Source organism: Streptomyces sp. NPDC048462, assembly GCF_043200175.1.
Taxonomy (GTDB): Bacteria; Actinomycetota; Actinomycetes; order Streptomycetales; family Streptomycetaceae; genus Streptomyces.
In genome coordinates, this window is the sequence record NZ_JBICXG010000001.1 from 165,153 (window position 1) to 217,228 (window position 52,076).

A 52,076-nucleotide genomic window follows, 5' to 3' on the forward strand; every position below is an offset into this window, starting at 1 on the left:
ACGCCCCCCCCCCCCCCCCCCCCCCCCCCCCCCCCCCCCCCCCCCCCCCCCCGCCGCCGCCCCCCCCCCCCCCCCCCCCCCCCCCCCCCCCCCCCCACTGCGGGTGGGTGAAGCACCGTTCTCAGTTGTGGCCGAACTTCCGCTCACGCTTGTGCGAGACCTGCTCCGAGATCGCCTTCACCCCTTCGGGCTCGGGTGCGGCGCTCGTCTGTTCCTTGGGCTCCGCGCTCGTGGAGTGCTCATGGCCGCCGCTGCGGGCGCCACGGTTGTGCCGGCTCTGCTTCCTGCCCATGATCGTGCCTCCTGTGCGGATGTCGGACGATGGGCCGCCTTTCAGACTCGCATACAAGTGTAAAGGGTGTATTTCCCCCCGTAAGGGTCTCGCTGTCGCCTCGCCGCCTGCTCTCGGCCCCTCGTCCGCCCGAAGTGGAAGTGCGGAGCACGGCCGCCCGGGAGCATGCTGGGTGTGTGACCTGGTACGGCGCGGCCCGGGGTGCTCCGCTCAGCGAGGGTGCCGGTGTGCCCGGGAGACTCAAGGACGGCCGGGCGCCGGACGAACTGTCCCTGGTGCTCGCCCAGGCCGTCGTGAACGGGGTCGAGGCCGCGGGCGGACAGGCGGGCGGCGTCTATCTCCGCTCCCGCACCCCTGGACTGTTGCGGCTTGCGGTACTGGCGGGGCTGCCCGGACCACTCTTCCGCCCCTGGTGGCGCATGCATGTGAACCGCCCCTTCCCGGTGGCCGACGCCTTCAGCACCGGCCGCGCCATACACCTCGCCGACCCCGAGGAGGCCATGCGCCGCTATCCGCAGCTGATGGCGGGCCTGCCGTTCCCGTTCGGCTCCCTGTACGTGCCGGTCTTCAGCGCCGGTGAAGCGGTCGGGGTCCTCACGGTGCTGCGCCCGGCGACCCCCGGCAAACCGGTGGGAACCGCCGAGCGGCGCAGGCTGGCCAGGGTCGCCGAACGGCTGGGCACCGCACTCGCGGAGCTGACGTCCACCGGAGCGAAACCGCGGTGGGACGAGGAACCGCTGCCCGTCCAGCTGCCCGCCGGCAGCTCGCCGCCCGTACGGATCGGCCGGTTCGACTGGGACCTGGCCAGCGGAGCCGTCGGCGCCGACGCCGAACTGTGCGCGATCCTCGGCACCGAGCCCGCCGAGTTCCCCGGCACGATCGACGCGATGGCCGCCCAACTGGCACCGGAGGACGTCTACGGGCTGTGGGCCCTGGCCCGCCAGGCGGCAGGGTCGGGCGGGCCCGTCGTACGCAGAATGCGGCTGCGCGGCCCCGACGGCCGCTCGCACCTGCTGGAGGTCTCGGGCCGCCGGGACTCCGAGGCCGGCGCGGGGGCGGCGAGCCATCTGACCGGCTTCCTGGTGGACCTCGGTATCGGCCCGGTCGTTCCCGAGGCCGCCGACCGGCTGCCGAGGGGGATCTTCTCGCTGGACCGCTTCGGCCGGATCACCTACCTCAACGACCTGGCCGAGCAGCTCCTCGGTCACGCCAGGTCCGAGCTGGTGGGGCGGGTGCTCTGGGAAGTCCTCCCTTGGTTCGCCAACCCGGCGTACGAGGACCACTACCGGTCCGCGATGATCGCCGACGACCCGGTCCACTTCCTCGCCCGGCGCGACCCGCCCCCCTGGCTCGCGATCTCCCTCTACCCGGGCCACGAAGGGCTGACAGCCGTACTCACCCCCACCGAGGAGCCCTCCTACGCGCCGGGCTCCGTCTCCTCGCCGGGGCTGGGACTCGGTTCGCCCGCCGACCGTTCCGCCGCGCTCTACCGGCCGGTCGCGCTGGCCATCGCGCTGACCGAGGCCGTCACCGCCCGGCAGGTGTCCGCCGTGGTCACCGAGGAACTGCTGCCCGCGTTCGGTGGCAGGCAGCTCGCGATCTACCTGCTCAAGGAGGGCCGCCTCTACCTGGAGTGGGAGACCGGCTTCCCCAAGGGCTTCCTGGACGGGTTCGACGGCGTCGGCCTGGACGCCCGTATTCCCGGTGTGGAGACGCTCACCTCCGGCCGCCCGATCTTCTTCGAGTCAATGCAGCACCTGGGCGCCGCCTACCCCGGCATCCCCATGGACGCGGATGTCGGCGCCCGCGCCTTCCTGCCGCTGATCGCCTCCGGACAGCACGTCGGCTCCTGCATCCTCGGCTTCGACCAGCCGCGCGGCTTCAGCCCCGAGGAGCGCACGATCCTGACCGCGCTGGCCGGCCTCATCGCCCAGGCACTGCAACGGGCCCAGCGGTACGACACCGAGGCCGCCCTCGCCCGCGGACTCCAGGACGTCCTGCTGCCGCACCGGCTGCCCGTCGTCGACGGGGTCGACACCGCGGGCCGCTACCTCGCCGGCACCCAGGGCATGGACGTCGGCGGCGACTGGTACGACGTCATCGAGACGGGCGAGCAGCTGGCCCTGGTCATCGGGGACGTCCAGGGACACGGCGTCGCCGCCGCCGCGACCATGGGGCAACTGCGCAGCGCCGTAAGGGCCTTCGCGCTCAGCGGATTCGATCCGCAGGAGGTGATGAGCGGCACCAACCGGCTCCTCATCGACCTGGATCCCGGCCAGTTCGCCAGCTGCTGCTACATCGTCCTGGACCCGGCCACCGGGATCGCGCACGCCGTGCGGGCCGGACATCCGCAGCCCGTCCTGCGACACCCGGACGGCACGGTCGAGCTCATGGACCTGTCGGGCGGGATCGTGCTGGGTGTCGCACCCGACGCCGCCTACCCCGTAAGCCAACTGCGCCTTGCCCAGGGCGAGATGCTCGCCCTGTACACCGACGGCATGGTCGAGCAGTCCGGAACGGACATCGACGTCGGCATCGAACGACTGCGCCGCACGATCGCCGACCTCGGCCCGGCCTCGCTGGCCGACACGGCGGACCACGTGATCGGACGGGCCAGACAGGCTCCGGACCGGCCCGACGACATCGCCCTGCTGCTCGCCGCCCGCTGGGACGACACCGACGGCGAGCAGCCCCGAACCCGGTGAGCGCGGCTCAGGCGCGGTCGGTGACCGGCCGCGTGTCCGGTGTATCGGCTCCGCCGTGCGGCGTGGCCCCGCGCACGGCCCCGGCCCCGTCGGCGGGTGCGGCCGGTTCGGGCCGGGGTCTGCCCGGCAGCAGAGCAACCAGTTCATCGCCCTGGTCTACGAGGAGTTGCCCGCGATGAGCGGGCCCTGGGTACCCGTCCCCTCGCCCCGGAGGACGTCGCGGGGGTCGTCGGCGCGGGCGTCGACGCCTTCCTGCGCGCCTTCGGCACGGCGCCCTCCGCCACAGCTCGCGGGCGTGCCGGCTGAACCACGAGAACCGTGGTCCCGAACTCCTCCACCGGGCAGGATGAGGCCGGTGAACAGTCTGCCCGCCGGCCCGACCGGCCCTCTGACCGATGAACTCCGCACCGCGTACGACACACAGTTGCGCGGGGTCACCCCGCCGGGCGGCTCGGCCCGCATCGAGACGGACGGCCCGTTGACGCGGGTCGTCGGCTGGCACCGCGGCTTCGTCACGGGCCCGCGGGACCTCGGTGTGGAGGGGCGGGACCTCGACGAACTCATAGCGCGGCAGCGCGATTTCTACGCCGCCCGCGGCGAGGCCGTCGAGTGGAAGACCCGCGCCCACGATCTCCCCGCCGATCTGACCGACCGCCTCGTGGCAGCCGGTTTCGTCGCCGAGGACAGCGAGACCGTCCTCATCGGGCAGTCCGCAGCCCTCACCGCGGACCCCGTGCTGCCCGATGGCGTTGCCCTGAGGCGGGTCACAGCCAGGTCCGACCTCGACCGGATCGCCGCCATGGAGAGCGCGGTGTGGGGCGAGGACTGGGGCCGGCTCGCCGACGACCTGGCCGCCCGCATCGCGGACGCCCCGGAGAACACCGTCGTACTCGTCGCCGAGGCACGCACCGAAGTCGTCTGCGCCGCCTGGCTGGTGTTCAGGGACGGAGTCGACTTCGGCGGCCTCTGGGGCGGCTCCACACTGAAGGAGTGGCGCGGGCGCGGCATCTACCGCGCTCTGGTCGCTCACCGCGCCGGGCTCGCGGCCGCCCGCGGGGTCCCCTACCTCTACGTCGACGCCTCCGCCGACAGCGCACCGGTCCTCACCCGGCTGGGCCTGCACGCGGTCACCACGACGACTCCGTACGTCTGGTCTCCCTGAGCCGGCCTCAGCGCCGTCGTGCGTTCGGGGCGGGAACGAGGCGTACCGCGGTGTTGAGCACGTGGTCGATCACATCGCGCGAGGGGTTGTCCGTCAGATTGCTGAGCAGCCGGGCCAGTGTGTTGAGCAGGAACGGCGAGCCCATCACGTACCGGTTCAGGACGGGCTGGAACCCCGAGCGGCTGAAGACGAGATCGGCGGCCGTGTTGCCGAGCCGGTAGTAGCGCCCCCAGCGCCGGTTCATCTCGACCGGGTAGTGGTGGAGTGCCCGCTCCCGACGGGGCCCCGCGGGCATGGCCAGCGCCAGTGCGACGCTCTCGGCGGCGACCTCCCCGGCCTCCAGCGCCTGGCCGATGCCCTCACCGTTCCACGGGCTGATCATGCCTCCGGAGTCGCCGACGAGGAGGAGGCCCCGGGTGTACAGCGGATGACGGTTGAGGCCCAGTGGGAGCGCGGCGCTGCGGACGGGCCCCTCGGCGTTCTCCTCCCGCAGCCCCCACTCGGACGGCGTACGGGCCAGCCACTGGTCCAGGGTCGCCCGCAGATCGGGCTTGCCGTGGCGTCGGTGGGGGATCGCGCCGAGTCCCACGTTGACGCGCCCGTCACCCATCGGGAAGATCCAGCCGTACCCCGGCAGGAAGCGGTCGCTCCTGGGGAAGCGGAGGTCGGCCCAGAGCTCCAGGTACTCCTCCCGGGAACGCTCGGGGCTGCGGTAGTAGCGGCGGGCCGCCGTAGCGATCTGGCGCCTGGTGTCGCGTTGCAGCCCCATCGCGAGAGCCAGCCGGGCGGAGGCGCCGTCGGCGGCGAGCACGACCGGGGCCCGGTGCACCACCGGGTCCGCCTTCCCGGACACCGCGCTCACGCCGGTGATCCGGCCGGCCCGGTCGGTCACCGGCTCCGTCACCTTCACCCCCGTGCGCAGCCGGGCCCCGGCGGCGACGGCGTGGCCGGCCAGGATGTCGTCGAAGTCGTGGCGGCTGCGGGTGAGGCCGAAGTCGGGGTAGCCGCCCAGCGCGGGCCAGTCGATCCGCACCTGCCGGTCCCCGGTCACCCAGCGCATCCCGCGCGACCGCGTCCAGCCCGGTGCGTCGATGTCGACGCCCATCCGGATCAGCTGGTGCACCGCACGCGGCGTGAGGCCGTCCCCGCACACCTTCTCCCGGGGGAAGGCGGACTTCTCCAGGAGCAGCACGTCCACGCCCGCCCTGGCGAGGTGGAAGGCGGCGGACGAGCCGGCCGGACCCGCCCCCACCACGATCACCTGGGCCTCCTCGGACCCGCCGGGGGACTGTTCGTCGGGCGGGGACTGGTCTGCGCGCGCTTCCCGCATCGGGAACCCTTTCCTGGGGCAGCCGGAGCCGCCCGGAGAAGGCGGCCCTGTACAACGACATCCTGCCGGTTCGCGCCGTTCGGCGGCAGGGTGATCACGCGTGCGAGGTGTGTGGGCTTTCGGCCCGTCCGGTGCGCCCGCCGCGACGCGGACCGGGGCCGCACGGTGTGCGGCCCCGGGGGACGAACAGAAGAACGGACGGGTAGACGGACGGGCGGGCAGGCCTCCGGAAGTCCCGGCGGGTGGCCGCCGGACGTACGGAGGCCGGACGGGCGCCGACCGGCTCAGTACGGCAGCGGGCGCCCGGACGGAGTGCGCAGATCCAGCGGCGGCGGCCGCGACGGAAGCTGGGGACGTCTGACAACCCTGATGCGGCCCACTGCCACCACCTCCTGTCGGTCACCCGACCTATGCCCGGCGGTGCGCCGTTCACACCCCCGGGGGCGCGTGATCGCGTTCCGTGACCGGCGCCGGGCCTACTCCGGTGGTCCGTGGCCCGCGTCGGCGAGCAGCCGCTCGATCCGGTCGAAGCGTTCGTGCAGCAGCCGAGCGGTCTCCTCGCGGACATGGCGCGCGGTCTGCTCCGCCGAGGCGGCGAGCCGGTGACGGCGCTTTTGTTCATGCCCCACGAACCAGGTGGCGAGCGCCGCCGTGACCATTCCGTACGTGGTGATGCCCACGCCCATCACCACGACGGCGACGATCCGGCCCCACAGCGTCACCGGATAGAAGTCGCCGTACCCGACGGTCGTCGCGGTCTCCGCGGACCACCACAGCGCCCGGGGATAGCTGGTGATGGTGGCGCGCCCGGCGTGCTGTTCCGCCACGAGCACCGCCCAGGAGCCGGCGAGCACGGTCAGGGCGAGGACCACCGTCGCCCAGCCCACCGCCTTCAGGTGGAGCGAACGGCCTTCCCGGCCGAGCAGCAGCTCGACCGCCTTGGTCAGGAACACAGGCACCATTTCCGGATCATGCCCGGCCGCCGCCGGTGCCGGAGCACGGGCGCGCACCGGCACCGGCCCGCGTCACCCGATCGGAACGACCCACCGGGTCCCGGGCAGGATCCCGGCCCCGCACGGCGCGCCCGCTCCGCATTCCGACCCCGGCAATCCGTGTTAAACCTGAATATGTGGGTGGTACAGGTCGGTTCCGGGCGTGGTTTCACCGCTCCGCCCGGCGGCCGCGTCGGCACGATGGCGGACGTCCGGGCGGTCAGCGGCGTGCGCCATCCGGACCGGACGTGAAACGGCGCTCGGCCGGCCGGACACTGCGCGCTCTGTCCAGCGCTCGCACCGTGGCCGGGCAGGTCTTCTTCATGACACTGGGGATCGTGCTGCTGCTCGTGGCGGCGGCGGTCCTCTCACTGGTGCTCCAGGGCCGGCGCGACAGCGCGCACGAGGCCGAGGCCCGTTCGATGGGCGTGGCGCAGTCCTTCGCCAACGCACCCGGCACCGCTGCGGCGCTGGACAGCAGAAACCCCACCGCCGTACTGCAACCGCTCGCGGAGAGGGTCCGGGAGCGCACCGGGGTGGAGTCCATCGTGGTCGCCGGGACCAATGGGATCCGCTACACCCACCCCGACCGCGAAATGATCGGCAAGCACATCATCGGCCCGTACAAGGAAGCCCTGGACGGCCGCGCCTTCACCCGGACCTTCACGACGAGCCGCGGCCCCGCCGTCGTCTCGCTGGCCCCGGTCCTGCGCCACAACGGATCGGTCGCCGGGCTGGTGTCCGTGGGCATCACGGTCGAGACCGTGAACGCCGTCGCCGAACCGAGCATCCCCTTCGCCATCGGCACCGCGGTGGGCGCGCTGGTCCTCACGACGGGCGCCGCCGCCCTGGTGAGCCGTCGGCTGGGCCGCCAGACACACGGCCTCGGCCCGGCCGAGATGACCCGGATGTACGAGCACCACGACGCGGTGTTGCACTCGGTCCGCGAGGGCGTCCTCATCATCGGCGCCGAACACCGGCTGGTGCTCGCCAACGACGAGGCGCGAAGACTCCTCGGCCTGCCCGCCGACGCGGAGGGACGCGCCGTCACGGAGCTGGGGCTGGAGCCGCGCACCGCCGAACTGCTGGCCTCCGGCCGGGCCGCCACGGACGAGGTGCGACCGGCCGGGAACCGGCTGCTCGCCATCAACCTCCGCCCGACGGCTGAACGCGGCGGCCCCCCGGGCGTCGTGGCGACCCTGCGCGACACCACGGAACTGCGGGTCGTCACCGGCAGGGCGGAGACCGTGCGGGAGCGCCTGACGCTCCTGTACCGCGCCGGCGCACGGATCGGCACCACCCTGGACGTCACCACGACCGCACGGGAACTCGCGGAGGTCTCCGCCCCCGGATTCGCCGACTGCGCGACGGTCGACCTCGCGGACGCGGTGCTGCGCGGGGAGGAACCGGAGCCGCCCTCCGGCGAGGCGATAAACGTACGACGCACCGCCGTCTGCGGCACCGGCGCGGACCACCCCCTCTACCCGCTCGGCCGCGTCATCGGGTTCGTCCCCACCGAGGCCGAGGGCATCGGCAGCAGCGCGGGCCACACCTGGCTGGTGCCCGACCTGACCGCGTCCGAGCAGTGGCGGCAGGCCGACCCGGAGCAGTCCGCCAGAATCCTGGAGTACGGATTCCACTCGCTGCTCTCCGTACCGCTGCACGCGCGCGGTGTCATCCTCGGCATGGCCAACTTCTGGCGCGCGGAGAACGAGGAGCCCTTCGGCGCCGAGGACCTGTCCTTCGCCGAGGAACTGGTGGCCCGCGCGGCCGTCAGCGTCGACAACGCCCGGCGCTACACCCGCGAGCACGAGATGGCCGTGACGCTCCAGCGCAGCCTGCTCCCGCGCGGTGTTCCCGAGCAGAACGCCCTGGACGTCGCCTTCCGCTACCTCCCGGCGCAGGCCGGGGTCGGCGGGGACTGGTTCGATGTGATCCCGCTGTCCGGCGCGCGGGTCGCCCTCGTCGTGGGCGACGTCGTCGGGCACGGACTGCACGCCGCCGCCACCATGGGCCGGCTGCGCACCACGGTGCACAACTTCTCCACGCTGGACCTGCCGCCCGACGAACTCCTGGGGCACCTCGACGAACTCGTCGCCCGCATCGACCAGGACGAGCAGGCCGACGACGGCGTCGCGGTCACCGGCGCCACCTGCCTGTACGCCATCTACGACGCGGTCACGGGGCGCTGCTCGATGGCCAGGGCCGGCCACCCCGGACCCGCCCTCGTGCTGCCCGACGGCACCGTCGAGTTCCCCGAGATCCCGGCCGGTCTGCCGCTCGGGATCGGCGGGATGCCCTTCGAGACGGTCGAGCTGGAAGTACCCGAGGGAAGCCGGCTGGTCATGTACACGGACGGCCTGATCGAGCGGCGGGACCGGGACATCGACGAGGGCCTGGAGCAGCTGCGCCAGGCCCTGGCCGACCGCGACCGCACGCCGGAGGAGACCTGCGACGACGTTCTGGAGACCATGCTGCCCACCCGGCCGGGCGACGACGTGGCCCTGCTGGTGGCCCGCACCCGCACTCTGGACCCGGCCCGGCGCGTGCAGTGGGAGGTGGCACCGGACGCCTCGGCCGTCTCCGGCGTCCGTAAGGAGGCCACTCGGTGGCTCACCGACCAGGGGCTCGACGAGGAGGGTTTCGTCACCGAGCTGATCCTCAGCGAGCTGGTCACCAACGCGATCCGCTACGGCTCCGAGCCCATCACCGTGCGTCTGCTGTACGACCGGGCGCTGATCTGCGAGGTGGCGGACTGCAGCAGCACCTCACCGCATCTGCGCTACGCCGCGACGACCGACGAGGGCGGACGAGGACTGTTCCTCGTCGCCCAGTTCGCGGAGCGCTGGGGCACCAGGTACACCGCGCGCGGCAAGGTGATCTGGTCCGAGCAGACACTCGGTCGGCCGGAGCCGCCACCCGGATAGGGCCCGCACCGACGGCGACGCGGGGCCCGGCAGCAGCTGCCTGGCCCCGCGCCGTTCGTTCACCTCATGAGCGGTGTCACGGGAAGGACACCACGTTGGACGGGACGGTGGACGTCCCCGACGTGGGCGCTCCGGTGTTGTTGATGACGTGTTCGTACTGTCCCTGGCCGCCGAGCGAGACGACGAGCAGGTCGTGGAACTTCACTCCGGGCTTCACCGGAGCCTCGAAGCCGTGGCCCTGGACGATCGTCGGGTCCACGTTGTAGTAGCAGTAGCTGCCCAGGCCCCACCCTTCGTGGGTGGTGACGGAGTCGTCGACCTTGTAGGCCGCGTACCCCTTGGTGCTGCCGTTCTGGACGGCGGCCTGGTTGGGGGCGTCGTACGACTTCTCGTTCTGGAAGAAGATCGTCTTGCCCCGCTCGCCGGACCAGCGCACGTCGTACTTGTTGAAGTGTTCGACGAACAGCCCGGTCGCCAGGACGTCGTCGCCGTTGACCTGGAGGCCGTAGTCGGAGCGGTTGGTCTCCCAGCCGACCCCCTCGCCGTGGTCGGCGCGCCACAGCCAGGTGTGGTCGACGATGGTGTCGTCGTTGTTGATCACCATGGCGGTGGTGGCCTTGCCGGCGCCCGCGCCGCCGACCCGGACGAACACGTCCTGGACGGTGGTCGGGTTCGCCGAGTGGTCGGCCGAGGCGCCGTCGGGGCCGACCTGGACCAGTACCTGGGAGTTCTGCGGACCGGCGTCGACGAGCAGGCCGGCGAGCTTCACGCCGTCCACGTCACCGACCTTGATCGCGGTGACCCCGTTGTCCGGGATGATCGTGGCGAGACCGAGGCCCAGGACGACCGTGTTGGCGCGGTCGATGTTGATCGTCTGGTTCACGTGGTACACACCGGGCGTGAACAGCAGGTGCAGGCCCTGCTGCACGGCCGCGTTGATGGTGGCGGCCGAGGCGCCGGGCTTGACCACGTAGAACTGGCTCAGCGGGATGGAGCTGCCCTGCGGCGTGCCGTTCCACGAGACACCGCGTGCGTTGGTGCGCTTGGCGGGGACGAACACCTTGTAGTCGTTGCCGTCCAGGTAGAGGAACGGCTTCTCACGCGAGACGGTGGTGGTGTCGAGCGTGGTGTACGGGGGGTTGGGGAAGCTCTGTGCGGGGGCGCCCTCGACGCCGGAGAACGTCATGTTCCAGACGCCGTTGCCCCAGCTGCCGATCGAGCTGTCGCGGGTGTACCACTGCTGCTGCGAGTAGGGGCCGACCTGGCCGTCGATCTTGCTGTCGGCGATGTACCCGCCGCTCGCCCAGCCGTAGCCGTCGGGGGCCAGGTTGAGTCCGCCCTTGACGTGCATCCGGCGGAACGGGGCGGCCTGCGAGACGGCCCAGCGGTCGGTGCCGCTGACCGGGTTGAGCGCCAGGTTCTCCGCCGAACGCCAGAAGTTCTGGGTGGCGTTGCCGTTGAACCAGCCCGCGTCCACGGTCACATCACCGTTGAAGGTGGTGTCGTCGGGCTTGAGACCGAGACCGGCGATCGAGGTGTAGAACCCGATCTGCGCGTTGAGGTTGTTGTACGTGCCCGGCTTGAACATCAGCGCGTAGCGGCCGTCGCCGAACTGCGCCGACTCCTGCTTCTTGAAGATCTCGTCGACCTTGGCCTGGATGTTGGGCATCGAGGGGTCGAAGACGAGCACGTTGGGGCCGAGGTCGCCGCCGCCGGGAATCTGCGGGCCGCCTCCGCCGCCGGTGGTGCCGAAGACCTGGAACTCCCAGAGCGAGTAGCCGTACTGGGTGGCTCGCGTGGTGCCCGTCAGCCTGACGTAGCGGGCGGTGCCGGAGACGTTCAGGGTCTCGTTCCCGCCGGGGCCGGTGGCGGTCGAGTAGGCGGTGTTCCAGTTGCTGTCGTCCGTGGAGAACTCGATCTTGTAGCTCTTGGCATAGGCGGTTTCCCACTTCAGGGCGATCTGGCTGACCGAGGCGGCGGAGCCCAGGTCGACCTCGATCCACTGGGGGTCGGAGGCGGCGCTCGACCAGCGGGTGCCGTTGTCGCCGTCCACGGCGGAGGCGGCCGGCGTTCCGTAGTTCTCCTGGCTGGAGGCGGTCACCGTCTTGCCCTGCGAGAGCAGCGAGGGCGCTGCGTCCGCCGGGGTCGAGGGGACGAAGGCCAGGAGCGAGACGACGAGGCCGGCGACGGCGGTCAGCACGCCGGTACGTCTTCTTCCGGTCGAGGCCAAGGGTCTGTGGAACACGGGGGGTGCGTACATGAGGAAGTCTCCTGAGTCGCGGTACGGGTGCACGACACGAAGTCGGAGAGCGCTCTCTCCGACCGATAGGGATACTTCTGCCTTCGTTCCCTGCACGTCAATAGGTGTGCAACACCCGCTTGGTAAGGCGTCATTGAGAACAAGAGTTGATGACGGATATCTCGCGGTTGACCGGGTTCGGCACGCCTTCGCGGCTTTGGCGCCGCAGGCCTGACGCAGCGTCGATTCAGGTGATGATGGTGCGTACACATGGAGTGACTGAAGCGGCGCGCGCCGTTGCCACCGCAACGCGGTGCCGCCCGGAGGGGCCCGGGGCGGGGCGGAGGATCTGCGCACCCGAGGTCACCGCGCCTGTTACCGGACATCTTGCCGACGACCCGGGGACAGCGGGTGCGAGTGCTCGCTATCCTCCGGGACATGAGCCGTGAGCGTGGCACGCGCGGCGCCCTTGACCAGGCGCGATGGTGGTTGCGGTGAGCGGGGTGACGGGCTCCGCGCCGGCCGGGCCCGGTGGCGCGGAGGCCTGGAGATCCTTCGGTCTCCGGTTGCGCCGGTGGCGGAGGCGGGCCGGGCTGACGCAGGCTCAGGTGGGCGCCCGGGTCGGCTACGACCACACCGCCATCAGCAAACTCGAACACGGCAGCCGCCGTACGCCGCTTCCCCTGGCCCGCAGGCTGGACGACCTGCTGATGGCGGGCGGCGACCTGCTGGCCGCCTGCGAGGCCGCCGAGGCGCGGGAGGCCGCGTCGGCCACGGGCGGGACGGCCGGCGGCCCGCCCCCGGCTGCCCCGGTGCGCCGGGGCCCGCTGCCCGGTGAGCCCGCCGGTGGCGCGCTCCTCTCGATGCTGCCACCGGGAACCGCGCTGCCCACCCGCCTGCCGGCGTACGGTCTGGCCTGCCCGGTGCACGGCCGGGACGGCTGCGCCGTTCCCGCGCTGGCCGATGTCGCCGAACTGCACTCCGCCTTCTGCGCCCTGGGCCCGGATGCCTCCGCCCACCCCGCGCTGGACACCGAGACCATGCACGCGCTGACCGCCCTGCTGGCTGTCTGCCTGCGCGCCGACGAGGAGCGCGGCTGGCCGGGAGCGACCGCGGTCGTCGAGCGCACACTGCACGCCATGCTGCGGTGGATGGTGTTGCCCTCGGCCCCCTACCAGCAACAACTCGCCCCGCTGGCAGCCGAGTACGCCCAGTCGGCCGGCTGTCTGCGGCTGCTGTGGGGCCGCAACGGCACCGCGATGGCCTGGCTCGACCGCTCGCTGCTCTGGTCCGCGATGGCCGGTCATGTGGGGACCGAGGTCGCCGCCCTGAGCGACATGAGCACCCTGGCCCGGCTGGAGGGTGACGGGCCGTCGGCGCTGGCGTACGGCGGGGCCATCGGGCAGGCCGCGGCGGGCCGGCCCTGGGCGGGGGCCCTGAGCGACCTGTACCAGGCACGCGGACACGCGGTCCGAGGGGACGCCGTGCGGACCCTGAGGCACATCGACCGTGCCTGGTCCCAGCTGGACCGCGTCGAGGAGCGGGACGAGACGGAGGCACCCTGGCTCTCCGTGGCCTCGGTGCGGCTGCGGGTGGAGTCGGGCGCCGCCGGTGCGCTGCGCGATCTCGCGGCGGCCACCGGGGACCGCCGGTTCGCCCTGCGCGCGGTCGGGGCGATCGGCACCGCACTCGGACTGCTGCCTCCCGGCATGCTGTCGGCCCGGATGCTGTTCCTGGCCCGGATGGCCGACGCCCACGCCTGCGCGGGCGACCTGTCGGCGGCCCAGGCCGTGGCCGCCCCGGTGCTCGACACCACCGAGGTGACTCCCTCGACCCTGCTCGGCCAGGAACTTCGCGGACTGCACGGCAGGCTGGCGGCCCGTGGCGCCGGCCGCCCCGAGACCGAGGACTTCGTCCGCAGGCTTGCCGCAGTGGTCCGCTGAGCCGCCGGGCCGGGGCCGTGACCCCTCGCGACGCCGGACCGGGCGGGCCGCCGCAACGCCGAAGGCGGGGCGTGTCGTCCACGCCCCGCCCCCGGCCCCCTGATCCCGGATCAGCTCACGTCGAGCGCGACATCGTCCACGACGAAGCTGGTCTGCAGGTAGGCGTCCTCCTTACTGGTGAACCCCAGCGTGACCGTCTGTCCCGAGGCGGAGCCGACGTCGAAGCTCTGCTGGACGTACCCGCTGCTCGCGTCGAGATTCGAGTACGTGGCCAGCGTGCGCGTCCCCAGCTTGACGGTGAACGTGTCGTAGGCCGTCGCGTCCCCCGCCGACTCGTCGGTGTCGGTGCGCAGGAAGAACGACAGCCTGTACGTCGAGCAGCCCGCAGGGACGGTCAGTGACTGCGAGGCGCTGTCACTGTGGGTGCTGCCCCAGCCGCCGAGCCAGGCCTGGTAGGAGCCCGTGTGTGCAGGCTTCTCCGACGTCCGGTTGTTGATGACCCCGTCCGTCTGGGTCCATGGCGCCGTGCCGTTCTCGAAGCCGCCGTTGGCCACGACCTGCCGCGCCTGGCAGTTGCCGCCGCCGCCGACGACCAGCGAGTAGGTGGTGGTGTGGGTGGCGGTGCCCGCGGCGGTCACCGTGAGCGTGTACGTGCCCGCGGTGGCCTGGGCCCCCGCCGATACGGTCATCGTCGAGGACGATCCCGACTGCACGGTCGCCGGGGCGAAGGAGACGGTGACCCCGCTCGGTGCGCCGGAGGCGGTCAGGCGGACGCTCTGTCCGGAACCGCTGGTGGTGGCCGTGGACACGGTCGCGGTCACCGAGGCGCCCGGCTGGACGCTGCCGGACACCGGGTTCACCGAGACGGAGAAGTCGTCGGCGGGTGCGGTGGTGCCGACCGCCGTCTTCCACACCGTGTAGGCGACGCCGTCGGCGCTGCGGTCGAGCGCGGTCGCGTTGATGTTGGTGGTGGTGTCGCACGACTGGTGATAGCACGGATCGTACGAACGGCCGGCCGTTCCGCCCCACTTGGCGGCCTGCGCCGAGGTCTTCGTGTCGCTCGCGCCGGTCGCGTAGCCCGAGGTGGCGATCCCGCCCTGCTGGAAGGAGTAGTCGTCGGAGCGGCCCTGGCCCTCGACGTTCTCCTCCGGGGCGAGGCCGAGCGAGGCCCAGTACTCCTTCATCGGGGCCGAGGCGGCCGAGTTGAGGTTGTTGATGAAGTAACCGCCGTTGGTGGAGGCGATCATGTCGAAGTTGTAGTACGCGCTGATGGCCGCGCGCTGGGCGGCGGTGAGCTGGCCGACGTAGTACTGGGAGCCCTGCAGACCCTGCTCCTCGCCGTTCCACCAGGCGAAGCGGACGTGCTTGGTCATCGTCGGGTTCTGCTGGGCCAGCGCGAGGGCGTTCTCCAGCAGGGTGGCTGAGCCGGAGCCGTTGTCATTGATCCCGGGCCCGGCGCTGACGCTGTCCAGGTGGGCGCCGAACATCACGGTTTTGTCAGCCGGACCGCCCGGCCAGTCCGCGATGAGGTTCTTGCCCGCGTAGGTGCAGCTGCCGCAGGTCTGCTCGCTCACGGTGTAACCGGCCGCCTGGAGCTTGCCCTTCACATAGGCGAGTGAGGCGGTGTACCCGGCGCTGCCGGCCCGGCGGTTGCCGCCGTTCTGCGAGGCGATGGTGCTGAGCTGCGAGAGGTGCGCCTGCACGTTGGCGACGCTGATGTCGGGCGGCGTGCCCCCCGGTGTGCCACCGCCGTTGTTGACGGTCAGCGTGTACTGCGCGGTGTGTTCCTGGGTGCCTGAGCCCTTCACGGTGAGCGTGTAGGTCCCGGGCGCCGCGGCCGAGGTCGTCGAGACGGTCATGGCCGAGGTCGCGCCCGACTGCACGGCGGACGGGCTGAAGGAGACGGACACCCCGCTCGGCTGACCGGTCGCGGACAGGTTCACCGTCTGCGCGCCGCCGGAGCTGACGGTCGTCCTGACCGTCGCCGTCACCGAACTGCCCGGCTTCACCGAGCCGGTGGCCGGGTCCAGTGACATGGAGAAGTCGTTGTTGCCGCTCGGGGTGCAGGTCGGGTCACCGCTCTGCGCGGGCACGCTGACGGCGTCCCAGGCCGCCTTCGTCCGGTTGAACAGCACACAGGTGGCGTCCAGCGTCCTGGCCGAGGTGAGCGTGGCCGTGCGGTAGCGCTTGTACGTCATGCCGCTGGTCTTGAGCAGCATGCCGCCGTAGAAGACCTTTCCGGCGCTCTGGATGCCCACGCCGGTGACCGAGGAGCTGTTGCACGTCGGGCTGGACGGCTTGCCGCCGCCGGGGCTGGATCCCTCGGCCAGCAGGTAGAACCAGTGGTTGAGCGGACCGGCCGCCGCGTGCTCCTCGGTGCTGGGTATGGAGGAGCTGTAGCAGTTCGGGTCACCGATCTGGCCCGGGTTGTACATGATGCGGATCGGCCCGTTGCCCACGAGGTTGATCTTCTCGCCGACGGTGTAGTCGGGGTCGTCGTACGGGGCCGGCTCGTTGGTGTACGCCTCGGTGAGCGCGCCCATGATGTCGCCGGTGGCCTCACCGAGTCCGGACTCGTTGTTGGCGCCGCCGGGTGTGTACTGGTCGATGCCGTGGCCGAATTCGTGGCCGACGACGTCCATGGCGCCGATCCACTGGTTGGCGTTGTTGTGGCCGATGGAGACGGTGGAGCCGTCCCAGTAGGCGTTCACGTCGTTCAGTCCGACCTTGACGGGCCAGCTGCGGCCGTTGCCGTCGTGGCCGTTGCGCCCCAGCCAGTCGCGCAGCATGTCCCACTCGTGCTGGGCCGCCCACATGACGTCGACGCAGCCGGTCTCCTTGCTGGAGGCACTGCCGGTGCCCCAGGAGTCGGAGGACTTGGTGAAGACGCCGCCGGTGCTGTAGTCGGCGCAGCTCAGGCCCGGCCTGCCGGGGTCGCGGAGTGAGTAACTGCTCCCCGAGGAAGTGGTGTTGATGGACAGCGGGGAGGGCCCGTTCCACTGGCTGTTGCCGGTGCCGGCCTTGACGTCGTCGTAGCTGTCTAGCACCGCGCCGGTGCCCGCGTCGACGAAGACGTGCAGATGGCTGGGCGCCTTCGCGGTCCGGCCGGTCAGCACCGTCTCCCAGGCGAGCTGGGACTTCCTTCCGGTGGCCCGGACGACCAGCCGGTGGCTGTCCACCCGCTCCACCGACTTCAGCTTCCCGCGTGCGGCGGTCTCGGCCCTCGCGGCCGAGACGGTCGCGGTGGTGGGGACGTTGATGCGCCGGGAGACCGCCGACTGTGCGCCGCGCACCCGCCCCTTGGAGTCGGCCACCACGACGGCGTCCCCGCCGACGACCGGAAGTCCGCGGTAGGTGCGCTGGTAGGCGACCGAGTAGAGCCCGTTGATCCAGGGGGTCACGTTCTGCCGCTCGTAGCGCTCCTCGGGTCCCTTCGCCAGGGCGTCGAGGCCGCTGGCGGCCGCCCGGTCGGCGGCAGACACGGCGGCGGCGAGCGGGGTGGGTGCGGGTGGAGACGGTTCCGCGGAAGCTGACTGGCCATTCGTGGCGACCAGCATCGCGGCGAGGACGGCCAGGGTTGTCCCGGCCGTCATCGGTCTGCGTTTCATCGAGGCTCCTCGGTTCGTGGGGACCTCGATCACGGGCAGCGGCGTGGGGAGACGCCCCTCCCGCGCGGCTGCCGTCGGCCGTCCGCCCAGGTGGTGTCCGTGATCGAGCGACCGAACACTCACACGTCACCATGAACGGGTCAACGAACTGGGCCTGCTGCAAGGGGAGTTGGCAAGTCTGGTCAAGTCGCCCTGGTGGGATCGCACAGCGAACGCACAGCGGGCACGCGGCAGACGTGCGGTGAACGCGCTGCGGGGAAGGGGAGTTGGCGGGGTGGTTCGCGTGAGAGGTTCGAGGGTGCGCCGACAGCCGGGCGCCGGAGGAGCGCGCCAGGAGGTGGACAGATTCGCGGGGCGGGGTTTAGTATGCACCCGCATCGAATGATCTTGCCACGAGAATCTCCATCGTTACTGTATCACCTCTCGATCAACTGTGCAAGCGCTCCTGACGTACCGTCATGTGGTGGGCTCCGGCCCGCCGCCAACGAGGAAGACGACAGACATGACTTCGGGAACAATCACCGCAGCGGCCGCCGGGACCTGGCGGCTGGGCGACCTGACCGTCAACCGGATGGGCTTCGGCGCCATGCGTCTGACCCAGAACGGTGCGGCGCTCACCACCGTCCGCACCCCGCACGACCGGGACCGCGCCATCGCCGTGCTCCGCCGTGCCGTGGACCTCGGCGTGAACCACATCGACACCGCGGCCTTCTACTTCTCCCCGATGTGCTCGGCCAACGAGCTCATCAACCGGGCGCTCGGCCCGTACCCGGACGACCTGGTCATCACCACCAAGGTCGGCCCCGGCCGGGGACCCTCCGGCGACTGGCTGGACTGGGCCCGGCCCGAGGACCTGCGCGGCCAGGTCGAGGAGAACCTCCGCCAGCTCGGGCGCGGCCATCTCGACGTGGTGAACCTCCGCATGAACGGGCCCGCCTCCATCGCGGACAGGTTCGGCGCCCTGGCCGAACTGCGCGAGGAAGGGCTCATCCGGCACCTGGGGCTCTCCAACGTGGGGGCCGACCAGATCGCCGAGGCGCTGCCCATCGCCCCGGTCGTCTGCGTGCAGAACCGCTACGGCATAGCCACTCGCCGCGCGGACTCCGACGAGGTGCTCCGGATCTGCGGGGAGCGGGGCATCGCGTTCGTGCCGTTCTACGCCATCGCCGGCGAGGGCCACGAGGTCGGGGCCGCCGAGGCCGCCGCGAGCGAGGTGGTGTCGGCCGTCGCCGGGGCCCGCGACGCCTCGCCCGCCCAGGTCCGGCTGGCCTGGACGCTCCAGCGCGGCCCGTACGTACTGGCCATCCCGGGCACCGGCAACCCCGACCACCTCACCGAGAACGTGGCGGCTGCCGCCCTGCGGCTCACCGACGACGAGCTGCGGCTGCTCTCCGGACCCGGTCGGGACGCGGGCTGAGACACGCCGCCGGCCGGCGCGGCCACGTAACATGATCCTCATGGAGCAGCGCGAACTGGGCAGGACAGGACGGGACGTATCGGCCGTCGGGCAGGGTACTTGGCAGCTCGGCGGGGACTGGGGGGAGGTGCGGGAGGCCGATGCCTTCGGTGTGCTCGACGCGGCCGTCGAGTCCGGAGTCACCTTCTTCGACACCGCGGACGTGTACGGGGACGGCCGCAGCGAACAGCTCATCGGCCGCTATCTGAAGGAGCGCCCCGACGCGCGGGTCCTCGTCGCGACCAAGATGGGCCGGCGCGCCGACCAGGTGCCGGAGAACTACGTCCTGGACAACTTCCGTGCCTGGAACGACCGCTCGCGGTCCAACCTGGGCGTCGACACCCTGGACCTGGTGCAGCTGCACTGCCCGCCGACCGCCGTCTACTCCTCGGACGCGGTCTACGACGCCCTCGACACCCTGGTCGCGCAGGAGCGGATCGCCGCTTACGGGGTGAGTGTCGAGACCTGTGCCGAGGCGCTGACCGCCATCGCCCGCCCCGGCGTCGCGAGCGTCCAGATCATCCTCAACCCGTTCCGCCTCAAGCCGCTGGACGAGGTGCTCCCGGCCGCGCGTGCCGCCGGTGTCGGCATCGTCGCGCGGGTGCCGCTCGCCTCCGGGCTGCTCTCCGGCAAGTACACGCGGGACACCGTCTTCGCGCCGGGGGACCACCGCACGTACAACCGGAACGGAGAGGCGTTCGACCAGGGCGAGACCTTCTCCGGAGTCGACTACGCGACCGGGGTGGCCGCCGCGGCCGAATTCGCCGGGCTCGCTCCCCAGGGAGCCACGCCGGCGCAGACCGCGTTGCGCTGGATCATCCAGCAGCCGGGCGTCACCAGCGTGATCCCCGGCGCCCGTTCGATGGAGCAGGCCCGCGCCAACGCCTCGGCTGCGGCGCTGGAGCCGCTCCCGCAGCGGACGCTCGACGCGGTACGGGACCTCTACGACCGCAGGATCCGCGCGGCGGTGCACGGCCGCTGGTAGCGGGCGGGAGCAGGAGCTGTCCGGCGGATCGGGCGGGACAGGCCCTACCGGCCCTCGTCGTCGGGGGCCGGTGACTGCGCACCGCTCGTCGAGGTGACGTCGTCCGGGGTGGTGGCCGAACTGGAGTCGGGGGAGAAGAGGCTCATCCCCAGGTACACGGCGGCGAGGAAGGCGACCGTGCCCGCGATGGCGCTGGCCACTCTCGGGCGGCGTCTTATCGCCTCACGGGTGCTGCGCCGCGGGGCGTTCCTCGACCGGCCCGCCGCGCGCCGCCCGTGTCCGGCGGCAGCCTGGGGCAGCCGGTAGGTCGTCGGGGCGCCGGAGTCCTCACCGGAGCCGGAAGCGGAGGCACGGCCGGGGCCGGCCGCTGACCCGGGTGCGGACCGGCGCGTCGCCGGGGAGGAGGGCGCGTGCGCCGGCGGGTAGGCCGCGGCCGCCGTGTGCTGCGGGGTGGGCCGGTACATCGGCAGCGGCTGCGCCTGCCCCCGCCAGGCCTCGCCGCTGAACCAGTCGGCGACCTGCTGGGCGGTCGGCCGGTCCTCGGGCTGCTTCGCGAGGAGCCCCAGCAGATACGAGTCGAAGGCGGCGGACATCTCGACCCCGCGCTGCCTCAGCGGGACGGGCGGGGTGTCCACGTGCTGGTAGAGGGTGGCGGTCGGGGTGTCGGAGCGGAACGGCGGCTGGCCGAGCAGCAGTTGGTAGATCACGCAGCCGAGGGAGTACATGTCGGAGGCGGCGTCCGCCGTACGGCCCAGCGCCCGCTCCGGAGCCAGATAGAGGCTCGTGCCGACGATGTGGCCGGTGGTGGTGAGCGCGGCGGACGGATCGTCGACGAACTGGGCGATGCCGAAGTCGCCGATCTTGACGGCACCCTCCGCGTCCAGCATCAGGTTTCCGGGCTTGATGTCCCGGTGGACGATGCCCTGCCGGTGGGCGGCGGCCAGTCCGGCGGCGGCCTGGCCCGCGATGCGGGCGACCTGCTCCGGATCCAGCCGCTCCTGGGCCAGCAGCAGATCGGACAGGCTCCGGCCCTCGACCAGCTCCATCACGAGGAAGAGCCGGTCCTCCCAGGACCCGAAGTCGAACACGGCCACCAGATGCGGATGGCTCAGCCGGGCCGCGGTCTGGGCCTCCAGCCGGAAGCGCGCGGTGGCCGACTCGTCCGCATGCTCACCCAGCAGCAGCTTCACGGCGACGGACCTGCCGAGGACCTCGTCCGTGGCGCGCCAGACCTCGCCCATCCCGCCACGACCGATGGCGGATATCAATCGGTACCGACCAGCAACCAGCACCTGCGCACACCTATCTCGAGTTTTGGGCCGAGGACCGCTTCGACTGCCGCGGCTGCGACCTCATCGGGAACTGACGGGGTGGGGGACACGCAGCAAGATCAGGGTATCCGGCGCGCGGCCTCCGGACGACCGTCGGGCGGCATCGGCACGGATCAGGCGAACAGCCACGCGCAGGCGGCCTGCGCGCTGAACTCGCCCTGGCCGCCGGGGAAGAGCAGGTCCGCCGCCGCGAACGCGGGGTCACCGGCCGTCGCCCGGACGTAGGGGACCGCGATGCAGCGCATGCCCGCCGCCCGAGCCGCCGCGGCGCCCGGCGGGGCGTCCTCCACCACCACGCAGCCGGCCGGCCGGACGCCGAGGCGCCGGGCGGCCTCCAGGAAGACATCCGGCGCCGGCTTCCCGTGCGCCACCTCCTCGGCGGACACGTACTCGGTGAGGTACGCGTCGAGGCCGGTGCCCTTCAGTACGGCTTCTATCGCGGCCGGCGAGGAACCCGAGGCCACCGCCATGGCGACGCCGCGCGCGTGCAGCGCCGCCACGAACTTCCGCATCTCGGGAAAGGCCTCGGTCGAGCCGCGCGCCAGCTCCAGGTAGATGGCTTCCTGACCCGCCACCAGCTCGTCGACGGAGGCGTCGATGCCGTATTCGGTGCGCAGCACGGCCAGCGCCTCGGGGTTGCTGATTCCGATGAACCGGGCGTTCTGCTCCCAGGTGAAGTCCGGTACCCCGTACCGCTCAAGCAGCCGCCGTATCGACTCGTAGGCGTTCGGCTCGCTGTCGACGAGGGTCCCGTCCAGGTCGAAGAGGACCGAAGGGGGCTGTGCGTGTGACGAGTTCATGGTGGCCATGCTGTCAGCCGTTGATCACCCCGTGCCACCCGCGGCCGCCCGGCCCACCGATTCGACCAGGGGCAGCAGCCGGTGCGGCACGCGCTCCCGCAGAGCGACCTCGGTGCTGGTCCTGACCACGCCCGGCAGCTGGATCAACTGCTGGATCACATCCTCCAGATGGCCGTTGTCCCGGGCCACCACCCGGGTCAGCAGGTCGCCGCCGCCCGTGGTGGAGAAGGCCTCGACGATCTCGGGCACGGCGGCGAGCGCCTCGCCCACGTCGTCGAGATGTCCCTGCGTGACCTCCAGGTGCACGAAGGCGAGCACCGGGTGGCCGAGCGCGGCGGGGGAGAGGACCGGCCCGCTGCCGGTGATCACGCCGTCCCGTTCCAGCCGGTCGATGCGGGCCTGGAGGGTGCCCCGGGCGATGGAGAGGATCCGCGCGTACTCCCGCACGCTGGTGTGCGGCTGTTCGATGAGCAGCCGCAGGATACGGGTGTCGAGCGCGTCCACCGCCATGGTCCGCCGGCCTCTTCCTGGTACGTCTGTCGGGGCAGCGACTGTACCAATGGCGCAGCGGCCGCCGCCCCGTGCCCGCCGGTGGCCGGGGCGGCGGCGGGACGTCAGAACTGCACGTCGGAGCAGGCGTAGAAGGCGTTCCCGGTGTCGGAGATCGTCCAGACGCCGAGGATGAGGTGCTTGCCGGACTTCTGCGGCAGTACGCCCGAGTGGCTCACGGTCGAGCCGGGCAGCTTGCCGCCGAAGGGCACGGTGAGGAACGGCTGCGGCTCCAGGTCGGCCCGGGTGAGCGGCTGGGCCGGGTCGTAGCCGTCCTTGGTGATGTAGTACCGGAAGTCGGTCGTGGCGTGCCGGGCCTCGATCCGCCAGTTGAACGTGTAGTTCTGCCCCGCGGTGACCTGGGTGGCGGGCCAGGCGCCGCCCCGCGGGTCGTCGAGCTCGGAGAACCGGCCGATTCCGCCCGAGCAGATGTGGCCGTCGGCGGGTCCGCGGGTGGGGAAGCCCTTGGGGCCCTCGACGCTCGGGGGCTCCCACTGGATCTGCCCGCAGTGCTTGACGGTGCCGATCCCGCAGAGCTGCTGACGGCTGATGGGGGAGTCGGTGTAGCCGTGGCTCTGGGCGCTGCCGGAGGTGGCGAACAGTGCCGCCCCGGCGAGGCCGAGCCCGGCCAGTAAGGAAGTGATCCTTCTGCGCATACGTAGCTCCTGGAGATGTGGGGTGATGTCCGGAGAGTTCTGCGGTCTAGACCAAGGGTGAGCGTAGTCATGTCAAGTCGCCGTGTCCATACCGTCCCGGAAGCCCCCGTCGCTGGGCCCCGCGGAGGGCCGGCCCTCACGTGGCGGCCCTATGGCCGGTGGTCATCCCTCTTGCGCCGGTGGCACGGTGAGGGTGGGCCGTTGGCTTGGCTGTGGCCGGTGATGCAGAGTTGTGCTGTGCCATTGGTACACATCGAACGGCCCCGGTTGAACCAACAGCCTCACAGGTGCTGAGATGGCTCCGCGACGGCGCTGCGGGCCCCCCGGGGATCTCTGCGGCGCCTTTCTCATGTCCGGACCGATCTGTGTATGTAAGGGGCGGGGCAACTTGCTGAAGAGGGTGTTCGTCGCGCAGGACCCGGGGCTGGTACGGCTGCGCTTCGCGTCCCGGGCCGTGCTCGGCATCGGGCTCGCCGTCGCGCTGTGCGGAGCGGCCGGGCACTCGCTGGTGGCGGCCATCACCGGCGGCCTGGCCGCGCTGCTCGCCCTGTTCACGGTGACCGACCCGACGGTGCGCGGGCAGGCGACGACGACCGCGCTGCTCCCCGTCGTCGGCCTCCCGGTCCTCACCCTGGCCGCCGTGCTGCACGATGTGCCCGTCGCACGTGACCTGGCGTTCCTCGCCGTCGTCGGGGCGGGGGTCTACGCGCGGCGGTGGGGGCCGCGCGGGCACTCGCTGGGTGTGTTCGCCTTCATGGCCTACTTCGCCGCCCAGTTCCTGCACACCGTGCCCGGGCAGCTCCCCGAGCTGTACGCGGCCGTGCTGCTGTCGCTCGCCACGTCGTCGCTGGTGCGGTTCGGGGCGTGGTGCTACGAGCGCCGGATCGCCGCCCCCGTGGCCGTCGGCCTCCCTGCTGGGGCGAGGGGGCTGGGGCGGATCACGACGCGACAGGCCGTGCAGGCGATGCTCGGCGCGGGGTTCGCGCTCGCCGTGGGGCAGTTGCTCTCCGACCAGCGGTGGTACTGGGCGGTCGGCGCCACGTGGTGGGTGTTCGTGGCCACGACCTCGCGCGGCGAGACCGTCGTACGCGGGTTCAGGCGCACGCTGGGGACGGTGCTCGGGATCGGGCTGGGCTTCGCCGTGGCCGTTCCGCTGCACCACGATCCGGTCGTGGCCGCCGTGGTCGTGGCACTGGGCGTGTTCGGGATCTTCTACACCGCCGCCGTCTCCTACACCTGGATGATGCTGGCCGTGACCGTGATGGCGAGCATGCTGTACGGGCTGCTCGGCGTGCTCGACGCGGGGCTGCTCGTGCTTCGGGTCGCCGAGACGGCCGCCGGGGCGCTCGGTGCCGTACTGGCGGTGCTGTTCGTGCTGCCGGTGACCACCCACTCGGTGACCGAGGCGTGGGTGGAGCGGGCGCTGCGCTGTGTTCACACCTGCACGGCGGAGGCCGCCGCCCGGCTCGCGGGAAGCGAGGAGGCCGACCCGCCCCGGCACGTCGCCGAACTGGAGGCGATCCTCGGCCGGGTCCGCCTGTCGCTGGCCCCGCTGGTGCATCCGCTCAACCCGATGAGGGCCCGCAAGGGCCGGGCGCGGCAGGTGCTCGCGCTGCTCGACGACTGCGCACGCGAGGTGCGCGGCCTGGCCTCCGTCGCCGCCGATCCGGAAGCCTCGCACGACGCCCGGCTCGCCGCCGCCTGCTGGCGCGTAGAGAGCGCGGTGGAAACGCTGACGGTGTCCGGGCGGCGGGCCCGTACCCCGCTCGCCGTCGGGCTCCCGGCGCACGCCGCCGAAGCCGGACCCGCCCTCGCCCACCTGCACGGCCTGGAGCGCGCGCTGGCAGAACTGGCCACGCCGCTGCACGGCCGGCCGGCGGCCCCGCTCGCCGCGGCCTGACACCGCACCCTTGGTCCAGACCAGTCGGTCGCACTGCTACCGTCGCCGCGGAAGATCGCGACGGTCCCCTCCGTCGTGATCAGTCGGCGGAGAAAGGCAGTGCGGTGGACAGCAGCAACGGTGCCGGACGGGCATTCATCGGGTCGTTCACCTCGGCGGGCGGGCGGGGAATCACCGCTGCCGCCGTGGACCGGGAGACCGGGGCGCTCACCGTCCTCGGCGCGACGGACGCCGTCCCCGACCCCTCGTACCTCGTGCTGGGCCGGGGCGGCGGGCCCGGCGGCGCGGTCCTGTACGCGGTCAGCGAGACCGAGCCGGGAGCGGTCGCCGCCCTCGACGTCACCCAGGACATACCGAGGCCGATCGGCGCTCTGCGGCCGGTGGAAGGAGACGGCCCCACGCACCTCGCCCTCGCGGGCGGCCGGCTGCTCACCGCCAACTACGGCTCCGGCAGCGTCACCGTGCTGCCCGTGGGCGCGGACGGTTCACCCGGCGCCGCCGGCAGTGTGCTCCGGCACGAGGGCGGCGGCCCGGACGCCTCCCGGCAGGAGAGCCCGCACGCCCACCAGGTACTCCCCGACCCCTCGGGGAGCTGGGTGCTCAGCGTCGACCTCGGAACCGATTCGGTGCGGGTCTGCGCGCTCGACCCGGACACCGGGGTGCTGCGCCTGCACGGAGAGACGGTGCTGCGGCCCGGCACCGGACCGCGCCACCTCGCCTTCCACCCCGATGGCGCTCACGCCTACGTGCTCAACGAGCTCGAACCCACGGTCACGGTGTGCCGGTGGGACGCCGTCGCCGGGGTACTCGAAACGGTCGACGAGACGCCGGTGCTGCCGCCGGAGGCGACCGGGGACAGCGCCTCGGCGAGCTACGCGTCCGAGGTCGTCGTCTCGCACGACGGCCGTTTCCTCTGGGTGGCCAACCGAGGGCACGACAGCATTTCGGTGCTCGGCCTCGACGCCTCCGGCGAGAAGGCGTCCCTGGTCACCACGGTGAGCTGCGGCGGGCGCTGGCCGCGCGACCTCGCCCTCGACCCCACCGGGCGACGGCTGTACGCGGCCAACGAGCGGTCCGGGAACGTCGCCTGGTTCGCCGTGGACCAGGCGACCGGCATCCCGGTCCAGGAAGGCTCCCTGGAGGCTCCTGCGGCCTCCTGTGTGGTCTTCGCCTGAGCGGCCCGTTCGCGCAGGTGGCGAGCCGTTACGGGCCCCACCCGTCCGAAGAGCGGGTGGGGCCCGTAACGGATCAGTGGGCCGACGCCCCCTGGGCCACCGGGGGAGCGATGCCGAGCGCCGTCGTGTACATCGACATCACCAGCTTGCCGATCGCCGGGTAGGCGCCGAGCGGCTCGGCCGCCGCGCAGCCCGCTTCCTTGACCGCGGAGTCCAGCAGCCCCTCGGCCACCTCGGGACCCACCAGGTACGGCGCGACCGCCAGCTGGAGCGAGCCGGAGTCCTTCAGCTGCGTGGCAATCGACGCGACGGAACCCTCGACGTCGAGTGCTGCGGCCATCACGGGCACCGCGAGCCGCGCGGCCAGCAGCATGCCGGTGATCCCGGCCGCCTGCACGGCCTCCTCACCGCCCACCGTGGCCAGCACGATTCCGTCGGCGGCGGTGGCCACCGTGAACAGCCTGGCCCGGTCCGCACGGGCGAGACCCGCCTCGGAGAGCCGTACGTGCAGCGCCTCGGCGAGAAGCGGGTGCGGGCCGAGCACATCGGTCAGCTCGGCCGGTGCCCGGCTGTCCGTGATCGCTTGGCCTATCCGCTGCACAAGGGCGCTGTCCGGTCCCGCGAGCAGCGGCACCACGACGGCGGCCGGACCCTCTGGCGGAGCGACCTCGCGCCCGGCGGCCGTCGCCTGCTCGAAGCGCGCGGTGCGCTCGGCGGCGCAGTGCGCGAGAGCGGAGACAAGGGTCGGGAACTCGGCATCGTCACCGTCGAGGTAGCCGATCACGGCGTTCAGGCCGGGCAGCTCGGAGCGGGCGATGCTGATGACCTCCTCGGCCAGACTGCGGCTGGCCGAGGAGGGGGTACCGGGAACGGCGAGAACGAGCGCGGCGGCGCCCTCAGGTGCGACCACGGGCTCCGGGCGGCGGTGCCGTCCGGACTGGCGAGGTCGCGGCATTCGTACAGGCAGGCCGGAAGCGGGCCCAGTGGGGGTGCTCATGGCGCCGCATGCTACTGGTTTTGGGTACCCCGCTGCGCGGGGAGGGTCCGGTCGCGCGTTGTATGTCCGTATTTATCCGATGGGTGGCTTACCGGTCAACTGCCCTGCTCTGTCACGTCACCGGCGGCCGGTTGGTCCAATCCGGACAACGGAATGCTGAGCAGAGTCGGATGGTGCGGCAGGCGCAGACCGCCGGTGGCCAGGGCCCGCGCGATGTGCAGGGAGCCGATCAGTGGATCACCCGAACCGGGGACCGCTCGCGCATGCGGCAGCAGCCGGGCCAGCTCCTCGCGCAAAGGTACGAGCAACGGGGCACCCATCCGGAACAGGCCACCGGTCAGCGCCACTTCGCACGTCTCGTCGTCAGTTCCCGGGCTCGGGCACACGGCGGCGGCGGCCTCCGCGATATGTCCGGCGGCGTCGCGGAGAATGCCCTCGGCGACGGGGTCGTGCGCCGCGCAGCCGGCCACCTCGGGAGCGAACGAGGCCAGTACGGCAGGCCGGTCGGTACGCGGATAGAGCAGTCCGGGGAGTCCTGGCGCCGGGCCGAACACCGCTTCCAGCCGGGCGAGCAGTGCCGGCGATCCGCCGCGCCGACCGTCGTGGGCGCGCATCGCCGCGTCGAGGCCGGCCCGGCCGATCCAGGCGCCGCCGCCGCTGTCCCCCAGCAGATGACCCCAGCCGTCGGCCCGCCGCCACCGCGTCAGATCCGTGCCCAGGGCGATCAGGCCGGTGCCGGCCGCGACCACGGCGCCGGGCCGCTGGCCGATCGCGCCGGCGTACGCGGTAACGGCGTCGGCGGCGAGCGCCAGCCGGCGCACCCCGAGCGCGTCCGCCAGGGCGTCGGGCAGCTCGGCCCGCAACCGGTCCCCGAGCGTGCCCATACCGGCCGCGCCGATCGCCGCTGCCGCGATCCCGCTGCCGCCGCCGTGCCGCGTGAGCAGTTCCCGGACAGTGGGCAGCAGTTGGTCCAGCAGATGGGCGGCGTCGATCCCGGAGGGGCCCGTCCGCACCGGCTCGGCACATACCGCCGTGTCCAGAGGATCGTCCGAGCCGACGGTGCCCAGGGCCACCCGCAGCCCGGAACCACCGGAGTCCACGCCGAGGACGTACTCCCCGGGGCCAGGTCGTGCGGGGACGCCGGCCGACGCCGGACCGGGCCCGCCGGGCGCGGCCGTCATGGCTGCCGCCGGTCGACCGGTTCGGCGTCCTGGCACTCCAGCAGCCCATCGGTCCGGCCGAGGCGCGCACCGAAGAACCCGCGGTCCGCCGGTACGGGGGAGGGGCGCGAGGATTCGATGGCCGGGAAATCCCCCAGCGCCAAAGGCGGATTGCGGTCGTCGCTGCCCCACAGGACCGACACCAGCGAGGTGTCCCGTGTGACGCGTGCCGAGCTCGCCTGCTGGGTCGCCTCCTCCCCGTCCTTGCCGCGATGCGCGGCGAGCCGGCGGGGGGCGCTGGGCAGGACCCTGTTGAGCGGCACCAGGCCCTGCTCGGTCCGCGGCGCCAGATCACCGTTGGAGGGACGCAGCGGCTCCAGGCCCGAGCGGAGCCGCCGGACGATGTTCTCCAGGCCGCCGGGCGCCGGGTGGACGTCGGGTGCGCGGGAGAAGCCCAGCCCCGCCGCCCGTGCGGGAGTTCCGGGATGCAGGCATTCGAAGCGACGGGCTGACCAGGTGTGATGGCGACAAGTCAGTGGAACGACTACTGGACGCAACGAGCTGCCTCCTTCCTCCCGAGCGGCTGCGAGATCTCCGCGAACGGTGGGATGACCTCGACGACAAGGAAGAGTAGCCCCTGGGGGCGGCCCCGTTCGAAGGGGCTTCCCCTCTCCGTCCCCCAGTAGAGTGACCGATCATGGCGCCCCGACCTTTGCACGAGCTTGTCGAACCCGGATGGGCGAGAGCTCTCGAACCTGTAGCCGAACGCGTTGCTGCCATGGGGGACTTCCTCCGGGCCGAGATCGCGGCCGGCCGGACGTACCTGCCGTCCGGCCCGAATGTGCTCCGCGCCTTTCAGCAGCCTTTCGACGACGTCCGAGTCCTGATCGTCGGACAGGATCCCTACCCCACGCCGGGAATGGCCGTCGGGCTCAGCTTCGCCGTGGCCCCGGACGTGCGTAACCTTCCGGGAAGTCTGGAGAACATCTTCCTGGAGATGCACCACGACATCGGTACGCCCAGGCCCTCCAACGGTGACCTCACCCCCTGGACGCGGCAGGGTGTACTCCTGCTCAACAGGGCGCTCACGACCGCTCCGCGCAAGCCCGCCGCGCACCGGGGCAAGGGCTGGGAGGAGGTCACCGAGCAGGCCATCCGGGCCCTGGTGGCGCGTGGCAAACCGCTGGTGTCGATCCTGTGGGGGCGTGACGCACGCAATCTGCGGCCGCTGCTGGGAGATCTTCCGGCGATCGAGTCCGCGCACCCTTCCCCCATGTCGGCAGACCGGGGGTTCTTTGGATCGCGTCCGTTCAGCCAGGCCAACGGACTCCTCTCCGGGCAGGGTGCCCAGCCGGTGGAGTGGCGCCTGCCGTAGGGCATGGGGCGGGTGATGGCCGGGAGGGCGGTGGTCTCCTGCCCCGGGCTTGTTCCGCTTTGACGGACACTTTTGGTGTGGTGGTCAGGCTGCGACTGCGGTCTTGCTCAGGCGGGCCGGACGGGCCGGTCAGCCGGGGCCGGCGCCGACTCCCCCGCGGCGGAGCGCCACCGCTCCCCGGTGGCCGTGGGGGACGGCGATGTCGGCCAAGAGCCATCCGGACGCGGCGGCCGGTGTCTCGCCGGCCCCGACGTACTCCGTCGAGGGGTCCGCGCCCAGGCCGATGCCGAGCCCTTTCAGATAGGCCTCCTTCCTGGTCCACAACCGGGCGAACGCCGCCGGGCGCAAAGCGGGGGCGAGGGCGGCGAGTTCCGCCGACTCCGCCGGGTGGACGACATCGGCCGCCTCGACGAGGGTCTGCTCGCTCGGCACCGGTTCGACGTCCACCCCGACCGGGCCGACGGCGACGGCGATGAGGCTGAGGCCCTCGCAGTGCGAGAGCGAGAAGTGCAGGTGCCCGTCGGGCAGTACGGGCCGGCCGTGCGGTTCGCCGCAGCAGGGGCACGGGGCTCGGGCCATCGAGACGGCCTTGGGCGCCGTGCCCAGTTGGTTGCCGAGCACGCGGCGCAGTCCGACGTGGGCGCACAGATACGTGGCGCGGTCGGCGGGGCGGCGGAACTCCGCCGCTCGGGCCAGCTCCGACGGGTCCAGGACGAGCGGGGCGTAACGCGTCGCGCTCTGCTCGTGCGCTGCCGTGGCGACCAGCCAGAGCTGCACGCCATCGGGTCCGGGACGGGTCGGTGGGGGCAGCGCCGCGGGCAGCGGGGGGAGCGCGGTCGGCAGGAGAAGACGGTCGAGTGCGGGCGGTGGACTGGATTCCAGCAGGGACATGTCTGCCTCACACGGCTGTGGCGGTGGGCTCGGGGGCGACGGAAACCTCCGCTGCACCGGGGGCCTTGCGCGTCACGGGGGAGCGCAGGGCAAGAGCGGCGGCCACCGGCGAGAACAGGGCGACGGCCGCGCACAGCAGCCAGGTGCCGGTCACCCCCAGCGGCGCGGAGATCGAGCTGAAGGCGGCGAGCGACAAGGGCGCGGCGCCGATACTGGAGAGAGAGAAGGTGGACATCGCGGCGCCCAGCCGGCCTTCGGGGACGGCCTGTTGGTACGCGGTGACCAGGGCCGGTCCGTTCAGTCCCGAGAAGAGGCCGACGGCGCACGCCGCGACGGCCAGGAGAGCCGGGGAGGGGACCAGCGCCATGGAACCCAGGCAGACGGCGAGTCCGGTGCCGGCGACCATGAGCTTGACCGGGACCGGGATGCGGTGGGCGAGGACAGCGCCCGCAGCTGCCGCGGCCAGGGCGCCGGCGCTGAAGGCGGTCAGGGCCGCGGCGACCGAGCCGATGCCCCACCCCTCACTGGCGGCGCGCAGCGGCAGCGCTACCTCGGCCGGCCACAGGAAGGCGAAGTCCATGCAGAAGCAGGCGACGAACATCCAGCGCAGCCGTGGGTGGGCGCCCAGCAGCAGAAGACCGTCGCCGGAACGCCGGAACAGCGAGGGGTTCGCGTCGGAGCGGCGCTCGGGGCGGGCCATGCCGCGAGTGACGTAGAAGGCGCAGAGCAGCCAGACGGCGCATCCGGCGGCCGAGACCAGCATGACGTGGGACAGGCTGCCCGCCACCACCAGCCAGGCCCCGAGCGGTGATCCGGCGATCGGCGCCAGCCGCATCACCATGGCGAACAGGGAGTTGGCGCGGCCCAGGTGCTCCTTGGGGGCCAGGCGGGTCAGCAGGACGCCGGAGGCGGGGCCGGTGAGACCGAGCAGGGAGCCCTCCACCACGGCGACGGCGATCAGAGGCCAGAGGCTGTCGGCGCTCGCGGCGACCAGAGCGCCGACGACGAGGACGACGAGCCGGGTGGCGGTGGCCCGCAGCAGGACGGCGCGCGGGCCGAGGCTGTCGGCGAGAGCGCCGCCGAAGAGCAGCATCAGGGCACGCGGGAGCGTGGAGGCGAGGATCACGATCGTCACGGCGTGCCGCCCGCCGAGCTGGACCGCGGTCCAGCTCATGGCGATGAGGAGGGCGAAGCTTCCGCACTGGACGGCGGCCTGGCCGGTGGCGAAGCTGCCGATGCGCCGCCAGTCCAGGGCGGGCGCCGCCCCGGACGACGGGGCGGAGGGGCTGGTTGTCATGGGGTCGGCTTCCTGAGGGAGGGCTCGGAGGGGGAGCGGACGGGGTGGAGGGTTCCCGGGGGCGCTGGACGGGGTGGACAGTTCAGCGGGGGCGTCGGGCGGCGCGAACGGTGACGCCGGTGTCGTCGCCGCGCAGCGTGGCGGTGACGGCCAGGGCGGCGGCGCGGTCGGCGGCGTGGAGGAGGGTCCGGGGGCCGCGCGCACCGCCGACGCCACCGGGGGTACGCAGCTCCAGGTGGCCGCCGAGGTAGCCCCGGCCCTCCTCGGCGAGGGTGCGCTCGGCGGCGTGCCGGGCCGCGTCGAACAGGGCGCCCCGGCCTTCCACTCCCCCCACGTCGTCGGCGGCGGGGGCGACGGTGACGCCGGGTGACTCCCTTACCAGGAACCGGGCCCGGACGGTGCGCCCGCGCCGGCGGTGCGGCCGCGCGGTCACGTCGCCGCTCCGGCGGCGGCCTGCCCGGTGGCGAGGGGCGCCCGCACGTCGAAGGGGCTGTCGGGCCACCACAGGTCCTCGGGTGCCAGGGCGGTGACGGTGTACTTGCCGAGGGCACTGACCAGCAGGCGCAGTTCGAGCGCGATGCTTTCGACGAGGCGTTCCAGGCCGTGTGCGGGGTCCTCGTCGACGGCGATCAGGGCGGCGCGGCCCAGGCCGGCGGCGCGGGCGCCGAGGGCTAGGGCGCGCAGGACGCGCCCGCCCTCCCACATGCCCCCGCTGGCGAGCAGGCAGCCGCCGGGGCGGCCGATCCGGCGCAGGCACTCGGAGAGCGGCAGCCCGACCTGGTCGAGGAAGACCCGAGGGGCCCAGCCGGTACCGCCCTCGGCCCCGTCGACCGTGACGGCGTCGGCCCCGGCGGCCCAGGCGACACGGACGGCGTCCCCGATGTCGCGTCCGGGGTGGAACTTCACCCAGGTGCGTGCCTTGGGGAAGTTGTTCCGCATGAAGCGCAGTTGCTGGCGCAGGATCTCGTCGGTGAAGGTGCCGGGTGTGGCACAGCGCAGCCGGCGGTCGTCGTCCTCACCGAACGCCTCGGTGACCGTGAACCGGCCCGCCAGCTGCGCCGCCTCCGCGCCTGCGACGACGGTCATGCCGCCGAGACCGGGCTTGGCGCCCTGGCCCGTCTTCAACTCGAATGCCAGGCGCCCGGATTCGAGCAGCGGGCGGGTGGCGGGGTCGCTGTAGAGGAGGTTCCAGACCTCGGAGTCGGCGTCCTCGGTGGACTGCTGCACGACGATCCCGCCGACGCCCTCGGGCGCGGCGCCGAGGTAGGCCTCGACGCGGTCGAGCAGTGCGGAGCGGGTGGCGTCCCCGCCGCGCCGGTAGCCGTGGACGGGCACCATGTTCTCCCCGATGACCATGGGGATGCCGAGCCGGCCGGCCTGGCGTGAGGCGTGGACGGAGAGGTCGCCGCTGCCCGCGCGGGTGGACCCGAAAGCGGACAGGTACAGCGGCAGCGAGGCGCTGAAGCCGCCGGTCCGGGTGGTCAGGTCGACGTCGCCGAACTCGGGCTCGCGGGCGAGGTCGATGAGCTTTTCGAGCCGCTCGGGCATGAAGACGGGCGGGGTGAAGCGGGCCCGGTCGAGTGCGTCGCCGCCGGGGGCGTCCTCGGTGCCGGGACCGAAGAGCTCGGCACCGTAGGAGCCGGGATCCGGGAAGACCTCGGTGGTGCCGCGCCGGGCACGGGCGCGGATCTTCCCTTCCGGGAAGCCGGGTGCGGTGAGGGCGCTCACGGGGCCAGCACCCCGGGAAGCTTCGGGTAGGCGCTGACCTGCCACAGGGAGTCGAGACCGGTGAGGAAGCGGACCAGGCGCTGCAGGCCCATGCCGAACCCGGCGCTGGCCGGGATGCCCTCGCGCGCCTCCTTCAGGTACCAGGCGTACTTGGCGGGGTTCTCCCCGCTCTCCCGCATTCGGGTGATGATGGTCGCGTAGTCCGACTCGCGCTCGCTGCCGGAGACCAGCTCGCCGTAGCCGTGCGGGGCGATGAGGTCGAAGTTGCACAGCACCCCGGGGCGGTCGGGGTCCTCACGGTCGTAGAAGCCGCGAGAGCCCTTGGGGTAGTCGTTGATGAAGAAGGGGCGGTCGCTCTCCAGGGAGAGAAGCCGTTCGCCGGTCCAGTCGATCTCGCTGTCCGGACTCTGCGGGTGACCGGCGCCGCGCAGGCGGGCGACGGCCTCCTGGTGGGTGCACACGTCGTACTTGCCGCTGCGGATGTCCGCGAAGTCGGCCTCTCGGCGGCCGAGTTCGGTGAGGATTTCCGGGACGGCCGTCCACACGTGCTCGACGACGTGGGTGAGCAGTCCGGCGGCGACCTCCTGGGCGTCCTCGCGGCGGGCGCCGGCGATCTCGATGTCGATCTGGTGGAACTCCACCAGATGGCGTCCGGTGGTGGCGGTCTCCTCCGGCTCCACGCGCACGTTGGGCGCGATGTAGAAGAGCTTAGGGAAGCCGCGCAGGGATGCCTGCTTGTAGAGGATGGCGCTGGTCATCAGCTTGTACGGACGGCCGTAGTAGTCGACGTCCAGGGCCTTGGCGCCCCGCCCGCCCGGGTCGGTGACTGGGCCGACGAGCGGTGGCAGCAACTCGGTGAAGCCCGCCTGCCGCAGATGGTCGCGGGTCGCCTGCAGTGCCTCCTGCTGGACGAGCATGGCGGCGCGCAGTTGCGGGGAACGCAGGTGTTCGCCGAGCGGGGGAGGCAGGGCGGGGCCGGCTGGTTGCGAGGCGTGGTCCATGACAGGACTCCTGTTCGTGGGTCGTGGCGAGGAGGGTGGGGCTGCGGCCGGTGGGTCAGGTCGGGCGGGCCGCCGGACTGCCGGGCGCCCGGACAGGCACCGGGGCACCGGGCGCCCGGTCGTAGCGCTCGGCCACGTGGTGGAGGGTGGTGAGCAGGCCGTCGGCGGTGAGCGGCGCCAGGTCGGCCGGGGCGTCGGGGCGGATCGGCATGGCCCCGGTGTCCGACCAGCGGAGCCGGCCGTCGGCGCCGATGACGCTGCGCGAGCCGCCGGCGTTGTCGGGGTGAAGACAGAACGGCACGTCGAGCAGGCCGCGTTCGAAGGCGGCCGGCAGCGCGCGGGCCAGATCGGCGTGCAGGCCGAGCACGGCCTCCACGAGGGTGCGGGCCTCCGCGTAGACCTCGCTCCCGGCGTCGTGGCCCCCCGGCTCCGGCGGGCCGGCGAGCGCCGCGGCCGCGGCGGCGGTCTCCAGGGCGCGGACGTTCTCCTCGACGGTGGGGATACGGCGGGACTCGGCGGTCGTCTTGACCAGGAGCCGCTGCGCCCCCGACCGCAGCGCGAGGCGGGCGGACGCCTCGAGAAGGCGGGTCGCGCCGTGCTCGGTGCGGGGGTAGACACCCATGTACGTGTAGAGGACGACGTGATGGTCCACCCTGGCCGGCAGGAACTCGCCTGCCAGCCTTCGCAGCGCCCGTACGGCCTCCTCGTCCTGGACCGGGTCGGTCTGCTGCGCGTAGCTCAACGAGACGCTGCGCAGGCCGTGCTGGGCGAAGAACAGGCATTCCAGCACGCTCATGGCCACGAGCAGTCCGGGCGGGCAGAGCTGGCCCAGCAGGCAGCCTCCGAAGCTCTCCAGATGCGGGACGGAACCGGGGCGGGCGCTCGCGGCAAGGATCTCGCAGGCCTCGGCCCAGGCCGTGACGGACTCCCGCAGCGGGGTGCGGCCGTAGGGCAGGCAGTACGAGACGGGCCCGCCCTCGGTCGCGTCGAGACCGGCCGCGACCAGGGCCCGGACGATGCCCTGCGGGCGGGCGGAGCCGTGGCGGACCTGGACGGGGAAGCCGTCGTCGTGGAGACCGTCGAGCAGGGCCCGGGTGACGGCGAGAGGATGGGTGGCGAGGGGATAGCCGTTGAGCCGGGTGCCTTCGGCGAGGGCGGCGCGGGCTCCGGCGAGGTCGCCGACGCGGGTGTAGCTGTCGATGGTGAGCGTGCCGACGGTCGTGGCGGTGGCGGCCCTGGTCCGCTCCAGACCCATGCGCATGGCCTCCGGGGTCCCGAAGCCCATGCGGGGCTGGACGACCAGCCGGCCGGCGGCTGCCGAGTCCGCGACGAACGCGCCGAAGGGGCGCGGGCCGCCGCTCATGCCGCCACCCGGGCACGGGCCGCCGCGAGGAAGGCGCACAGGGCCTCCAGGTCGCCGGTGCCGTCCCCGAGGACCGCGTCGCAGCCCGCTTCGCGCAGCCGGGCTGCATCGGCCTCACCGGAGCGGCCGAGGATGCCGAGCTTGCCGCCGACGGCCACCGGCACTGCGGCCAGGCCCGGTTCGGCGCGCAGCCGGCGCACGGCGACGAGGGCGTCCCGGTAGCCGTGGCCGTTGACGCTGCTGAGCACGACCACGTCGGGCGTATGCCGGCGGCAGGCGGACGTGAGCAGGCTGGGACTCACGCAGGGGCCCAGCGCGACTACGTCGTGTCCCCGCTCCTCGAGGAACAGCCAGAGATACACGAGGTTCCAGGTGTGGGAGTCCGAAGCGGTTCCGCTCAGGAGTATCTTCATGCCCTCGACACTAATTCCCCGGATGCTTCCCGGGCGGAAGTCGAGCGGCAGTAAAAGGCGGCAGTTTCCCGCCCGGAATTCCTCCCGCGATATTTCCCCCGAAGTCTTGGACGGCCGCGGTGCCCGGGTATTTGACTGATTTCCCCGCGGGGCATACGAAAGGGCCGCGCCCCGCAGGAGCTGCGGGGCGCGGCACAGGATGAGGGGCTGTCAGGCGTACTGGGCGACCAGGCTCCGGGGGCGGATGTCGGTCCAGTTGGCAGTGATGTACTCCAGTGCCCCGGAGCGGTCCCCGGCCCCCCACACGCTGGTCCAGCCGGCCGGGATGTCGGCGAAGACAGGCCACAGGGCGTGCTGGCCCTCGTCGTTCACCACGACGTGGAAGGCGCCCTCGGAGTTGTCGAAGGGGTTCACGGTGTCGCTCATGAATAACTCCTCGTTTCGATTTCCCGCAGGTTCTTCCCCTGCAGTGCGGAGAGCTTCTCCGCGATGATTCTTCCGATGTGCGCGAGAGGTTCTTCCTCGGTCATCCGTAGATGTCCGGATTCCACAGTGTGGTTCTCGACCGTTCCTTCCAGGAACGGATTCCAGGTGGCGGCCAGCGCGCCTTCCGGTTCGCCGGGTCTGCGGGCCGTGAAGAAGACCGCACCGGTGCCGGCGATGCCGGGCGTGTGCCGGGACATGAGCGCCGCGTGGGTCTCCGAGGCGCGCAGCACGGCCCGTATCTCCTCGGTGCTGAAGCCGCCCAGGACGGGGTCCTCGCGGCGCACGCGCTCCACAGCCGCCGGCAGGCCGTCCTCTTGGAGCGTCCCGGAGGCCGCCGCCCGTTCCTCGGGCGGCAGGACCGACGTGCTGCCGGGGCCGGTCTGGTGCACGTCCATCAGTGCCAGGAGCTCGACCCGCTGACCGGCCGCGCGCAGCCGTACGGCCATGGTATGGGCGACGATGCCGCCGAAGGACCAGCCGAGCAGCCGGTAGGGCCCCCAGGGCTGGACCTGCCGGATGCGCTCCAGGTAGTCGTCGGCCATCTCCTCGACGGTGCGTGGGCGGTAGCCGGGCTCGCTGAGCTCGCGTGCCTGAAGTGCGTACAGCGGCTGGCCCTCGCCGAGGTGGCGGGCGAGACCGGCGTAGGACCAGCCGATCCCGGTGCCGGGGTGTACGCAGAACAGCGGGTGCCGGGAGCCACGGTCGCTGAGCGGGAGCAGGACGTCCATGGCGCCGGCCGTGCCGTCGTGGTCGTGCGAGCCGAGCAGCCCGGCCGGAGTGGGGGAGCGGAACAGGTCCCGGACGGTCCGGTCGATGCCCAGCACCGAACGCACCCGGCTCACCAGGCGCACACCGAGCAGCGAATGACCGCCCAGGGCGAAGAAGTTGTCGTCCAGGCCGACCGTCGGCTCGTTCAGGATCTCGGCGAACAGCGCGCACAGCACCTCCTCCCGGGCGTTGCGGGGCGCACGGTGGCTCGCGGCCGGGCGGTCCGGCGCGGGCAGGGCGCGGCGGTCCGGCTTGCCGTTGACGGTCAGCGGCAGGGCGTCCAGGACGGCGACCGCGGACGGCACCAGGTGCCCGGGCAGCGCGGCGCGGGCCAGCGTGAGGACTTCCGCCTCCGTGACCGTGTTCCCGGCGCGCGGCACCACGTATCCGACGAGGCTCCGGTCGCCCGGCCGGTCCTCCCGGACGACGGCGAGGGCCTGACCGACCGAAGGGTGGGCGGCGAGCGCGTGTTCCACCTCCCCGGGCTCGATCCGTACGCCGCGCAGCTTGACCTGGCCGTCCGCGCGGCCCAGGAACCGGAGCTCGCCCTCCGGTGTCCACACCACGCGGTCACCGGTGCGGTACATCCGGCTGCCGTCGGCCTCGAACGGGTCGGGGACGAACCGCTCGGCGGTCAGGTCGGGGCGGCCGAGGTAGCCGCGCGCCACATGCGAGCCGGCGACGTACAGCTCGCCGGGCACCCCCGGCGGGACGGGCCGCAGCGCTTCGTCGAGGACATGGCTGCGGGTGTTGTCCATCGGGCGGCCCAGCTGCAGCCCGCTGCCGCCGAGGGCGCCCCGGCCGCCGGTGAGCCACTGGTTGTGGGAGGCGAAGGTCGTCTCGGTGGGGCCGTACGAGTGGACCAGTGCGGTGTCCGGACAGTGCGTCAGGACCCTGTGGGCGGCGGCCGGCGACACGATGTCGCCGCCCGTCCACACCTCGCGCAGCAGCCGTAGCGTGTCCAGCGCCTCGTCGGCCATCACATGGAACAGACCTGCGGTGAAGTAGGCCGCGGTGACCCCGTGTTCACGGACCGTGCGAGCGGTCTCGCCGAGGTCGGTGCCGTCGCCCCGCATGATCACCAGACTGCCGCCGTTCAGGAGCGGCACCCAGATCTCGAAGACGGACGCGTCGAACCCGGTCGCCGAGTGGACCAGCATCCGGCCGGGGCCGCCTGCCGTGGTGTCCCGGTCGGCGGCGAGTTCGCTCACGTTGCGGTGGGTGACGCCGACGCCCTTGGGGCGGCCGGTCGATCCGGACGTGAACATCACGTACATCAGGTCGTCCCCGCCGACCGCCACGTCCCGGTGTTCCGCCGGGACGGCCGTCGGGTCGGGCGCGTCGATCAGCAGCACCGGCGGGTTGGAACTCCCGGGCGACGAGACCGCCCCCGCGTGTTCGGCGGCCGTGGCGACGAGGCGGACCCCCACGTCCTCGGTCATCAGCCGGATGCGGGCGCCGGGCAGCCCCGGGTCCAGCGGAAGGTAGGCGGCGCCGCACTTGAGGACGGCGAGCGCCGTCACCACCAGCGGCACACCGCGCTCAAGCAGTACCCCGACGGTGTCGCCCCCGCGCACCCCGGCCGCACCCAGCCGGGCGGCCAGCGCCCCGGCACGGGTGTCGAGTTCACCGTAGGAGACGCTCTCCCGGTCGGTGATCAGGGCGGGCACCGCAGGGGTGAGCGCGGCCCGGCGGGCGATCACCTCGTGGACGGCGCCCCGCTCGTGCGTCACGGTGGCCGTGTCGTTGTACTCCGCGACCAGCCGGAACCGTTCGTCGTCGGTGAGCAGGTCCACGTCACCGATCCGCACCCCGGGGTCGGCGGCGGCGGTGCGCAGCAACCGTTCGACGTGCGCCGCGAGCAGGGCGGCCGTCGCGGGGGCGAACAGGTCGGTGGCGTACTCCAGGCCGCCCGCCAGACCGGCCGGCCGGCCCTCGGCGTCCTGCTGCTCCGACAGGGCGAGGGTCAGGTCGAACTTGGTGGACAGCGCCTCCAGCGGGGCCGGTTCGGCCCGCAGCACCGGTCCGTCACCGACGGGTGCGGTGTAGTCGTGGTGGAGCTGTACGACGACCTGGGCCAGCGGGTGGTGGGCCGTGCTGCGGACCGGGTTGAGGTGTTCGACGATCCGGTCGAAGGGCAGTTTCTGGTGGGCGTAGGCGGCGAGGTCGGCGTCGCGGACCCGCTCCAGGAGTTCGGTGAACGCCGGGTCGCCGGAGGTGTCGGTGCGCAGGACCAGGGTGTTGACGAAGAAGCCGACCAGATCGCTCAGGGCCTCGTCGTCACGGCCCGCCGTCATGGTGGCCAGCGGCAGATCGGTGCCGGCGCCGTGGCGGGTGAGGACGGCTGCGAGGGCGGCCTGCAGGACCATGAACAGTGTGGCGCCGCTGCGCCGGGCCAGTTCCTCCAGCGCCTGGTGGGTGGCGGCGTCGACGGAGAGCTGGGCATGACCGCCCCGGTGCGTGGCCTCGGCCGGGCGCGGACGCGCGGCCGGCAGTTCGAGGACCGGCGGGGCGTCGGCGAGAGCCTGTTCCCAGAACGTGAGGTCGTCCTGCGCCGCCGGTCCGTCCAGCAGCTCCTGCTGCCAGAGGGTGTAGTCGGCGTACTGGACGGGAAGCGGCTCCCAGCCCGGTGCGCGGCCCTCGGCGCGGGCGGCACAGGCGGTGGTCAGGTCGGCCAGGAGCGGGCCGGTGGACCAGCCGTCGGCGGCGATGTGGTGGACGAGCAGGACCAGGACCTGCTCGCCGTCGTCGCGGTTGAGCAGAGTGGCCCGCAGCGGGATCTCCTCGGCGAGGTCGAAGACGTGCCCGGCGGCGGCGGCGACAGCGGCCCGGAACTGCCCGGCCGGCACGGTGCTGACGTCGAGCACGGGCCGTGTGGCGTCGAGGATCTCCTGGTGCGGTTCGCCCCCGACCGACGGGTAGCGGGTACGCAGTACCTCGTGGCGCTCCGTCAGGTCGGCGAGGGCCCGGCCCAGGACATCTGCGTCGAGGGGTCCGGCGGGACGCAGCACCAACGGGATGTTGTAGGAGGCATTGGGACCTTCGAGCGTGTCGATGAACCAGAGCCTGCGCTGCGCGTACGAGAGCGGCAGCCGCATCGGCCGGTCGGCGCGGGCGGTGAGCGCGAGCGGCGTTCCGGGCTCGGCGCCCGCGGTGTTGCGGGCGTCCGTGATACGGCGGGCGAGGGCGGCCGGGGTCGGGGCCAGCAACAGGTCGCGCACATGGACGTCGGCGCCCAGGCGGGCGCGTATCCGGTTGGCGAGGCGCACCCCGCTCATGGAGTGCCCGCCGATCGTGAAGAACCCCTCGTGCGCGCCCACCCGGTCCAGTCCCAGGATCTCGGCGAACATCTCCCCCAGCGTGTCGACGAGTTCCGGGTCCGGACCGTCGACGGCCCCCGCGACAGCCTGGGCGTCGACGGCGTTCCGGGCGACGCGGGCCGCGGTGCGCGCACGGCGGTCGTCGAGGGCCCGGCGGTCCCCGGCGCCGAGCAGCGCGGTGTCGGCGACAGGCGTCCCGGGCCGGTCGGCGGCCGTACGCAGGGCCCGCTCCAGGGCGCTCAGGAGGAGGCGGGCGGTCTCCTCGTCGAGGATGTCGCGCGCGTACTCCACGCCCAGTTCGAGACCCGTGGGCGTGCCGTCGGTGCCGCGGTGCTCCACGCACGCGGCGGTGAGGTCGAACTTGGTGGTCGCGAGGTCACCCGCACTGAAGCTGCCGGTCAGAGGGCCGAAGGCGAAGGGGGCGTCGGCCGGGGCGGCGGTGCGCAGCGTGAGCATCGTCTGGAAGAACGGGTGTACACCGGGCGCGCGCGGTGGGTTCAGGTGCTCGACCAGGAGGTCGAAGGGGAGGCCCTGGTGGGCGTAGGAGGCGAGGTCGGTGTCGCGGACCCGTTCCAGCAGCTCGGTGAACGCCGGGTCGCCGGAGGTGTCGGTCGGCAGGACCAGGGTGTTGACGAAGAAGCCGACCAGGGCGCCGAGCGCTTCGTCGTCGCGGCCCGCGACCGGGGTGCCGATGGCGACCCGGTCGCCGCAGCCGGCCGCGCGCAGGGCCAGGCCGAGGGCCGCCTGGAGGACCATCAGCATGCTCGCGCCGTGGGCGTCGGCGAGCTGGACCAGGCGCGTGTGCGCCGCCGGCCCGAGGCGCGCGGTGACCAGGCCGCCGCTGTGGTCAGGCGCGTGCGGGCGGGGGCGGTCCAGCGGCAGGTCGGTGACGGCGGGCAGACCGGCGAGCGCGGTCCGCCAGTGGGCGAGCCCGCGCGACACGGCCGCGTCCGGGTCGTCGGCCGTGCCGAGGACGTCGTTCTGCCACAGGGTGTAGTCGGCGTACTGGACGGGAAGCGGCTCCTGCTCGGGGGCGCGGCCCAGGGCGCGGGCGGTGTAGGCGGCGGACAGGTCGTTCATCAGCGGGGCCAGGGACCAGCCGTCGCCCGCGACATGGTGGAGCAGGACGGCCAGCACGGCCGCAGGCCCGGCACCGGTCTCGTCCTCGGGTACGAACAGTGCTACCCGCAAAGGCAGTTCACGGCTGAGGTCGAAGGTTTCGGTGATGAAATCCGTCACCCTGGAGCGGAGTTCGGCTGCCGGGCACTCGACGGTGCGGGCGCGGACCGTGGACGGGCCCAGGACGTGCTGGTAGGGCTCGCTCTCAGGGGTGAGGAAGACGGTACGCAGCACCTCGTGGCGCTCGGCGAGGTCGGTGACGGCGGCGGAGAGCGCCGCACGGTCCGGCACACCGTCGAGTTCCAGCACGATTGGCATGTTGTACGCGCAGGACGGGCCTTCGAGCTGGTCGAGCAGCCACAACCGCCGCTGGGCGTGGGAGAGCAGCACCCGGTCCTCGGCGGGCAGCGGCTCCTCGTGGACGACGGACAGACGCGGGTCCGTGGTCCGCAGAGCCTTGCGGTCGATCTTCCCGGAGCTGGTCCGGGGCAGGGCGGCGACGATGCCGACGGCGGCCGGCACGGCCGCGGCGGGCATGCGCTCGCGCACCAGAGCGCGCAGCTCCTCGGAGCCGACGCCGCCCTCCGTGACGACGAACGCGACGAGCCGCTTGACGCCGTCGGAGCCCTGCTGGGCGACAACGGCGGCCTCGCGGACCTTGGGGTGGCCCGACAGGACTGAGTCCACGGCGGCCGGGTCGATGCGCTGCCCGCCGATCTTCACCTCGTCGTCGAGGCGGCCGTGGTAGAGGATCTGGCGGTCCGCGCCGATCGTGACCAGGTCGCCGGTGCGGTAGGCGCGCTCGCCGCCGAGTTCCGTGAAGCGGTGGGCGTTCAGCTCGGGGTTGCCCAGGTAGCCCAGAGACAGGCCCCCGCCGAGCAGCCAGAGTTCACCGGAGACGATGGCGGCGCGCACGCCGGGCAGCGGGCGGCCGATGGGGACGGGGCCGTCGCCGTGGCGGGTGAGGTCGGCGACCGTGGCGACCACCGTGGTCTCGGTTGGCCCGTAGGCGTTGAGCAGCCGGACCCGTTCGCCGGTGAGCTCGCGCCACTGGGCGACCCGCTCGGGCAGTGCGGCCTCCCCGTAGATGATCACGGTCTCCAGGCACGTGGGGAGGCGGACCGAGCCGGTGGTGAGGACGTGGACGAGCTCGTGCCAGTAGGCGGCCGGCAGGTCGAGCAGGGTGATGCCGTGGCGTGCGCAGCCGGCGAGCAGGTCACCTACGTCGAGCATGTCGTCCGTACGCAGTACCAGGGTGCCGCCGGCGCCGAGGGTGGCGAACAGCTCCTGGACGCTGGCGTCGAAGTGGAGCGGGGAGAACTGCAGGACGCGGGAGGCGGGACCGATGCCGTAGGCGGGGGTGGCGCCCGCGATGAAGTGCGCGAGCGAGTCATGGCCGACGACGACGCCGTTGGGGGTTCCGGTGGACCCGGACGTGTAGATCACGTAGGCGGCCCCGGCCGGTGCGCCGGGGCCGGGGAGGACCAGTTCGCCGCTGCGGGCCACCTCGGCGGGCGTGGGCGCCGGTTCGCCGCAGCCGGCCCTGAGGATGGCCTCGTTGCGGGCGTCGGGGGCCTGCACGTCGAGAGGGAGGTAAGCGGCACCCGTGCTGAGGACGGCGAGGAGGCCGACGACGGCGTCGATCCCGCGCGGCCGGTGCAGGGCAACCAGGCGGCCGGGAGCGGCACCCTCGTCGGCCAGCGACCGGGCACGCTCCCGTACGGCGTCGGCGAGCCGGCCGTAGGTCAGGTCGGTGCCGTCGTGGACCAGGGCCACCGCGTCGGGCCGGGTGCGCGCCTGCTGAGCGATGAGATCGAGCACCGGTGGGGCGGGCGAGGGAGAGGGACCGCCGTCCAGCAGGTTGTCCGTTCCGATGGGGGGCATCCTGGCTTTCCTTCTGTCGATGCGAGGGACCGGGGCGAACGGTTCCTCTCGCCTCCGTGCCCTCACGCTAGGGGCGCGGGGCCTGCGCCCACGGCAGTCGGCCCGGCAGCTCGGAGCGGCAGAAAGCGGGGGCACGGAGCTGCCGCCCCGTGCCCCCGCCGTCCGCGGCAGGCCGTTCAGCCCCGGCGGGCGCCCGCCCGGGTGCGGCGGCGCAGGCCCGGGGCGGCCTTGCGGCGGTCCGCCGGGGCGGGCCCGGCCCCCTCCGGCTCGATCGCGTCCGCGACGGCACCGGCGAGACGCTGGGAGAGCGTGGCCGCCGTCGGGTTGCGGAACACGTCGCGCAGGGTGAGGTCCTGCCCGAACTCGGTTCGGATCCGGTTGAGCAGACGCACCGCCAGCAGCGAGTGGCCGCCGGACTTGAAGAAGTTGTCGTCCGCCCCGATGTCACGTCCGCCCAGCACATCACGGAAGACGCCCAGCAGCCGTGTGTCCGTGCCGACGGCCGGCGCCGCGCCCGGCGCGGGCGCGTCCTCCTCGGGCAGGAGTGCCGGGTCCTCACCGGGCGCGGGCAGCCGGGCCGTTCGTATCACCCGGGCCGGTGCCAGGTACTCGGGCAGCCGTTCCGCCGCCCAGGCGCGCAGCGCGCTCCCGGTGGGCGGCGGCCCCGGGGCGCAGGTGACGAGGGCGAGGAGCAGGCCGTCGCGGACGAGGACGCGTGCACCGGTCACCGCCGGGTGCCGGGCGAGTACGCCCTCCACGTGGCCGGGCTCGACCGGGTAGCCGTCGACGGTGTGGACGGCGACTGGCCGCAGCGCACCGTCCGCGTCCCGGTAGGCGCGCCGGCCGGTGGCACGCAGCCCGCCGCCGGGGGCCGGCTCGTGCACCTCGCCCGGGACGCGGACACAGGTGCGGCGCCCCTGCGCGTCGAGGACGACCGCCGGGTCGCCGTCGCCGGGCGCGGGCTGCCCGTACCGCAGGGCGGAGAGCGGGATCTCGGGGCCGGCGGCGAACGCGTCGAGGGTCTCGGTCAGGCGCCGGGTCAGCAGGCGGGCGGTGTCCGCGTCGTACAGTGCGGTCGCGTACTCCAGGACACCCCGCAGACCGGTCCGCGTCCCGTCCGGGCCGACGGTCTCGGTGAGCGCGAAAGTGAGGTCCGACTTGGCGCCGGTGCCGCGGAAAGCCAGCGGTTCGCCGTCCAGCGCCGACGGGACGGCGGAGGCGTCGCCCGCCCCTGCCGCGTGCACCTGGAGCATCACCTGCACGAGCGGCGCGTGCGCCGTCGACCGGTGCGGGCTCAGGTGCTCGACCAGCCGGTCGAACGGCAGGTCCTGGTGGCTGTAGGCGGCCAGGCCCGCGTCGCGGACCCGGCGCACCAGCTCGGTGGGGGCGGGGTCGCCCGAGGAGTCGGTGCGCAGCACCAGCGTGTTGACGAAGAACCCGACGAGCGGGTGCAGTGACTCGTCGGCCCGGCCCGCGACGGTGGTGCCGATCGCCACGTCCTCGCCCGCGCCGTGCCGGGTGAGCAGGGCGGCGAGAGCGGCCTGCACCACCATGAACAGAGTGGCGCCGTCGCGCCGGGCACACCGCAGCAGCGCCCGGTGGGTGTCGGCGCTCACCTCGAACGGGGCGAGCGCGCCCCGGCCGTCCGGTTCGAGTTGACGGGGCCGGTCGGTGGGCAGCGCGAGCAGCGGCGGCATCCCGTCGAGGGCGGTACGCCAGTACGCGAGCTGTTCGGCTGCTACGCCGTGTTGGCCGTCGAGCAGGTCGTGCTGCCAGAGGGTGTAGTCGGCGTACTGGACGGGCAGCGGCTGCCACCCGGGAGCCCGGCCTTCGGCGCGGGCCGCGTAGGCGGTGGCGAGATCGGCCAGGAGGCAGCCGGTCGACCAGCCGTCACCGGCGATGTGGTGCACCAGCAGCACCATCACCTGGTCCCCGGCGGCGTCCTCCAGGAGCCAGGCCCGGAAGGGGATCTCCGCGGCGAGGCCGAAGACATGACCGGCCGCGGCGTCCACCGCTGCGCGGAGTTCGTCCGGGCCGTTCGTCCGCACCACGTCGAGGACGGGTTCGGCGTGCTCCAGCACCTCCTGGTACGGCTCGCCGTCAGCCGACCCGTGCACCGTGCGCAGCACCTCGTGCCGTTGTGCGACGTCGGCGAGGGCGGCGGCGAAGGCGGCCCTGCGGACCGGGCGGCGCAGCCGGGTCACCACGGGGATGTTGTAGGTGGCGCTCGGGCCCTCCATCTGGTCCACGAACCAGAGCCGCTGCTGCGCGGCGGACAGCGGGAGCCGTGCGGGCCGCAGGGCGGCGGGCACCGGCCGCAGCGGCGGCCGGACGGGCCCGTCGCCCTGCTCGGCGAGGCGACGCAGCAGCCGGGCCGGGGTGGGTGCCAGGAAGACGTCGCGGATCGAGGCCTGGACGCCCAGTGCCTTGCGGATGCGGTTGGTGAGCTTCCCGGCGAGCAGGGAGTGCCCGCCCAGCTTGAAGAAGCTGTCGCCGGGCCCCACCTCGTCCCGTCCCAGCACCTCGGCGAACAGGCCGCGAAGGATCTCCTCGCGGGGACCGGCCGCCGAACGGGTGCGCGGGCTCCCGTCGTCGCGCGGTTCGCCGGGGGTTTCGGCGTTCTGCTGCTCGGCCCGGGCGAGGGCCTCGTGACGGCGGTCGAGCGCCTCGCGTTCCGCGCCTGAGAGCAGACCGGTCCGGCTGAGGGGCGTGCCGGCCGGCTGCTCGGCGTAGGCGGTCAGCGCGCGTCGGAACAGGGTGAGGAGCAGTCGCGCGGTCTCCTCGTCGTAGCGGTCGGTCGCGTACTGGAGGCCGAGCAGCACCCCGCCGGGTTCGCCGTCGGGGCCGTAGGTCTCCGCGCAGTTGAAGCCGAGGTCGAACTTGGCGGTGGCCAGGTCCGCGTCGTCGAGGGTGCCTGATACGGGGCCGAGACGGCAGGTGGTGTCCTGCGCGGTCTGCGTGGTGAGCATCACCTGGAAGAAGGGGTGCAGTCCGAGGGACCGTTCCGGGTCGAGGTTCTCGACGAGCAGGTCGAACGGCAGGTCCTCGTGGGCCATGGCGGCCAGGTCCCGTTCGCGGACCTGGCGGAGAAGTGTGCCGAGGTCCGGGTCGGCGGACAGGTCGGCGGGCAGTGCGAGGGAGTTGACGAAGAACCCGACGACGTCGTGCAGATCCTCCTCGGGCCGCCCTGCGACGGGCGTCCCCACCACCACGTCCGTCTGCGCCCCGGCGGCCCGCAGCGCGACGCAGAGGGCGGCCCGGGCGGTCATGAAGAACGTCGCACGGTGGGCGCGGGCGATGCCGGCGAGCGCCTTGTGGGCGCCGGCACCGAGGCGGTCGGTGACCAGGGCCCCCCGGTGGCTGGGCTCGGTGGGGCGGGGGCGGTCGGCGGGCAGCCTGGTCGCGGCCGGTACGCCGTCCAGTGCCGCCCGCCAGTGGGCGAGCTGTTCGTGGGCCGTGCTGTCGGGATCACCGGGGTCTCCGAGCATGTCCCGCTGCCACAGCGCGTAGTCCGCGTACTGGACGGGCAGTGGTTCCCACCCGGGGGCGCGGCCCTCGGACCGGGCCCGGTAGGCCCGGTCGAGGTCGGTGAGCAGACAGCTGACGGACCAGCCGTCGGTGGCGATGTGGTGCACCAGCAGGACCAGCACGGCGGTTCCGTCGTGTACGGCGAACAACCGGGCCCGCAGCGGCAGGTCACGGGTGACGTCGAAGGGGAGGCGCGCGAAGGCGGTGACCCGCGTGTCCACATCGTCGCCGGGTGCGCACTCCTCGGTCTCCAGCCGCACGTCGGGATCGCTGACGATGTGCTGGTACGGCTCCCCGTCCTCGGTCAGGTAGACCGTGCGGAGCACCTCGTGGCGGTCCACCACGTCACGCACCGCCGCCTCCAGGGCCGGCCGGTCGGGTGCGGCCTCCAGCCGCAGCACGACAGGCGCGTTGTAGGCGGCGGACGCGCCCTCGAGACGGTTCAGGAACCACAGCCGGTGCTGGGCGTACGAGAGGGGGATCACGGTTGCTGCTCCTCGGGGAGGGCGGGGGCGGGCGGGAGTACGGGCCGGTGACGTGGCTGAGCCAGGGCTCAGCCATCCTTCGCGGCCAGCAACTCCTCGATGTGGGCGGCGAGGTCGCGCAGCCTCGGGTGGGCGTAGACCGCCTTCACCGGCAGGGCCAGGGAGAGTTCGGCCCGTACGCGGGAGACCAGCTTGATGGCGAGCAGCGAATGGCCGCCCAGCTTGAAGAAGTTGTCGTCGGGGCCGATCGACGCCGCGCCCAGGACATGCGCCCAGACCCGGGCGACCAGCTCCTCGGCCCGGCCCTGGACACCCTCGCCCTCCGGGGCGGCCACGGTGGTCACCGCCGCCTCGATCCGGGCCTTCTCGATCCGGGCCGGCAGCGCGGAGCGGTCGAGCTTGCCGCTGGGGGTGGTCGCGAACCGGTCGACGGCGACGAACGCGGACGGCGTCATGTAGGCCGGCAGCGTGGCCGACGCGGCGGCACGCAGCGAGGTGGCGTCCCCGCCCCGGTGGAAGGCGATCAGACACGGGCTGCCCCCGGCGTCCTCGCCCAGGATCACGGCCGCCTCTTCGGCGCCACCGGTCCGGGTCAGGACGGCCTCGATCTCCTGCACCTCGATGCGGTGACCGCGCAGCTTCACCTGGCCGTCGAGCCGGCCCAGGTGCACGAGCCGGCCGTCCGGCAGCAGTCGGCAGCGGTCCCCGGTGCGGTACATGCGGTCGCCCGGCGCGCCGGACGGGTCGGCGACGAATCGCTGGGCGGTGAGACCGGGGCTGCGACGGTAGCCGCGGGCGACCCGGGGACCCGCCAGATACAGCTCGCCCGCCTCACCGGCACCGACCGGTACCAGGCGCTCGTCCAGCAGCCGCATCCGCAGCCCCGGCAGCACGGCACCGATGTGTGGCTCGCCCGGCTCCTCGATCCAGCCGACGGTGGCATCGACGGTGCACTCGGTGGGCCCGTACACGTTCACGGCGCGCAGCAGACCGCAGCGGTACGCGGCGGACAGCCGGTCCCACAGTGCCGGGCCGATCGCCTCGCCGCCGACGAGCAGCGTCAGCGGGCGGGGGCCACCGTCCGGGGTGAGCAGGTCCAGGACCGGGTCGGCGTGCGACGGGGTGATGTCGAGATCGGTGAGGCCCTGGGTGTCGATGAAGGCGGCCAGCAGGGCGGGGTCGCGGCGGGTCTCCTCGTCGATCATCACCAGCGTGTCGCCGCGCGACAGCCGCACCCACTGCTGGACGGAGGCGTCGAACGACGGTGAGGCGTTCCAGCCCACCCGTCGGCTCTCGCCGTCCGCGGCGCCCGCGTCCTCCAGTTCACGCAGCAGCAGGGAGGCCGCACCGCGACCGATCTCCACACCCTTGGGCCGGCCCGTGGAGCCGGAGGTGTAGATGACGTAGGCGAGTGTGTCCGGGCCGACCGGCACCGGCGTGAAGGCGGTGCCCGCCCCGCCCGCCGCCGTCAACTGGTCCGGCGTGACCGCTCGGGGGCCGGGGAACGCCGTACCGGCTTCGTCGCTCACCACCAGATCGGCGCCCGAGTCCTCGACGAGCAGACGTTGCCGCTCCTCGGGGAGCGCCGGATCCACCGGCAGGTAGGCGGCGCCCGCCGTGAGGGTGCCGATGATCGCGGTGACCAGATCGGCGCCGCGCGGCAGGCACAGGGCGACGACGCTCTCCGGCCCGGCGCCGAGCCCGGCCAGCCCCGCCGCGAAGGCCGAGGCCCGCTCGCGCAGCTGGTTGAAGCTCAGTTCCAGGTCGCCGGCGACGACGGCGGTGAGGTCACCGGGTACGGAGGCGAGCCGGACCATCAGGTCGGCCGCGCCGGTTCCAGCCGAGGCGCACACGTCGCAGGGGCAGGCGGGCGGGTGGGACAGGGCGGGGGCGGCGGTGCGCTCAAGGAGTACGGCGGTCATGGCGGGGCTCACTTTCCGTACAGGGCGGGGGAGGGAGCGGAGGCCGGGGAGCAGTCGGACAGCGGCACCGGCTCGCCCATGGCGACGAGGATCTTCCGGTCACCGGTGAACGCCTCGCGGCCGTGGGCACAGAGGATGTTGTCCACCAGCATCAGATCGCCGGCCTGCCAGGTCTCCCGTACGGTCACCGACCGGTACACGTCGTTGACGGCGTCCACCTCGGCGTCGGTGAGGGAGGTGCCGTCACCGAGGTAGGTGTTGAACGGCAGCCCGTCCGCACCGAAGGTGTCGATCAGCACGTCACGGATGTCCTCGTCGAGGGTCCGGGCGTTCCAGAACGCGAAGTGGTTGAACCAGGTCTGCTCACCGGTCACCGGGTGCGTGACGATCGCCGAGCGGCGCTGGCGGGTACGCAGGGTCTCCTCGTCCAGCCATTCGCAGCCGATTGCGTGGGTGTCGCAGTACTCCTCGGCGTCCTGCGGCCGGTCCGAGGAGAAGGCCTTGCGCCACGGCATGCCCGCCAGGTCGGAGTAGTTGCGCACCAGCAGCCAGCCGGCCTCCGCGAACCGCGCCGTCAGCTCCGGCGGCAGCTGCGCCAGGGCCGCGCGCATGTCGCCGATGGTGGTGGCGCCTCCCGTCTCGGGGGCGGTGACACAGCCGAAGAGCAGCACGCCGGGGAAGTCCAGGGTGTAACTGTTCTCGTTGTGCAGCCGGATGGGCTGGATGGCCGGCAGGTCGGTGGAGGAGAACACCCCCTCGCCGAAGTCGGTGCGCGGGGTCGCCTTCTCCTTGTAGCCGGCCCGCTCCGCGATGAGCGCGTCCCGCGCCTGGGCGAACGTCGCCGCGTCCGCCACCGGCAGGCCGCGCAGCATGACCGCACCGGACCGGTGCAGTTCCGCCTGGATCGCGGGCCGCTGGGCGGCCAGCCACGCGGTGGCCTCCGCCATGGTGGCGAACTCCGGTGTGTGGACGATCACCGGCTTGCCGGGCTCCCGGACGGGGGTGATACCGGTGGTGGCGGGCGGCTGGGCGAGAGCGGTCATGGCGGTTCCTCTTCTCTGAGCGGATCTGAGCGGAGTTCGGTGGGGTGTGGGGCCGTCGGGCGCGGTTATGCGGCCGTGGCGGTGGAGTCGCGATGCGTGTTGAGGACCGGAATCAGGCGGTCGAAGAAGCCCCGGAGGTCCTGCTGGAAGTAGAAGTGGTCGCCGGGCAGCACGTGCGGGACGACCTCGTGGCCTGCCACCTGCGACCAGCCGGCCAGCATGTCCACCGGGACGATCGGGTCGGCGTCCCCTCCGAACACGGCGACCGGGCAGTCCAGCCGGGCGTCCGGGGCGGTGCACCGGTAGGCGTCGTCGATCGCGAAGTCGGCCCGGATGGACGGCAGAACGATCTCTCGCAGCTCAGGGTCGTCCAGGATGCCGTCGTCCGTGCCGCCGCGCGCCTTGATGGCGGCGACCAGTTGGTCGTCGTCCAGCCGTTCCGGATGCACCGGGCACTGGTTGGGCAGCACCGGCGCCCGGCACGCGGAGGCGATCAGCCCACGCGGGGTACGCTCGGCCGCCCGCAGGGCACGGGCCACCTCGAAGGCGACCAGCGACCCCATGCTGTGCCCGAACACCACCAGATCACCGGTGTCGGCCGGCAACGAGTCCACCACGGGCTGCGCCAGGTCGTCCACGGACACGGCCAGGTCCTCGCAGTAGCGGGCGCCGCGCCCCGGGTACTGGCCGATCAGCAGCCGCACATCGGCCGGCAGGTGCTCGCGCCAGCCGCCGTAGGCATGGGCGTTGCCCCCGGCGTGCGGCAGCACCAGCAGCGACAGACGGTGCGGAGTGTCACCGGGAAGGTCCCAGACGACGTCTTCGGGGGCGAGGGAGGCGGTCATGAGCTGATCCGTTCTGTCTCGGTGCGACGGCGGAGGGCGGGCCGGGCCTTCTTGGCGGCCGGCGCGGTCTGCAGGGAGCGGATGTGCGCGGCGAGCCGGGCGGGCGTCGGGTGCTCGAAGACGTCACGGACGGTGAGCCGGACGTCGAGGGCCACGGCGATGTGGTTGGTGAGGCGGGAGCCGAGGAGTGAGTGGCCGCCGTGGTGGAAGAAGTCGTCATCGATGCTCAGCACGTCACCGGCGCCCAGCGTGCTGGTGAAGAGTCCGACCAGCGTCTCTTCGAGCGGGGTGCGGGGTGTTCGGCCTCCGGTGGAGGTGGTGGGTGTGGGTTCGGGGAGGGCGTGGGTGTCGATTTTTCCGTTGGGGGTGAGGGGGAGTTGGTCGAGTGGGGTGAGGTAGGT

General features: G+C 72.9%; 35 protein-coding genes. 9 read left to right on the forward strand and 26 right to left on the reverse strand.

All coding sequences use genetic code 11. The features are described 5' to 3' along the window. Positions 1–121: 121 nt before the first annotated feature. Positions 122–292 carry a hypothetical protein gene (locus ACGFU6_RS00655; protein WP_393607226.1) on the reverse strand — a complete coding sequence of 57 codons (171 nt, stop codon included), beginning with the start codon at positions 290–292 and terminating at the stop codon, positions 122–124. A gap of 176 nt (positions 293–468) precedes the next feature. Here ACGFU6_RS00655 and ACGFU6_RS00660 point away from each other — a divergent pair, with 176 nt between their 5' ends. Further along, positions 469–2,997: a SpoIIE family protein phosphatase gene (locus ACGFU6_RS00660; protein WP_393607228.1), complete on the forward strand. Its 2,529-nt coding sequence runs from the start codon at positions 469–471 to the stop codon at positions 2,995–2,997. Between the two features lie 355 nt (positions 2,998–3,352). Continuing rightward, positions 3,353–4,159 (forward strand): GNAT family N-acetyltransferase, encoded by an 807-nt coding sequence (locus tag ACGFU6_RS00665; RefSeq protein WP_393607230.1) that lies wholly within the window; start codon positions 3,353–3,355, stop codon positions 4,157–4,159. Between the two features lie 7 nt (positions 4,160–4,166). Here the strand turns inward: ACGFU6_RS00665 and ACGFU6_RS00670 are convergent, their stop codons facing one another. Continuing rightward, positions 4,167–5,489 (reverse strand): geranylgeranyl reductase family protein, encoded by a 1,323-nt coding sequence (locus ACGFU6_RS00670; RefSeq protein ID WP_393607232.1) that lies wholly within the window; start codon positions 5,487–5,489, stop codon positions 4,167–4,169. A gap of 476 nt (positions 5,490–5,965) precedes the next feature. Continuing rightward, complete coding sequence (locus tag ACGFU6_RS00675) at positions 5,966–6,451, reverse strand: potassium channel family protein (RefSeq protein WP_393607234.1); 486 nt, start codon at positions 6,449–6,451, stop codon at positions 5,966–5,968. A 353-nt stretch (positions 6,452–6,804) separates the two neighbouring features. Here ACGFU6_RS00675 and ACGFU6_RS00680 point away from each other — a divergent pair, with 353 nt between their 5' ends. Next, the gene (locus ACGFU6_RS00680) at positions 6,805–9,408 is read left to right on the forward strand and encodes a SpoIIE family protein phosphatase (protein WP_393607236.1); all 2,604 of its coding nucleotides are present in this window, start codon (positions 6,805–6,807) and stop codon (positions 9,406–9,408) included. 76 nt (positions 9,409–9,484) lie between these two features. Here the strand turns inward: ACGFU6_RS00680 and ACGFU6_RS00685 are convergent, their stop codons facing one another. Further along, positions 9,485–11,668, reverse strand: coding sequence for a discoidin domain-containing protein (locus ACGFU6_RS00685; RefSeq protein WP_393607238.1), 2,184 nt, complete (start codon positions 11,666–11,668; stop codon positions 9,485–9,487). Positions 11,669–12,141: 473 nt separating this feature from the next. Here ACGFU6_RS00685 and ACGFU6_RS00690 point away from each other — a divergent pair, with 473 nt between their 5' ends. Then, complete coding sequence (locus ACGFU6_RS00690; RefSeq protein ID WP_393607240.1) at positions 12,142–13,590, forward strand: helix-turn-helix domain-containing protein; 1,449 nt, start codon at positions 12,142–12,144, stop codon at positions 13,588–13,590. 110 nt (positions 13,591–13,700) lie between these two features. Here the strand turns inward: ACGFU6_RS00690 and ACGFU6_RS00695 are convergent, their stop codons facing one another. Continuing rightward, positions 13,701–17,183 carry a M28 family peptidase gene (locus ACGFU6_RS00695; protein ID WP_393607789.1) on the reverse strand — a complete coding sequence of 1,161 codons (3,483 nt, stop codon included), beginning with the start codon at positions 17,181–17,183 and terminating at the stop codon, positions 13,701–13,703. Positions 17,184–17,700: 517 nt separating this feature from the next. Between ACGFU6_RS00695 and ACGFU6_RS00700 the strand changes: the two genes are divergently transcribed. Both ACGFU6_RS00700 and ACGFU6_RS00705 read left to right on the forward strand, forming a co-directional pair. Beyond that, positions 17,701–18,615, forward strand: coding sequence for an oxidoreductase (locus tag ACGFU6_RS00700; protein ID WP_393607242.1), 915 nt, complete (start codon positions 17,701–17,703; stop codon positions 18,613–18,615). Positions 18,616–18,646: 31 nt separating this feature from the next. Beyond that, entirely contained in the window at positions 18,647–19,639 is a 993-nt protein-coding gene (locus ACGFU6_RS00705; RefSeq protein ID WP_393607244.1) for an aldo/keto reductase, read from the forward strand. A gap of 44 nt (positions 19,640–19,683) precedes the next feature. Here ACGFU6_RS00705 and ACGFU6_RS00710 read toward each other — a convergent pair whose 3' ends face one another. From ACGFU6_RS00710 to ACGFU6_RS00725, 4 genes are all read right to left on the reverse strand, one after another. Then, a complete protein-coding gene (locus tag ACGFU6_RS00710; RefSeq protein WP_393607246.1) occupies positions 19,684–20,880 on the reverse strand; it encodes a serine/threonine-protein kinase in 1,197 nt (398 codons plus the stop codon). 203 nt (positions 20,881–21,083) lie between these two features. After that, complete coding sequence (locus ACGFU6_RS00715; RefSeq protein ID WP_393607248.1) at positions 21,084–21,770, reverse strand: HAD family hydrolase; 687 nt, start codon at positions 21,768–21,770, stop codon at positions 21,084–21,086. Positions 21,771–21,794: 24 nt separating this feature from the next. Beyond that, positions 21,795–22,280: an Lrp/AsnC family transcriptional regulator gene (locus tag ACGFU6_RS00720; protein ID WP_393607250.1), complete on the reverse strand. Its 486-nt coding sequence runs from the start codon at positions 22,278–22,280 to the stop codon at positions 21,795–21,797. Between the two features lie 104 nt (positions 22,281–22,384). Continuing rightward, positions 22,385–22,975, reverse strand: coding sequence for a lytic polysaccharide monooxygenase (locus ACGFU6_RS00725; protein ID WP_393607252.1), 591 nt, complete (start codon positions 22,973–22,975; stop codon positions 22,385–22,387). A 388-nt stretch (positions 22,976–23,363) separates the two neighbouring features. Here ACGFU6_RS00725 and ACGFU6_RS00730 point away from each other — a divergent pair, with 388 nt between their 5' ends. Together ACGFU6_RS00730 and ACGFU6_RS00735 are read left to right on the forward strand one after the other, a co-directional pair. Then, positions 23,364–24,875: an FUSC family protein gene (locus ACGFU6_RS00730; protein WP_393607254.1), complete on the forward strand. Its 1,512-nt coding sequence runs from the start codon at positions 23,364–23,366 to the stop codon at positions 24,873–24,875. Positions 24,876–24,979: 104 nt separating this feature from the next. Beyond that, on the forward strand, positions 24,980–26,050 hold the full coding sequence (locus ACGFU6_RS00735) for a lactonase family protein (RefSeq protein WP_393607256.1): 1,071 nt from the start codon (positions 24,980–24,982) through the stop codon (positions 26,048–26,050). 73 nt (positions 26,051–26,123) lie between these two features. Here ACGFU6_RS00735 and ACGFU6_RS00740 read toward each other — a convergent pair whose 3' ends face one another. From ACGFU6_RS00740 to ACGFU6_RS00750, 3 genes are all read right to left on the reverse strand, one after another. Further along, positions 26,124–27,047 (reverse strand): sirohydrochlorin chelatase, encoded by a 924-nt coding sequence (locus ACGFU6_RS00740; RefSeq protein WP_393607258.1) that lies wholly within the window; start codon positions 27,045–27,047, stop codon positions 26,124–26,126. 95 nt (positions 27,048–27,142) lie between these two features. Further along, positions 27,143–28,228 carry an N-acetylglucosamine kinase gene (locus tag ACGFU6_RS00745; RefSeq protein WP_393607260.1) on the reverse strand — a complete coding sequence of 362 codons (1,086 nt, stop codon included), beginning with the start codon at positions 28,226–28,228 and terminating at the stop codon, positions 27,143–27,145. Beyond that, on the reverse strand, positions 28,225–28,764 hold the full coding sequence (locus ACGFU6_RS00750) for a uracil-DNA glycosylase (RefSeq protein WP_393607262.1): 540 nt from the start codon (positions 28,762–28,764) through the stop codon (positions 28,225–28,227). The genes ACGFU6_RS00745 and ACGFU6_RS00750 overlap by 4 nt, the downstream gene beginning before the upstream one ends. A 140-nt stretch (positions 28,765–28,904) precedes the next feature. Between ACGFU6_RS00750 and ACGFU6_RS00755 the strand changes: the two genes are divergently transcribed. Further along, complete coding sequence (locus ACGFU6_RS00755) at positions 28,905–29,582, forward strand: uracil-DNA glycosylase (protein ID WP_393607264.1); 678 nt, start codon at positions 28,905–28,907, stop codon at positions 29,580–29,582. 129 nt (positions 29,583–29,711) lie between these two features. On the opposite strand, the gene ACGFU6_RS00760 is transcribed toward ACGFU6_RS00755, so the two are convergent. The 14 genes from ACGFU6_RS00760 to ACGFU6_RS00825 all read right to left on the reverse strand — a co-directional run. Beyond that, entirely contained in the window at positions 29,712–30,473 is a 762-nt protein-coding gene (locus tag ACGFU6_RS00760; protein ID WP_393607265.1) for a 4'-phosphopantetheinyl transferase family protein, read from the reverse strand. 7 nt (positions 30,474–30,480) lie between these two features. Next, positions 30,481–31,770 carry an MFS transporter gene (locus ACGFU6_RS00765; protein ID WP_393607267.1) on the reverse strand — a complete coding sequence of 430 codons (1,290 nt, stop codon included), beginning with the start codon at positions 31,768–31,770 and terminating at the stop codon, positions 30,481–30,483. An 82-nt stretch (positions 31,771–31,852) separates the two neighbouring features. Continuing rightward, complete coding sequence (locus ACGFU6_RS00770; RefSeq protein WP_393607269.1) at positions 31,853–32,203, reverse strand: hypothetical protein; 351 nt, start codon at positions 32,201–32,203, stop codon at positions 31,853–31,855. Further along, positions 32,200–33,498, reverse strand: coding sequence for a glutamate synthase-related protein (locus ACGFU6_RS00775; protein ID WP_393607271.1), 1,299 nt, complete (start codon positions 33,496–33,498; stop codon positions 32,200–32,202). The genes ACGFU6_RS00770 and ACGFU6_RS00775 overlap by 4 nt, the downstream gene beginning before the upstream one ends. Further along, a complete protein-coding gene (locus ACGFU6_RS00780; RefSeq protein WP_393607273.1) occupies positions 33,495–34,499 on the reverse strand; it encodes an asparagine synthetase A in 1,005 nt (334 codons plus the stop codon). The genes ACGFU6_RS00775 and ACGFU6_RS00780 overlap by 4 nt, the downstream gene beginning before the upstream one ends. A gap of 55 nt (positions 34,500–34,554) precedes the next feature. Then, positions 34,555–35,862 carry a methylaspartate mutase gene (locus ACGFU6_RS00785; RefSeq protein WP_393607275.1) on the reverse strand — a complete coding sequence of 436 codons (1,308 nt, stop codon included), beginning with the start codon at positions 35,860–35,862 and terminating at the stop codon, positions 34,555–34,557. Next, positions 35,859–36,275 carry a cobalamin B12-binding domain-containing protein gene (locus ACGFU6_RS00790; protein WP_393607277.1) on the reverse strand — a complete coding sequence of 139 codons (417 nt, stop codon included), beginning with the start codon at positions 36,273–36,275 and terminating at the stop codon, positions 35,859–35,861. The genes ACGFU6_RS00785 and ACGFU6_RS00790 overlap by 4 nt, the downstream gene beginning before the upstream one ends. 210 nt (positions 36,276–36,485) lie before the next feature. Further along, the gene (locus tag ACGFU6_RS00795) at positions 36,486–36,701 is read right to left on the reverse strand and encodes an MbtH family protein (RefSeq protein ID WP_393607278.1); all 216 of its coding nucleotides are present in this window, start codon (positions 36,699–36,701) and stop codon (positions 36,486–36,488) included. Further along, positions 36,698–43,852, reverse strand: a complete 7,155-nt coding sequence (locus tag ACGFU6_RS00800) for an amino acid adenylation domain-containing protein (protein ID WP_393607280.1) — start codon at positions 43,850–43,852, stop codon at positions 36,698–36,700. Before ACGFU6_RS00800 ends, ACGFU6_RS00795 begins: the two co-directional genes overlap by 4 nt. A 176-nt stretch (positions 43,853–44,028) precedes the next feature. Further along, positions 44,029–47,865: a condensation domain-containing protein gene (locus tag ACGFU6_RS00805; RefSeq protein WP_393607282.1), complete on the reverse strand. Its 3,837-nt coding sequence runs from the start codon at positions 47,863–47,865 to the stop codon at positions 44,029–44,031. 68 nt (positions 47,866–47,933) lie between these two features. Next, the gene (locus ACGFU6_RS00810; RefSeq protein WP_393607284.1) at positions 47,934–49,787 is read right to left on the reverse strand and encodes an amino acid adenylation domain-containing protein; all 1,854 of its coding nucleotides are present in this window, start codon (positions 49,785–49,787) and stop codon (positions 47,934–47,936) included. Between the two features lie 8 nt (positions 49,788–49,795). Beyond that, positions 49,796–50,830, reverse strand: a complete 1,035-nt coding sequence (locus ACGFU6_RS00815; protein ID WP_393607286.1) for a TauD/TfdA family dioxygenase — start codon at positions 50,828–50,830, stop codon at positions 49,796–49,798. 65 nt (positions 50,831–50,895) lie between these two features. Beyond that, a complete protein-coding gene (locus ACGFU6_RS00820; RefSeq protein ID WP_393607288.1) occupies positions 50,896–51,675 on the reverse strand; it encodes a thioesterase II family protein in 780 nt (259 codons plus the stop codon). Then, the coding region (locus tag ACGFU6_RS00825; protein WP_393607290.1) for a phosphopantetheine-binding protein at positions 51,672–52,076 on the reverse strand (405 nt) is incomplete at its 5' end. The genes ACGFU6_RS00820 and ACGFU6_RS00825, both read right to left, overlap by 4 nt.

What these genes read in the sequence shown, in the direction of transcription:
- ACGFU6_RS00810 (WP_393607284.1), bottom strand. Translation starts at nt 49,787, where the DNA reads ATGACCGCCGTACTCCTTGAGCGCACCGCCGCCCCCGCCCTGTCCCAC.
- ACGFU6_RS00785 (WP_393607275.1), bottom strand. Translation starts at nt 35,862, where the DNA reads ATGAGCGGCGGCCCGCGCCCCTTCGGCGCGTTCGTCGCGGACTCGGCA.
- ACGFU6_RS00670 (WP_393607232.1), bottom strand. Translation starts at nt 5,489, where the DNA reads ATGCGGGAAGCGCGCGCAGACCAGTCCCCGCCCGACGAACAGTCCCCC.
- ACGFU6_RS00685 (WP_393607238.1), bottom strand. Translation starts at nt 11,668, where the DNA reads ATGTACGCACCCCCCGTGTTCCACAGACCCTTGGCCTCGACCGGAAGA.
- ACGFU6_RS00755 (WP_393607264.1), top strand. Translation starts at nt 28,905, where the DNA reads ATGGCGCCCCGACCTTTGCACGAGCTTGTCGAACCCGGATGGGCGAGA.
- ACGFU6_RS00790 (WP_393607277.1), bottom strand. Translation starts at nt 36,275, where the DNA reads ATGAAGATACTCCTGAGCGGAACCGCTTCGGACTCCCACACCTGGAAC.
- ACGFU6_RS00740 (WP_393607258.1), bottom strand. Translation starts at nt 27,047, where the DNA reads ATGAGCACCCCCACTGGGCCCGCTTCCGGCCTGCCTGTACGAATGCCG.
- ACGFU6_RS00655 (WP_393607226.1), bottom strand. Translation starts at nt 292, where the DNA reads ATGGGCAGGAAGCAGAGCCGGCACAACCGTGGCGCCCGCAGCGGCGGC.
- ACGFU6_RS00680 (WP_393607236.1), top strand. Translation starts at nt 6,805, where the DNA reads ATGACACTGGGGATCGTGCTGCTGCTCGTGGCGGCGGCGGTCCTCTCA.
- ACGFU6_RS00695 (WP_393607789.1), bottom strand. Translation starts at nt 17,183, where the DNA reads ATGACGGCCGGGACAACCCTGGCCGTCCTCGCCGCGATGCTGGTCGCC.
- ACGFU6_RS00795 (WP_393607278.1), bottom strand. Translation starts at nt 36,701, where the DNA reads ATGAGCGACACCGTGAACCCCTTCGACAACTCCGAGGGCGCCTTCCAC.
- ACGFU6_RS00800 (WP_393607280.1), bottom strand. Translation starts at nt 43,852, where the DNA reads ATGCCCCCCATCGGAACGGACAACCTGCTGGACGGCGGTCCCTCTCCC.
- ACGFU6_RS00815 (WP_393607286.1), bottom strand. Translation starts at nt 50,830, where the DNA reads ATGACCGCTCTCGCCCAGCCGCCCGCCACCACCGGTATCACCCCCGTC.
- ACGFU6_RS00715 (WP_393607248.1), bottom strand. Translation starts at nt 21,770, where the DNA reads ATGAACTCGTCACACGCACAGCCCCCTTCGGTCCTCTTCGACCTGGAC.
- ACGFU6_RS00710 (WP_393607246.1), bottom strand. Translation starts at nt 20,880, where the DNA reads ATGGGCGAGGTCTGGCGCGCCACGGACGAGGTCCTCGGCAGGTCCGTC.
- ACGFU6_RS00760 (WP_393607265.1), bottom strand. Translation starts at nt 30,473, where the DNA reads ATGTCCCTGCTGGAATCCAGTCCACCGCCCGCACTCGACCGTCTTCTC.
- ACGFU6_RS00745 (WP_393607260.1), bottom strand. Translation starts at nt 28,228, where the DNA reads ATGACGGCCGCGCCCGGCGGGCCCGGTCCGGCGTCGGCCGGCGTCCCC.
- ACGFU6_RS00720 (WP_393607250.1), bottom strand. Translation starts at nt 22,280, where the DNA reads ATGGCGGTGGACGCGCTCGACACCCGTATCCTGCGGCTGCTCATCGAA.
- ACGFU6_RS00765 (WP_393607267.1), bottom strand. Translation starts at nt 31,770, where the DNA reads ATGACAACCAGCCCCTCCGCCCCGTCGTCCGGGGCGGCGCCCGCCCTG.
- ACGFU6_RS00780 (WP_393607273.1), bottom strand. Translation starts at nt 34,499, where the DNA reads ATGGACCACGCCTCGCAACCAGCCGGCCCCGCCCTGCCTCCCCCGCTC.
- ACGFU6_RS00700 (WP_393607242.1), top strand. Translation starts at nt 17,701, where the DNA reads ATGACTTCGGGAACAATCACCGCAGCGGCCGCCGGGACCTGGCGGCTG.
- ACGFU6_RS00705 (WP_393607244.1), top strand. Translation starts at nt 18,647, where the DNA reads ATGATCCTCATGGAGCAGCGCGAACTGGGCAGGACAGGACGGGACGTA.
- ACGFU6_RS00820 (WP_393607288.1), bottom strand. Translation starts at nt 51,675, where the DNA reads ATGACCGCCTCCCTCGCCCCCGAAGACGTCGTCTGGGACCTTCCCGGT.
- ACGFU6_RS00725 (WP_393607252.1), bottom strand. Translation starts at nt 22,975, where the DNA reads ATGCGCAGAAGGATCACTTCCTTACTGGCCGGGCTCGGCCTCGCCGGG.
- ACGFU6_RS00675 (WP_393607234.1), bottom strand. Translation starts at nt 6,451, where the DNA reads ATGGTGCCTGTGTTCCTGACCAAGGCGGTCGAGCTGCTGCTCGGCCGG.